The sequence below is a fragment of the Collinsella ihumii genome (assembly GCF_900046475.1).
Lineage (GTDB): Bacteria > Actinomycetota > Coriobacteriia > Coriobacteriales > Coriobacteriaceae > Collinsella > Collinsella ihumii.
Genome location: NZ_FCOU01000015.1, coordinates 1 through 55,560, shown reverse-complemented (window position 1 = coordinate 55,560; position 55,560 = coordinate 1). Strand labels below are relative to the sequence as shown.

Genomic DNA, 55,560 nt, shown 5'->3' with positions numbered 1-55,560 from the left:
CTCGACGCGATCTCCAAGGTCCCGTTCCTGAGCGGCTTCGCATCCGGCAACCGCCCGCGCGGAAAGCAGTCCGCCGCTGCGGCCGATTTCGAGCGCAAGAAGCGCACGGCACAGAAGATGTGGGACAACCGCAAGACCACGATGTACTTCAAGTGCAAGAACTGCGGCCAGATCCTCTCCGTTCCCCGCGGCAAGGGTCGCATCCGCATCACCTGCCCGCGCTGCGGCACCAAGGTGGAGAAGAAGTCCTAGGCCCCAGCTTTCTCGCATCGCACGCAAAAGGCGCCCCGAACCCAGCGGTTCGGGGCGCCTTTTTGGGTCTTACGGAACCTGCGCGCGGCAAGCGTCCCTATCGGTTGTTGCCGAAGATGTTCAGCAGGCGCATAAAGACGTTCATGATGTCCAAAAACAGGTTGCACGCCATGAAGACCGCATTGGGCAGCGTGGTCTCGACCAGCGTCGCCTGATGCATGTCGTAGCCGATGAAGCCGCAGAACACCACGACGATCGCGATGTCGAGCCACGTCTGGTCGACGCCCATGAACATCATGACGAGCTGGACCACGAGCAGGGCGAGCAGCGCCACGGAGAACACGCCCATGAGCCGGCGGAACACCTGCGGTATCACGAGGCCGAGGGCGCCGAAGACGACCGTGATGCCCGCCGTCGCGGTGAAGGCGGCGTTGACGGTCGGAAGGTCGTAGGCGCTCACCGCCATCGAGCACAGAAGCCCGAACGTGCAGACGAACAGGGCGTACCCGATCAGCGAGCGCGCCACGGACTGGCGCTTGACCGCGCCGCTCATGATGACGATGCCCGCGATGCTTCCGACGAGGCTGATGACCAGGTACATGATGGGATGCCGCACCAGCCAGCTCATGAACGCCGGCGACGTCACGATATGGGTGCCGATCCCCATCACGCAGAATCCTGCGAAGATGAGGCCGGCGATGACCAGATTGAACATACGCGAACTGATAGTAGGCGCCGTCCGCTCGACGTGCAGCGGCGATACGTTGCGCTCGATCTCGTTCATGTCACCACATCCTTTCTATGCGCTTCCCCGCAGAAGAGCGCGGGGGCCCGATATAGCAAAAGGCCCCAGCAGCCGCGAGGCCGCCGGGGCGATCGTGTGCAAGAAGCAGCGATGCTACTCCTCGACGAGCTCGAACTGATCGGGACCGACGCCGCACACGGGGCAGACGTAATCCTCAGGCAGCTCGGGGGTGTCGACCTCGACCTCGTAGCCGCACACGACGCACACGAACTTATACTTCTTCTCGTCAGCCATGATTGAATCCTTTCGTAGGCGATGACCGTAATCCGTAGTATATCCATCCTCGCGAGAAACTATTCCGCGATTCCGACAACGGTTCATCTTCGCAAATAGGACATATTATTAGTAGCATTTATGCGTCAAGCGCTCCGCCCATTCGCGCAGGCTACGCTTGATAGCTCGATGCCTTGGGCGGCGTCTTGCCCTTTAGGGTCGAGTGGTAATAGCTGTACGTCAACGGCTCCTCGTCGGAGAGCTTCTGCGCATCGACAACATCGCCGATGAACAGCAGATGCGTGCCCACGTCGACGGTATCGACCACCTTGCACGCAAACAGCGCGCACACATGCTCGGAAGAGTACGGGCTTCCCACCGCGGAGATCTCGCAGCCGTACTTCTCGAACTTGTCGAAATTGGCGCTCGTGCGGAACCCGAAGTTGCCGATATAGGGCATATCGGCCGTCATGTCGATCGCCGTCACGGTGAAGGCGCCCGCGCGCTGGATGACGCCGGTCGTCACGTTGTCCTTGTGGACGGCGACCATCAGGCGCGGCGGCAGGGCGGTCACCTGCGTCGCCGTGTTGATGACGCAGCCTGCACGCTGCCCGTCCGCCTCGGCGGACACCACGTACAAGCCGTAGCTCATCTTGAACAGTGCGGTCTGATCCATATGATCGCTCCCCTCAAACGTTGTATGGGCAGGTGAGCCCTGACTGTAGCGTACCCGCATTCGCAGGCACCGATACCCGGCGTTGGCACGCCGCCCACGTTCAGTGTCTCCCTAGCGGCTGCGCGCCTTGAGGGCGCGATCGATCTCGCGCTGCATGTCGCGCTTGGCCATGTCCTCGCGCTTGTCGTAGAGCTTCTTGCCGCGTCCGAGCCCGAGCGTGAGCTTCACGCGCCCGTTGTCGTCGAAATACAGCTCGAGCGGCACGAGCGCGTACCCGCGGTTGCGCAGCTTGCCGTCGAGATAGTCGATCTGCTTGCGATGGAGCAGCAGCTTGCGACGGCGATCGGGGTCGCGGTTAAAGATCGAGCCGTGGCTGTAGGGGTGGATGTGCACGCCGACGAGCCAGCACTCCCCTCCGCGGATCAGGGCGAAGGTGTCGGTGATCTGGCACGCACGCTCCCGCAGGCTGCGCACCTCGGTGCCCGCGAGCACGACGCCGCATTCGAACGTCTCGTCGATGAAGTACTCGTGATGCGCGGAGCGGTTCTTGGCGATCGTCTTGCGCTCCTTACGACTCGGCATGGCCCTCCCCTCCTTCGGCGCGCTCCCGCGCCAGCTCGGCATCGGACTCGCGGATGAGCTTGACCAGGGCGCGGCAGGCCTCGTCGCCGATCAGGCCGCGCGCGCGGACCGTCAGGCGCGTCGCCTCGTTTCGGTCGCCTGCCGCAGCGTCATCGCTGTCTCACCTCTTCACCCTTTCCCCCTTCTCCCCCCTCCTCCTCTCCTCTCCCCCCTCCTCTCCCTTCTCTCTCTTCTTCTCCTCTCCCTCTCTATTCTCTTCTCTTTTTTTCTTCCTCCCTCTTCTTCTCACCCCCCCCTCCTCTCTCTCTTTTCTTCTTTCCCTCCCTTCCCCCTCTCCCTCCCCTCTCCCTCCCCCTCTCCTCCTCCCCCCTCTGCACTCCCCTCCCCACCTCCTCTCCTCCGTGCCGGCGCCGTCTGCGAGCAGCAGGCCGGCGGCCTCGTAGTCCATGCGCACGCGCGAGCGGATGACGCTCGGGTAGACGGTAAAGCCGCTCACGCGCCCCCGGCGGTCGAGATCGATATCGACGGTGAACGCCAGGCGGTCCACGTCAGGCTTGAGCGAGCACAAATCGTTCGACAGCGCCTCGGGAAGCATGGGCAGCACGCGGTCGGCAAGATACACCGAAGTCGACCGCCGGCGCGCCTCCAGGTCGATCGACGACTCCCAGGTCACGTAGTGCGACACGTCGGCGATGTGGACGCCGAGCCTCCAGCCCCCAGCCTTCGTGCGCTCGACGGAGATCGCGTCATCGAAATCGCGCGCGTCGACCGGGTCGATCGTCAGCAGGAACCGGTCGCGGATGTCGCGGCGCAGCGGGTCTTCCAGCGCCCCCTCCACATCGAGTACGCACTGTTGCGCCTCGGCGACCGCCTGCTCGGGATAGCCGTCCTCGAGATCGTAGCGGGCCATGACGCACCGGATGCCGAGATCCGGCGCATCCGGGCCGCCGATGCGCTGCTCGATGGTCGCCACGCCCGATTCGTAGCGCGTCGGGTAGCTCACGATGCGCGCCGACACGACATCGCCCGACATGACGCCGTGGTCGGCGGCGGACGTGTCGTGCGGAAGCACGAAGAAATCCTGGCGGATGCGGGTGTCGAGCGGCCGGATGACGCCCAGGGGCCCGGCAAGCTCATAGGTGCCCACGACGCACGCGTTGGCGCGCGACAGGGTGCCCTCGACCACGGCGCGGTGGTTGCCGCCCGGCGCGTGGTGCAGGCTCACCGTGACGACATCGCCGTTCATGGCCTCCCGCTCGCCGCGCTGCGTCAGGCGGAAGGCGCCCTCCGCGGTCTCCACGAACGCACCGGCGTCCGTGATGCGCACGGTTCCGGTCAGGCGCGCCGTATGCCGCGCACGCGTGGGGCCGTGCCTGCGGCCCCCTCTGTTCTTGCGCCCCATGGCGCCTCCCTCCTCATGGCGAATCAGTTGGTGTATACCCAATCGCGCGCCGCGGGCGCGCCCTGGGTACGTAGCCCCGTCGACGGTACGCTATAGGCACACAGCTCCGTTGACAGTACGGTATAGGAACGCTTTTGAGCGAATAACGTGCCTATGGCGTACCGTCGACGGGGCGATGTGCCTATGGCGTACCGTCGACGAGACTGCGCGGCGGGGGCGAACCCGCGGCGAGAACAAGAAGGGCCGCCCGAAGGCGGCCCCATGCAAGCAAGCTGTCGCGCGTCGTCTACACCTTGAGGTAGCGACGCATGGCGATCGCGGAACCGAACAGACCGATCACGATACCGATCAGCACGAGCGCCGCGTAGGTGAACAGGTACATCCGCAGCGGGATGTTGATGGTCAAAAATGAGACGACGCTCTGGATCATCGGCATGCCGAAGTTGCGGCACAGCTCCAAGGCGCCGATAGTCAGAAGCGAGCCCAGAAGCGCCTGCAGCACGCCCTCGGTCAAAAACGGCCCGCGGATGAAGCTGTTCGACGCGCCCACCAGGCGCATGATGGCGATCTCGCGGCGACGGGCGGTGATGGACAGGCGGATGGTGTTGTTGATGAAGATGAAGGAGATGAACGTCAGAAGTCCCACGAGCACGACCACCGCGACGCGGATGTAGGCCGTCATCTGGAACAGGACGCTGACCTCCTCCTGGCCGTACAGGACGCCGGCGTTCACGTCGGCCTCGACGTCGTCCACATCGGGGTTGTCGTCGTCGACGATCTGGCGGAAGTCGGTGTCCGCCTTGATGCGCTCCGCGGTCTCCTCGACCTGCGAGGGCTCGTACATCTCGATCACGAACGAACGGGGCAGCGGATTCTCGCCGTCGAGCGCACCGAGCGTCATGTCGGCGTTGTTGGAGATGTTGCTGGTGTAGTCCGCCAGCGCGTCTTCCTTCGTCTTGAACTGGACGCTCTTGACGTTCTCCCAGCTCGTCAGCTTGTCGTAGAACGCCTGGATCTGCTCGTCGGTCGCGTCGTCGGAGATGAAGGCGTTGATCTTCACCTGATCCTCCACCGAGCCGATCATCGAGTTGACCACCGCGGAACCCAGGATGAACAGGCCGATGATGAACAGCGACAGAAAGATGGTGATGACTGCGCCGATCGAGGTGCCGAGGTTGCGTGCGAAGTGGCTGCCCGCCTCGCGCAGCGAATACCCAAAGTTGCTAGGCGCCATAGTTGCCGTAGCCTCCCCTCTCCTGGTCGCGAACGATGTGGCCCGCCTCGAGCGCGATGACGCGGCGGTGCATGGAGTCGACCATCTCGCGGTCGTGCGTCGCCACGATGACGGTCGTGCCCGTGCGGTTGATGCGCTCGAGCAGCTTCATGATGCCGAGCGAGATCGCCGGGTCGAGGTTGCCGGTCGGCTCGTCGCAGATCAGAAGCGGCGGGCGGTTGACCATGGCGCGCGCCACGGCGACGCGCTGCTGCTCGCCGCCGGAGAGCTGGTCGGGCATGGAGTCCATCTGATCGGCCAGGCCGACGAGGCGCAGCACCTCGGGCACCTGGCTGCGGATGACCGCCTTGGGCTTGCCGATGCACTCGAGCGCGAACGCGACGTTCTCGTACGCGGTCTTGTTGGGCAGGAGGCGGAAGTCCTGGAACACCGCGCCGATCTGGCGGCGCAGGAAGGGGACCTTGCGGTTCTTGATGCGCATGAGGTCCTGGCCGGCGACCAGGATGCGGCCGCTCGTCGGCTTGACGTCGCGGATCATCGTGGAGAGCAGCGTCGTCTTGCCCGAACCGGAGTGGCCGACCAGAAAGACGAACTCACCGGGATAGATCTCCAGGTTGACGTCGTCGAGCGCCGGCTTGTTGGGCTGGGCCGCGTAGATCTTGGTGAGGTGCTCCATGAGGATGACCGGCTCGACGCCTGCCTCGCGCGCCATCTGCTTGCGCGACTCCTGCACCGGTGCGAACACTGAGGTGAAATCGGGGCTCGTCAGGGCCTCGTTCACATCGTCGATCTGGCGCTGCTCGGACTCGTCGCTCGAATCGAGCGCAGGGGCCGCCTGCGTCATGAACACATCGGCGTGGGCGGGCTCGGCGGGAGACGGGATGCTGAACAGCGACTGGTCCGCTGCCGGCGCCGCATCGGGCGACGGGACGGCATCCAGGCTCGGCACCGAGGGCACCTCGGGGACGGCGGGAACCTGCTCGGGGGCAGGTGCGTAGGCAAAGGGGTCGGCGACCGGCTGCGCCGCCTGTTCGGGCGCCGCCGCCTGCGAGAACAGATCGCCCGTCTCGTCGACGGAAACCGGGGAGGCCGTCGCGGCCTCTGGTACCGGCGCGCCGTTCGCAACCTGCTCGTCACCGGGCTTACGGAAGTGGTTACCCACTATAAGCTCCTTCGTGTCGTGCGTTTGAACTACATACGCTGGATATTCTACCAGTGGATTTCTGCATGCACAGATAAAGCACGGCAGCGCCATGGCACATAACCATAAAACGTTCGCGCACAAGCGACGCGAACGCCGGCGCCATCCGAGCCGCACGCAGCGGACCACGGCATCGAGACATGCGATATGTGGAGAAGACGCGAGGTCCTCCCCACATAGGCAACGCTATTGATCAGGCGTCTGCTACTCCGGCAGCTTGCCGAAGTTCTGGACGTACTCGTCGTCGTCCATCCAGTCGATGATATCGCCGGGCTTGCAGTGCAGCGCCTCGCACATAGCCGTCAGGGTCGAGAAGCGAATGCCCTTCAACCTGCCGGTTTTGATACGGGACACGTTGACCGGAGAGATACCGATCTTCTCCGCAAGCTCGAGCGAGCTCATCTTCCTATCCGCCATTACACGGTCGAGACGCATCACAATGGGCACTTAGATCACCTACAGAATACTGTCCGAATCTTCTTGAAGAATTCTAGCGTATTCAAAGACTCCAGCAAGTGCAAAGAACATCATAGAAAACATAAGAGAATTGAGGTCCAAATCCGGAATTACCTCGGGGGCCCGCAGCCACTCCCCTATGTTGGTCTGAAGGCTGTAGCGCGGCATTAACAGACCCACTACGGCACTGCCCGCGTTCAGGGCCCCCAACATGACCAGGCGGGTCGTCTGCGCAGCTGAAAAGAACTCCGCTCGACGTCCGACAGTGAGGACAAACGAAAGAAAGACTGCAAGAATCAGCAGGTCAAAGGCTATGATCAACCCGCTGATGATAAGATAGTGGACCGCTTGCGCGGGCATGCCCGACCCAAGCAGATCAGCGATCAGATCGATGATCACCGCGGCATTCAGCCCGATCCCCACCGCAAGGACACCGCAAAAACCGTACAGGGCTCCGACCACGATGCGCCGGTATGAAATGCCCCATCGGGGCACCATGGAATCCGCCGTGCGCACGTCGGAAAATGATTCGCGAAGCATAGAATCTCCATATAATCTTCAATTATGAATGGCGTAACAAGGCGCCTCGAGAACGAAAAGCGCGACGCGAACCTCGTGACGGCTTGCTCTTCACTGCGAGCGACACACCGATCACCTCCATTCCCATACCACGACCCGTTTCAACCCCGGCTTCAGGCAAATGACCCGTCAGCCGCCCGACCGGCTATAGATGCCCGAATATGAGATGACGAACGTATGCGTCCAGGCACCAGCCGCGAACGTCTCCACATGCTCGAAATATGGTACAGGTACTATCACAGGTGAAAACGTTTCGATAATTATTTACTTTGGTGCTTATCGATATGTTAGTTATAGTTATCTACAGCCTGTGCATAGGAAGAAGGAAGCAATATCGTGTTGTCTATTCGAGCGCGTCCCTATTCGCGTACGAGCGTGCCCGCGAGCTCCATCGACTCGTCCGTCGGCTGCCCGAACAGCAGTGGGGCGCGCGTGTAGTCGCCCGTAAACGAGAAGATGATCGACTTGTCCAGGCCGAGCGCACCCTCGAGGTGCGCCGTGCCCTCGCCCCCGGAACTCGAGCCATCACCCGAGAACACATAGGTCATCCCGTCGGTCTGGCGATAGCCCCGCCACGCGCCGTCCGGCGTCATGCGGGTCAGCGTGCAGTCGATGATGCCCGTGATCTCGGCGCTCGCGAACCCCGGCGTCACGGCGCGATACTCCACCGTGAAGGTCCCCTGCTCGATATCGACATGGTCGATCTTGAAGCCGACCATGTTCGCCGCATCGCCGTCGGACGCGACATAGGAGCCTTGAAGCGCATCGGCATCGTAGGCGACCGTCGAGGTCGCCTCCCCCTGTGTGCGCGTCCACGCATCCCCGTTGAACGAATACGTGTACGGCGTGCTGACCGTATTGGTGCCAAACCAGAAGTCGTAGACGTCCTGCGCCGTATACGTGCAGGTCTGGGCCGCCCGGTCGAACGTGGCGTCGAAGCCGTCCGGGAACGCGCTGTCGCGCGTGACGCCGGCGATGGCCTCGGTCGTATCGTTGGTCTGCAGAACGGCGCCCGCCCACCCGGTCGAAGTCGCCTGCGCATGGGCGAGCTCGCTGTAGCGGTCCTTCTCGGATGCGCGCGCGAACTTGAGCGCAACCGTGAATTCGGACTCGAAGCTCTCGTTGGAGATGGTGGCGGACGCGTCGACGATGTAGGATCCGTCGTCATCGGCCTCGCACGAGTTCAGCACGACATCGGACAGCTCGTAGGGGGACTCGTCGACGTAGTCGTTCGAGGCGAAACCGTCCATTATGTCGGGGTCCTCCGCGAGGACCTGCTCGACCGCCGCCGCGTCGGGCTGCGCGAACGAGGAGTTCGCGAACCAGACCGCGCCCACGATGACGACCGCGAGAACGACGAGGCACGCCCCCGCGACTGCGAGATGGCGGCGGGATATCGGCAGGCGGCGCGGCCCCCGCGAGGCGCCCGCATCCGGGTTGTCCCCGCCGGCGGCTGCAGCCTCGGCCGCCATCCTCGCCTCGGCCTCCGCGCGATAGGGAAGCTCCTGGGTGACACCGGAGCGCGTCGCCTCGGTGAGCATCGCCGTGGTGGACGGTGCCTGGACGAGCGACTCGAGGGCCAGTGCGGCCTCGCGGTGCTCCTGCTCCGCGATCGCCGCCAACTCGCAGGCATCGGCGAAAGCGGCCGTCGCCGTGACAGCAAGCACCCTGGTCGCCGCGCTCTCCACCGATGTCGTATCGGGATCGAGGCCCTTGGCATTGTCGGTATCGAGACGAGTCTCGTCGCTCATCGGCGTGCCCTTCTTCCATTACGTCCGCCCGCACGATAGTGCACCGCGTCCTTATGCGAGCAGCTCCTCGACGGCCCGCTCGACGCCCTCGGCGTCCAGACCGTACTTGTGCAGCAGGTCGACCGCAGGGCCCGACTCGCCGAAGACGTCGTTCACGCCGAGCTTCTTGACCGGCACGGGGTTCTTCTCGGCAAGCACCGCGCACACGGCGTCGCCAAGGCCGCCGATAACGGAATGCTCCTCGACCGTCAGCACGCGGCCGGTCTTCTTGGCGCTCTCCAGGATGATGTCCTCATCGAGCGGCTTGATGGTGTGCATGTCGATGACCTCGGCGGAGATGCCCTTGGCGGCGAGCGCCTCAGCGGCCTCGAGCGACGCCTGGACCATGAGGCCGCAGGCGACGATCGTCACGTCCGTGCCCTCGCGCATGAGGATGCCCTTGCCGATCTCGAACTCGAAGGAGTCGGCGTCGTTGACGACCGGCACGGCCAGACGGCCGAAGCGCATGTAGACGGGGCCCTCCATCTCGTAGGCGGCGCGCACGGCGGCCTTGGCCTCGACGTCATCGCACGGAACGATGACCGTCATGCCCGGAATGGTGCGCATGAGCGCGATGTCCTCGTTGCACTGATGGGTGGCTCCGTCCTCGCCCACCGAGATGCCGGCGTGCGTGGCGCCGATCTTGACGTTCAGGTGGGGGTAGCCGATGGAGTTGCGCACCTGCTCGAACGCGCGGCCCGCGGCGAACATCGCGAACGTGCTCGCAAACGCCACGCGGCCCGTGGTCGCGATACCGGCGGCGATGCCGACCATGTTGGACTCGGCGATGCCGGCATCGAAGAAGCGGTCGGGATAGGCGGCCTTGAACTTGCCGGTCTGGGTCGCGGCCGCGAGGTCCGCGTCCAGGACCACGAAATCGTCGTGCTCGGCGCCGAGCTCGACGAGCGCCTCGCCATAGCTCTGGCGGGTGGCGACCTTCTTCACGTCAGCCATTGTTCTTAAGCCTCCTTCGCGAGCTCGGCCATGGCCTGCTCGAACTGCTCGTCGTTGGGCGCCTTGCCATGCCAGCCGACCTGGTTCTCCATGAAGGAGACGCCCTTGCCCTTGACGGTCTCGCACACGATGCACGTGGGCATGTCCGCGGTCTCGCGCGCCTCGGCGAAGGCGGCGCGCAGCTGGGCCATATCGTTGCCGTCGGCGACCTCGACCACGTGGAACTTGAACGCGCGGAACTTGTCGGCGATGGGCATCGCGGAGTTGACCTCCTCGATGCTGCCGTCGATCTGCAGGCCGTTGTGGTCGACGATCAGGCAGAGGTTGTCCAGCCCGTGGTTGCCGGCGAACATGGCGGCCTCCCAGACCTGGCCCTCCTCGATCTCGCCGTCGCCCAGCAGGCAGTAGGTGCGATAAGCGTCGCCCCAGTGCTTGGCGGCAAGAGCCATGCCCACGGCGGCCGAGATGCCCTGGCCGAGGGAGCCGGTGGACATGTCGACGCCCGGGGTGTCGTTCATGTTGGGATGGCCCTGCAGATGGCTGCCGATGTGGCGCAGCGTCTCCAGGTCCTCCTTGGGGAAGAAGCCGCGCTCAGCGAGCGCCGCGTACAGCGCCGGCGCGCAGTGGCCCTTGGAGAGGACGAAGCGGTCGCGGTCGGCCTTGTGCGGGTCGGCCGGGTCGATGTTCATTTCCTCGAAATACAGGTAGGTGACGATGTCGGCGGCTCCCAGCGAACCACCGGGATGTCCCGACTTCGCCGCGTGCACGGCGGTCACGATCCCCTTGCGTACCTCGTTGGCAACCTTCTTGAGCTCATCGTCGCTCATGGCGCCTCCTTTCCGTGGTGTGCGTTAGGCTATATCCCGAACAGCACTGATCAACGAAAACGCCCCCATCCGGACGTGCTGTCGCGAACACGGTATGCGCACGTCAAACCCGCAATCACGACTACTCCACCATACCACAGCGAACCAGTCAGAATGCGCGGTTTCGTCCAATGACATGGGTTGGTTGGGGACGGGTTCGTTTCAACCCATCTTTCACGGATGCGAAGGGCCTGTTTGATGGGTTGAAACGAACCCGTCCCCAACCAACCCATGTCAGCGTTCGAAATCCTTGAACCCCTCGCCGATCGCCTCGGTCACGTCGCTGATGAACATGATGGCGTCGGGATCGTGCTCGGCCACGATGGTCTTGAGCGCGGACACCTCGCGACGATCGAGGATGACCATGAGCATGGGGCGCTCCCGACCGCTCCACAGGCCGCGCGCGGACAGCTCGGTCACGCCGCGATCGAGCCCGTGCATGATGTCGTAGGCGATCTCGTCGTGGCTCTCGGAGATGATGTACGCGGCGCGCCTGCGCTCGGCGCCGTCGACCACCATGTCGACCACGAAGCCCATAAGCACCATCGAGAGCGCAGCGTACAGGGCGTTTTCGAGCGAGAAGACCGGCGCGCTGGCCGCGCACACCGCCACATCGATCGCCATGACGGTCGTGCCGACAGGCAGCGAGGTCTTGCGGGAGACGATCTGGGCCACCGTATCCGATCCGCCTGTGTTGGCGCCGCAGCGGAACACCAGCCCGTAGCCGACGCCCGACAGGATTCCTCCCCACAGTGCGCAGAGCATCAGGTCGCCCGACGCGAGCGGCGAGACGAACGGGGCGAACAGGTCGGTGAAGAAACCGAGCAGCACGAAGCCCACGACGGTCTGGGCGGCATAGCGCATGCCGCCGGCGCGGACCGCCGCGAGCAGAAGCACGGCGTTCATGACGATGGTCTGCATGCCGACGGGCAGCTCGAAGCCGGAGCGGCGCGTGAGCTCGGCGATGATGGTGGCGAGTCCCGTCACGCCGCCGGCGGCGAGGCCCTGCGGCACCATGAACATGTCGATGGCGAGCGCCGCGAGGGCGCAGCCCGCAACGACGAGCGGGAGCTCATGCACGAACCGAGATTTGATCAAAGCGCGCACGTCGATACGACGGGCCATGCGGCATCCCCTCTCTCACGCCCCGCCCCCGGCCGCCGCGCGCGGCGACAGCGACGGCGCCTACTCCACGTCCGACTCGCTCGGCGTGTAGTCGGCGTTGCCGGTCGCCCAGCGATGGTAGCCGATGATGAAGGGGTCGAGATCTCCGTCCTCGAGCACCGCCTCGACGTTGCCGGTCTCCACGCCGCTGCGAAGATCCTTCACCATCTGATACGGGTACAGCACGTAGCTGCGGATCTGGTTGCCGAATCCGATGGCGTGCTTGGGGCCGCGGATCTGGTCGAGCTCCTCCTCGCGCTTCTGAAGCTCGAGCTCGTAGAGGCGGGCCTTCAGGATCTGCATGCACGCCGCCTTGTTCTGGATCTGGCTGCGCTCGTTTTGGCAGGTGACCACGATGCCGGTCGGCAGGTGCGTGACGCGCACGGCCGAATCGGTCGTGTTGACGCCCTGTCCGCCGGGACCGCTCGCATGGTAGACGTCCACGCGGATGTCATCGGGCGCGATCTCGATGTCGATGTCGTCGGGCAGCACCGGGATGACCTCGACGCCCGCAAACGTCGTCTGGCGGCGCTTCTTGTCATCGGTCGGCGAGATGCGCACCAGACGGTGCACGCCCGCTTCGGCGCGCAGCATGCCGAACGCGTCTTTGCCCTCGACCGTGAACGTCGCGCGGTCGATGCCGATCACCTCTGCCGCCGGGCAGTCGTTGACCGTCACCTTCCATCCGCGACGCGCGCAGTACTTCATGTACATCTTGAACAGCATGAAGGTCCAGTCCTGGGCCTCCAGGCCGCCCTGACCCGGCTTGATGGTGACGATGGCGTCGCCATGGTCGAACTTGCCGGTGAACCACGAGGAGAGCTCCATCTCGTCGATGGCATGCGTGAGCTGGGCAACGGTCGATGCGGCCTCCTTGAGGAGCTCCTCGTCGCCCCCCATTTCCTCGGCGAGCTCGAGCGCGGCGCGCGCGTCGGCAAGGCTCTCGCGCGCGTGCTCGACCGACTGGACGTCGTCGCGGTCGCGCGAGAGCTCCGCCATCAGCGAGCGGGCGGCCTCGGCATCATCCCAGAACCCCGGCTCGGCGCTCTTGCGCTCGAGCTCGGCCACGCGCTCGCGCTTCTCCTCCAGATGGAGATAGGACTCCACCTCCGCCAGACGAACGGCGAGGGAGTCCAGATCCTCCACGGTCACGGTGGACGCGTCCATTACGCGCGGTCCTTGCCGTGGCAGTTCTTGAACTTCTTGCCGCTGCCGCACGGGCAGGGATCGTTGCGGCCGACGTTGGCGTACGGGTCGCCGCTCTCATCCTTGCGATACGTGCGCACGGTGGAGCCGGCGGCACCGGCCGTCCCCTGCGGGGCGCGTCCGGCCGCGTTGGCGGCGTTGGCCGCGGCCTGACGACGAAGGGTCGAGGCGCCGTCCGGATCGGAGGGGCCGGAATAGGTCGCGTGGTCGAGCGCCGAGGGGGGCTCGGGCTTGGGGGCCTGGCGCACCTCGATGCGCAGCACGGTGCGCAGGTAGTCCTCGTACATGGTGTCGACCAGCGTGTGGAACGCGGCGAACGCCTCGGACTTGTACTCGACCAGCGGGTCGCGCTGACCGAAGCCGCGCAGGCCGATGCCCTGCTTGAGGTAGTCCATCTCCTGCAGGTAGTTCATCCAGCGCGTGTCGATGACGCGCAGCATGACCTGGGTGTTGAGGTCGCGCATGAGGTTCTCGCCCAGGCGCTCGGACTTCTGCTCGTAGCAGGTGTCGACATAGGAGAGCACGTCGCGCTTGAGGTCCTCGTAGTCCTCGTCGCCGAACTCGGGGGCGTCCTGGTTGCCCGTGAGCTCCACGAGCCACTTGTGCAGGCCTTCGAGGTCGCGCTCGCCGGAACGCGAGTCGACCGCGCAGAACTCCTGCACGCAGCGCGACACGGTGTCGTCGATGACCTCGTCGATGTGCCCGGCCAGGTCCTTGCCGTCCAGGATCTTGTTGCGCTCGGCGTAGATGACCTGGCGCTGCTTGTTCATGACGTCGTCGTACTCCAAGACGTTCTTGCGCATGGAGAAGTTGATGTTCTCGACCTTGTGCTGGGCGCCCTCGACGGCCTTGGAGATGATCTTGTTCTGGATGGGCTGGTCGTCGGGCATGTCGTAGCGCTGCATCATGGCGCCGACCTTGTCCATGCGGTCGCCGCCGAACAGGCGCATGAGGTCGTCTTCGAGCGACAGGTAGAACTGGGTCTCGCCCGGGTCGCCCTGACGTCCGGAACGGCCGCGCAGCTGGTTGTCGATGCGGCGCGACTCGTGGCGCTCGGTGCCGATCACGGTCAGGCCGCCAGCGGCCAGCACCTTCTCGCGCTCGCTCGCACAGATCTCGCGCGCCTCGGCGTACTTCTCCATATAGGTCCGCTTGTACTCGTCGGGGCTCTCGGCGGGGTCGATGCCCAGCGCGAGCGTCTCCTCGCGGGCAAGCTCCTCGGCGTTGCCGCCGAGCAGGATGTCCGTGCCGCGGCCGGCCATGTTCGTGGCGATGGTCACCGCACCCAGGCGCCCGGCCTGCGCGACGATGTGCGCCTCGCGCTCGTGGTACTTGGCGTTCAGGACCTCGTGGCGGATGCCGCGCTTGTTGAGCAGGCGCGACAGGCGCTCGGAGCTCTCGATGGAGACCGTGCCCACGAGCACCGGCTGGCCCTTGGCGTGGCGCGCCGCCACGTCGTCGGCCACCGCGTTGAACTTGGCGTCGATGGTGCGGTAGACCAGGTCGTCGTTGTCCTTGCGGATGACGGGCTTGTTGGGCGGGATCACCTGGACGGCCAGGTTGTAGATCTCGCGGAACTCGGCGTCCTCGGTCAGCGCCGTACCGGTCATGCCCGAGAGCTTGTCGTACAGGCGGAAGTAGTTCTGCAGGGTGATGGTCGCGAGCGTCTGGTTCTCCTCGCGCACGAGCACGCCCTCTTTGGCCTCGATGGCCTGGTGCAGGCCCTCGGAGTAGCGGCGGCCCTCCATGATGCGGCCCGTGAACTCGTCGACGATCTTGACCTCGCCGTTCGTCACGACGTACTGCTTGTCGCGATGGAACATGTACTGGGCCTTGAGCGCCTGCTGCAGGTGGTTCACGAGCTGGCCGGACAGGTCGGCGTAGATGTCGTCGATGCCGAGGCGCTGCTCGACCTTCTCCAGACCCTGCTCGGTGCAGGCGATGGTGTGCTTGGCCTCGTCCATGATGAAGTCGCCGGTGGGCTCGGGGCGCTCGGCGCCGACGGCCATGACGTCGAACTCGGGCTCCTCGCCACGGGTCAGGCCGCGGACGGCGCACGCGAACTTCTTGTAGGTGTCGGCGGACTTGGTGCCGGCGCCGGAGATGATGAGCGGGGTGCGCGCCTCGTCGATCAGGATGGAGTCGACCTCGTCGACGATGGCGTAGGCGTGGCCGCGCTGCACGCGCTGCTGCGGGCGGACGACCATGTTGTCGCGCAGGTAGTCGAAGCCGAACTCGGAGTTGGTGCCGTAGGTCACGTCGGCCTGATAGGCCGGGCGCTTGAGGTCGAGCTGCATGCCGTTTTGCAGCAGGCCGACCGTCATCCCCAGGAAGTGGTAGATGCGCCCCATCTGCTCGGAGTCGCGACGCGCCAGGTAGTCGTTGACGGTGACGATGTGGACGCCCTTGGCGGGGATCGCGTTGAGGTAGCCGGCGAGCGTCGACACCAGCGTCTTGCCCTCGCCGGTCTTCATCTCGGCGATCTGGCCCTCGTGCAGCGCCATGCCGCCGATGAGCTGGACGTCGAAATGACGCAGGCCGAGCGTGCGCTTGGACGCCTCGCGGACCACGGCGAACGCCTCGGGCAGCATGCTGTCGAGGCTCTCGCCGCCCTCATAGCGCTCGCGGAACAGAACCGTCTGATGGGCGAGCTCCTCGTCGCTCATCTTCTCATAGGTGGGCTCGAGATCGTTGATCTTGACGACCATCTTCTCGTAGCGCTTGAGGTCCTTGTCCGCTCCGAAGGAGAGCAGCTTTGAAACGAATCCCATGTGGTTTCCTTCTCATATCTTCGTGCGCAGTCATGCGCATGCACAGTCGATGATTACTCTAGCCAATTGCAGTTTGCGTTATGCGAAGGTTACGTGCAGTCACACGGAAACCATGCGGAACGACACGAAACGGCTCTGAATCAAAAGACCAATGCCGTGTCGTGCGAAAGAATCTCGCGATGTTGACGCTTTCTTGACTTCCGTCTCATACGCTCATGGCAGTGAGAAAGGAGACGGATATGTCGACGACGAATGAGGAGGCCTTCGTTCCCGCAGGATTCGGCAGCGCCGAGCGCAAGCGGGACGACGCGCGGCGCCCAAGGTGCGGCAAGCTCGCCGCCGCGGTCATCGGGGGCATCTGCCTCGCCGCGCTTATCGGCGCGTGCATCGCGTTCGGGCCGCAGCTCTGGGGCTTCTTCATGAACGGCGAGGCCGTGCGCGCGTGGGTCGACGCGCAGGGCCCGTTCGCGCCGGTCGCCATGACGGCGCTGGTCGTGGCGCAGATCGCCGTCGCCATCCTGCCCGGCGAGCCCGTCGAGCTCGCCGCCGGCTACCTGTTCGGGTTCTGGGAGGGAACCGCCATCTGCCTTGCGGGTAGCCTTGTCGGCACGCTGCTGGTCACGCTGCTTGTGCGCCTTCTCGGCATGCGCGTCGTGCGCGCGTTCTTCTCCGCCGAGCAGATCGAGGGCGTCTCCTGGCTTCGCGACTCCGCGCGCTTCGAGCTGATCATGTTCGTCGTGTTCCTGATACCCGGCACCCCGAAGGACATCCTCACCTACGTGGCAGGGCTCACCACCTGCCCGTGGTGGCGCATCGCCGCGATCGCCACGGTGGGGCGGATCCCCTCGGTCATCTCCTCGACCCTGGCGGCAGGTTTTGCCTCCGAGGGCAATTGGGTGGCAGCAGTTGCGGCGTTTGCGGTAACGCTCGCTTTGGTCGGCATCGGAACGGGCATCTTCGCCGTGATCAAGCGGCGTGCGAAGAGCTAGCCCGCTTATATCCGCAGGCGCCTGCCGCACGTGGGTACCGATTGTGCCCGTGTCCCCTGGAAACCGCTGATCAAAGGGCCTCGAGCCCCGCGGCCGGGGAGGCTGGGGGATCGACGGTACGCATATGGAACGCCACCCTGTTGACTGTACGCTATAGCAACGTTTTTCGCCCGAAAGCGTTCCTATAGCGTACAGTCAACAGGGCGGCGTTCCCATAGCGTACTCTCGATTCGGGCGACACCGCGGTGCGCGCGGGAAGCACTCGAATCCGGGCCGGAATCGGCAAATTCATCCGCACCCTTTAGGCCGAGCGCACCGGATGCCTGATCACGGTCTTGAGATTCTCCGGCTTGGTGCGACGCGGGTCTCCGAGATAGATCTCATGATGCAGCCGAACTGTTGGCACGGTGCCGCCGGTATCGAGCGCGGCGAGTATCGCGGCTCCATCGAACGCCTTCGTAGCGCGATGCCCCGCAGGCGACTCCCCTCCCTCCGCGATATCGGCAGCAAGGCCCTGCGCCGAGATGAAATCCGAGAGGCGGGCGATCGTCGCCGGCTCGTCGTCATAGGGCCCCTTGTGCATGATCTGCGCGCACGGGCCCTCGGCAAACCGGACGAGCCTCAGCTCGCCCGCCTCGACCGCATCCGCGAGCTCAGGCTTCTTGGCGACCATCATGCCACAGGCGCGCTCGAACGCCTCGGGCGTCACGAAATCGGGCTGACGGATGAGCGACACCCAGGACAAGGCCCCCTTGTCGGCGATCGAGGCGCCGTCGAACGCACCGGAGCCAGCCCACCAGAGGCCCTCGAGCGGGGGCACCACATAGTCGAAATACCCTTTCGGCTGCCAATCGCCCATCTTCGACATCTTGACGGTATACGAAAACCCGTAGAGCACGCCGAGGGCACGCTGGTACGCGCCGCCCTCCTCGTTGGGATCCCCCGTCCCCGCCATCGCGGCAAACGTCATGGCGGGCACATCGACAAGCGACGGCCTTGCCTTGGGCACATACAGGTCGCGGTATTCCTTCTTGAAGTCATACGCCATGGCGCGGCCCTCCTCCTTCTGCGCGCGGTTCAGCCCGAGGCGCCCCGAGCGAGTCCGGCACCGGGTCGAACGCCTCGGCCCTTCTACCAGGATACCCGCTAACAGGGCCCCGTAACGGTACCCAAAACTATGAGAGAGGGCGCCCAAGAGGGGCCTCACTCCCACTTCTGGGTACAGTTACGGGGCCCTGTTAGCGGGTAACGCCCGCATCGTACTCGTCTGCATGCGTCTACATAGAGCCTACTGCTGTCTCCATCTGCGAATGATGAACTGCCTGAGCCGCTCTTGACGTTCTTCGAAATCATCGGGACGGTTGCCGGTCCTGATCCCCGCATTCTCGCTGATCGTCCTCATGACGCGTTGGAACGCCTCCCTGTCGAACAGCCGCTGCTTGTTAATCTCCACGATCTTGTATCCCATCTTCTGGAGTACATGGCGCCGCTCGTTGTCAATCGCGCTCTGCAGCTCCTCGTTGTGGCGCGCGCCCTGGTATTCCACATCCTGCCTGCCGCGTTTGATATAGGCATCGAAGATGATCTCCTTGCGCCTCGTAAGCCCCCGTGCCTCCTCATCGATAGCCACCCTATGGTTCATCGAAAGGTCGCGAACCTGAATGCCGCCAAGCCCGACCCTCACGGTGATGGCCATGGTCATACCGGTCTCCATAGGGCTGCGTGATCCGTCGCGCACGCTTCGCAGGGCACGCAAAGCTTTGGAACGCCCCCTACATGCATCGGGAAGCGACAGGAAATAGTCTTTGAGCTTGCGGACCGTTGTCTTCGGCTCCTTTAGCTCGCGATAGTCTTCCGCCGGATCTTCCGGCATCGAATAGAAGGAGCAGAGCTCGAAGTAGTACTCGATGAGCTCATATTCATCCATTGTGCGCGCCGCCTGAAAAGCGCAGAGCTCTATGCCTGCAAGATACACGCCGGAATCAAGCTTGATGAGGGATCTCGCCGGCAGATCAAGGCGCCACACATGGCAGCGGAGGCTATCGCTGTTGCGCTTGTCTCCTTCAGAGGGAACAAGCACATCGAGAGCGCGCATGTCGTGCGGGGAGATGCCGAGCTGTTCAAGCGCTTGCCGGGCGGCACGAATGGACTCGACGGTAGGGGCACATCCTCGCAGCGGCATGTTCTGGTCTGGTAGCGAGGGGCTCTCGAGTGAGACGTTGTGCGCGTTGTGAATGGTTCGCGCGAGTGGGAAGCAAAGCACAATGCTCATAATGGGTACAGTGTCGGCCATCCGCGCGAGCCATCGGCCGCATTTTGAAACAATGCTCTTTTGCACAGTGTGGATAGATTTGACTCCATATATGCCGCCTAGCTGCGGCCTCCTCCATAGAAGTCCCGGTACCTCAGCGTACCGGGGCACTCCATGGCGCGACCGAGCACCATCGCGGCCTTCTCCATGGCGCCTGACGGCGGGTTGGCGATGACGCTGAACAGGTCGAGCCATCCCTTCAGGTCGGCGCGGTCGAAGCCCTTGTGGGCGTCCAGGAACGACTTCAGCAGGAAGTGCAGCCGGTTCACGTCCGCCAGCGGGTTCTCCCGGTCGGGCAGGCTCTTCAGCCGCCTCGAGTCGTACTCGACGCTGGCGAGCCCGAGCTCGCGGACCAGGGCGCGGTGGGACTTCTCCTTGTCGTGCAGGAGCGTCGAGCCCCGCGCGACGTGGCCCGAGTAGGCCGCGAGCGCCCTCCGCGCGCTCGGCTTGCCCCGTCCGCACGGCTCGAAGGCGGACCGGCCCCGGCCGTCGGTCGCGACCGCGATGCACAGCTTGTTGCGCGACAGGCCCCGCTTGAGGGAGCCGTCGGCGTTGCGCTCGGCCTCCGCCGCGGGGACCGGGTAGTACGTCTCGTCAATCTGGACGCGCCCGGAGAGGACGGTGCCGTCCTGGATCCCGTCGAGCACGAGGAAGAGCTTGGCGAGCCACCAGGGCGGGGTGGTCGGCGACCTGCGGTTCGAGCGGGCTATCTCGCGGACGCTGTCGAAGGAGAGCAGCTGGATGACGAACTCGCACCAATCCGAGACCGGCACCTTGCGCCCCTCGAAGATGGTCCCCGTGGCGGGCGTGAACGTCCTGCCGCAGGACCGGCAGGCCCAGCGCCTGACGCCGCGCGAGTCGAAACCGTCGCGCACGATGTCGGGCGACGCGCACCGCGGGCAGGATGCCCGCTCGTACCCGTTGAGGAACTCCGCGTCCCCGTCGGGCGGGGCGTGTGACGGCGTTGGCTTCGTGTTCGGGCCCGGGCGACGAGCGCCTGGGCGGGCGTGACGTCCGATTCGGGGACGCCGTCCCACGGCGTCGCGGACGCCGAGGGCATCTTCTTCCTTGCGCGCATGGTGGTGGTCCGATCCCGTCCCGCGGGATGCCGCGCGATCCGGACCACCACGTCGCGAGAGCGCGGCACCCCGCGGGACGCTCTCGCGGGCGTGCTATGTCATCTCGGATTATACGACCGAGGCAGTCGGGACGGCGAATCTATCCACACTGTGCAAAAGATCATTTTTTTGAAAAAGGCCTTCGCAAGCTTACCGAGCGCTTGCCATGAATCCAACAAGCGGGCCGGATTCTTGTTGGATTACCAACAAGAAAAGGGGATTTTGGCGAGCATCTGGGCAACAGGGCAGCGAAAGGCTGAAGGCAGCGTAATGAAAAGGGGCCCGCGCGGGGCCCCTGTGACGGTCTGGAGGCGAAGCCCGGATTCGAACCGGGGGTAAAGGCTTTGCAGGCCTCTGCCTTACCACTTGGCCACTTCGCCATCTATATGAGAAGGGCCGATCTTCCAATCGGCCCGAATCATGCAATGGAGCGGACAACGGGGCTCGAACCCGCGACCCCAACCTTGGCAAGGTTGTGCTCTACCAACTGAGCCATGTCCGCTTGCGAGGAAGTACTATACGGGAATTATCTCGCGTGTGCAACCCTCCTCATTCTCTCCACAACTCGTGGAAAGCCCGAATGCAAAGCCGCGCGGGGGGGCGCCCCCTCAGAACAGGCACGCCTCGATGACCTCCGCGCCTCGCAGCGCGGAGAGCCACTCGTCCGGAATCCCCTCCATGCCGTAGACGATGCCGGCAAGCGCGCCCGCGACGGCAGCGGTGGTATCTGTATCGTCCCCAAGGTTGACTGCCGCGAGCACGCACTCGGCGTAGCTCGACGTGTTCGCAAGGCACCACAACGCGGCCTCATAGGTGTCGCGCACGTAACCGCCGGATTTGATGTCCTTTGCGGATCTTCCGGCAGCATCCCCCGCCACGTCCGCGACCTCGGCGCCACCGATGAGCTCGCGTGCAACCTTCACCATGGCGACGCACGCCTCCGTCGAGACGGCATGCGCATGGGTGATCGCGGAGACGGCGCGCACCTCGTCGTCCGTCGCGTCGGTGTACGCGAGCGGGACGGTGCGCATGAGGGAGCCGTTTCCGTTATCCCACTCGCCGGAAAGACCGTGCCCGCGCTCGAGGGCCGCGCGCGTCGCGTTCCCGATATCGAAGAGGCCGTCGACGGTGTACGCGCCCTGGCGGTACCACCGGACGAATCGGGCGCGGATGTCCTCGACGTCGATGCGCCCCAGCTCGCGATAGCTGTCGCAGATGGCGAGCGCCATGGACGTGTCGTCGCTCCACGTGCCGGCCGGCTGGTTGTGGCTGCCGTGCCCGATCATGCCCGTGCAGAGAAACGTCCCCCGGGGCCGAAACTCGTAGGGAACTCCCAGGGCGTCGGCCACCGCCTGGCCGTATATGCAATCGCGAAGCGTTCTTGCCATAGGTGTCCTCCTTTACAGGAAAGCGCCTCGCGGGAGGCCTGCGTGCGTTTTCAGACGAGCCCCGTGCACCACCCGAGGAGGCGTCAGCTTGCAAACGCCTCATGATGGCGACGTGAAGGCCGCTGCCGGCTATTGGCTATTGGATTTGATCGCGATGCGTCCCAATTAGACGATATAACGGCGCATGATGCCGTCCGTGCACTTCACGCAGCGCTTTCCCGTGATGTCGATGGTCGACGACGTGGTGTACCCGCATGAGCCGCACACGTACTTGAGCATGGGCGCCCTCACGCCGCCCGCCACGTCCTGGAGCTCCTCAGCCGGCAGCTCCTCGCAATAATCGCTCGCGCTTCGATCGATGCCGTGCTCGTCCATGGTGCCTCCTTGTGGCCGTAGGTCCCCATCGGCGCGCGAGACGCATGTGATGGCCCCGCGGCACCCGATGACACCTCGAACTATACCACCGCGCAGGAGGCCGCCGACACACGGCTCCGAATAGCTCGCAGCTAATGAAATCAACCCCTCCTCAATAGAAGATAGGGTCACGGGCGCTTTGGCGCACATCTCTACTCTAAAGGAAGGGAAGACTATGATCAGCATTTCTCGTAGGGGCTTCATCGCTGCGCTTGCGGGCACGTCGGCGATGATGTTTTCCGGTTGCAGCGCAAACACCGACAACACGGGCGACAGTTCTTCATCCGCCTCCGAACCGCAAGAAGCGACGCAGACTGGAGAGCCCCAAGGTCTCGAAATCGTTGAGAGCGGATGGAGTGTCAACGATTCGGGTTTCGTCATGTACGGCATCGGCATCAAAAACCCCAACGGCGACAAGGAGGCCGATTTCCCGTCATTCACCATCACCGGTAAAAAGGCCAACGGGTCGATCGCATTTTCCGATGAGCAGACGCTGTTCGTCATCGCGCCCAATGAAACCGTGTACTACGGCTTCCAAGCGGGCAACGGAACAGTTCCCGATACCGTTGAGTTCGCAATCACAGACTCCGATTTCAGCGATTGTGCCGAGCCCGAATCGGACATCTTCACCATCGCCAACACATCCGAGGTGATAGGCGACTACGGTTTGGTCTCCTATACAGGCGAGCTGACACTCAATGTGGATTTGTCGGGCTCCTCTGCCCCAACAGTTCTCGAACAAACCGCCGTCACAGTAATCCTGCGCAACGCGGACAACGCCATCGTGTATGGCACGTCCACCTTTGTAGACACACCGGACCAAGGCGCCTCGGTCCCGTTCGAGATATCCGCGTACTCGGTTCCCGAGCACGCCTCGTTTGAGATCCACGCCCAACTCTGGTAGCGAGCCGCGTGCGGCGGGGCGGCACGGCACGCCCTGCCGCCGCCATCCCGCCCGCGAACCTCCGCTTTTCGCGTAAAAGCGCACCGCGCCGACGCGGCGCTCTACTCCCCATCCTTCCAGCGGCGCAACGTGGGCAGCACCGCGCCAAGCAGCGAGGCGGACTCGTCGACTGTCCAGCCCATCGCTTCCGCCATGCGCGGAGCGCAGTCCTCGATCATCTCGTCCATCGTGGTCTCGTAGGTGTAGGCTCCGTCCTCATAGCACCAGCGGCAGAAATCCTCCGCCTCGGAACCATCCGCGTTGTGCCCGTGCTGGTCGGGCGCGGTGAACATCATGCCGCAGCTCTGGCAGTAGTGCTCGGGCATGTCCAGCAGCTCGGTGATGGGGACATCGAGCTCGCGCGCGATGAGCTTGATCATGTCGATGCCGGGCTCGGTCGCCCCGGTTTCCCAACGGGAGACGGTTCGTTGGTTGAGCTTGTTAGATTGCCTCTGAAACACGCAGGTCAGAGGTGGTGTCGAGGACTACGAATTTGGGGCGGTCGGGCTGCTGGTACGAATCTGGTACGAATCGTTCCTCGGTTTGTACCGGGGCTTGTTCCGGCGCTCTCGTGCGGCGTGACGGGCGGACGTGGCGAACCTTGTAGGGGCGGCCCTTCGGGGCGTCCTCGGCGTGCTTCGCCATGAACTCCTCCTCGGCGCCGATGCTCTGGAAGGCGCCCTCCATGACGTCGGCGGCCTCGCGCTTCTGGTCCATGTTCACATGGGTGTAGATGTCCATGGTGATGGTGGCGCTGGCGTGGCCGGCGAGCTCCTGCATCACCTTGGGGTGCACGCCCTGCTGGGCGAGCATCGAGAGGTAGGAGTGGCGCAGCTCGTGGAGGCACCAGCCGTCCAGGCCGAGGTGCTTGCGGTCGCGCTCCCACCATTTGCCGAACGTGTCGGGATGCGCGCGCTGGGCGTAGAAGTCGAGGACGACGGGCGTGTCCTCGGTCTGCTCGCTCCAGCCCTTCTTGAGCCCCCGGTGGAGGTAGTTGCGCGTGAGGAAGTACTCCTGCTGGGCCTTCTTGCGGCGCAGCAGCGCGCCGCAGACGAACTCGGGCATGGGGAGGTTCCTCATGCCGGCGTGGGTCTTCGCCTCCTTGAGGTTGCGGAACGCGTCGAAGTTGTGGTTGACGGTGAGCACCTTGTTGTCGAAGTCGATGTCTCGCCACGACAGCGCGCAGATCTCGCCCCGGCGGAGCCCCATCGTGATGGCGAGGAAGTAGCCGATGTCGCACGAGGTCTCGACCTCGAGCTGGTCGACGAGCTGTCGCATGCGAGCCGGCGTGAGGGCCCGCTTCTCCTTGGTGTCGACTTTGGGCGTCGCCACCTTGTCGATGGGGTTGCGCACGATGACCTCGCGCTCAACGAGGTCGCGGAACATGAGGTCGAGGGTCTTGTTGATCTGGTTCAGGTAGGCCCCGCTCGACGGCTTTCCCGAGAGCGTGTCGCCCTGGCGCATCGCCGCGTACATGCCCTCGATCATCTCGGGCGTGATGAGGGCGACTTCGGCCTTGCCGATGTGGCGGGAGACGGCCTTGAAGCAGCGGCGGTAGCGCAGCTGGGTGTTCTGCGAGAACTCGCCGGAGAGGTCGCGCCGCTCCATGAAGTCGGCGGCGCACTCCTCGAAGGTGGTGCCGGTGCGCTTCCAGACGCGGTCGTCCTCGATCTCCTCGATGAAGTCGCGCAGGGCCTTCTTGGCCTGGGTGTAGGTCATGTCGTTGACGCGGCGCGTGCGGGTCTTGTACTTGCCCGTGCGGGGATCGAGGCCCACGGGCACGCGCAGCTGCCACTTGCGGCACTTGGACTTGGGCTTGTCCTTCTCGATCTGGACGATGGTGCCCTCGCCGATTACCTTGGCCATGTTTAGCACCTCCTCTCGAGGAGGCGGGCGGCGGTTTGATGGCTGATGGGCATTGCCGCGCGGTATGCGCAGATGGCGGCGCCTGTAGCCGCATGGTCGGTCGATGGCATATAATGTCACCGGTCCTTTCCTTGTTAGCGCTTGGTTGGGACAGTCTTTGGGCTCGTGGGAGGTTCCAGCTCCTGCGGGCCCGTATTGTTTGTGCGATGCCTCCTTCCTGTTAGCCGCGGTTGTTGTCGAACGAGCCGCCGAGGCCGTGGGCGAAGGCGTTGCGGCGCCGGCGCATGCCGTCGTAGGCGGACGTGATGCCCTCCAGAACCTCGCGGTCTCGCTCCTCGTACTGTGCGGAGAGCATGTTGGAGAGCTTGTAGCAGGCGAGCTCGATCGACAGGGGCTCCTTGGGCTTCGTGTCGCGTATGAGGAAGCGCTCGCCCGCCACCTCGAACTCCCAGCCGTTGTCGCGGGCGTTGCGGCGCCCTACGCTCTCCGCCATGTCGAGGGCGTCGGCGATCTCGCGGTCGCGCTCGTCGGCGAGGCGCGTCTCCACGAACTCGAGGAACCGCGCGCGCAGGGCGTCGGCGTCGCCGAGCGACACCAGGTCGATGAAGTCGGCTTCGCCCGAGCCCATGGACTCGTAGAACTGGCGGCTGTACTGCTGGACCAGCTCCTCGTAGCGGCGCTGGTCCTGCGCGCGGTCGCGCGCCTGCTCCTTGCCGTCCTTGTACTGGATGTAGTCGAGGTAGTCGTCGAGCAGGCCCTTGTTCTTGTCGGACAGGGCGTCGTAGACGCGCTGCACGGGGCCGCGCATCTCGCTGGGCTTGATGGGCGTGCGGCCGACGACGGCGTCGATGGTGCAGCCGAGGAAGTCGGCGATGATCCAGGCGCGCTCGATGGGGATCTTGGCGGGCTCCTGCTCGTAGCGGGTGTAGGTGGGTGCGGGTATGTCCACCGCCTCGGCGAAGTCCTTTGCCGTGCGGTATCCCGCCTCCTTCCTGAGATTCTGCAGGCTGTTAGGCACGGCTCGGCCCTCCTCGGATGCGTGCGTCCTATGGAGGCCCGATACGTAGAGATGCCTCCTGTAGTATCCGTTGGAATCATATTACAACATTGAGAATCACCAGGCAACCAGATTTACAATCATTGGGCGAGTTTGTATCGCAATGTGATTCTAAGCGTGGTAATGTAGCGCGTACGGACGGGGGACGCAAGGGAGCCCTCGCGAGGCGCGGCTTTGCCGCAGGAAGGGAGGGGTCATGGTCAGGAGCTTCCACGAGCTGCCGCTGCTGATGACGCCGAAGCAGCTTGCCGACGCAACCGGAGAGCACGTGAACTCTATACGGCGAAGCATCGCCGCCGGGCGGATTCCGGCGGACAAGGTTGACGGGCGGATCTACATCTGCAGGGATCTGGTGTTCCCGAACACGGCGAAGGGGATGGTGGGGCATGGCGACGACGCGCGCGCCCGCTGAGCGGTGGCGGCCGGGTGCCGGTGCGGGGGCGCTTGCAGGCGCGCCCGGATGCGGCGGACCGGTCGGATACGGCCCCGAAGGGGCGGCGAGCGCGGTTGCAGCCACGCCCGCCGCGATGAAGATTCCTGGCGGGATTCTTCGGGGAGACAGTGTAGCGCATACGGCGACGGGCGGTGCTTCTCCATGGCATCGCTAGAAAACGTGCCCGCTGAGCTGCGGGCGGAGGCGCGCTGGGTGTGCTGGCGGCGCGAGGAGCGCGGCGGCAAGATGACGAAGCTCCCGGTGTGCGCGGCGAATGGGCGCATGGCCAAGAGCACCGACCCGGCGACGTGGGCGACCTTCGATGTGGCCGTGGCAGCCGTCGGGCGGTGGCGCTGTGACGGCGTTGGCTTCGTGTTCGGGCCCGACCGGGCGTACACCGGGCTCGACCTCGACCACGTGATCGAGGGCGGGACGCTGGACGCTGAGTACCGCTGGGTCGTCGAGCAGGCCGGGACGTACACCGAGGTGTCCCCTTCCGGGGACGGGCTCCACCTCATCTTCCGCGGGAGCAAACCCGACTGGGCGCAGCGCTCGCGCAAGGGGCAGCCCGGCGCGCGCGTGGTGGAGATGTACGACCGCGACCGATACTTCACTGTTACCGGGGCGGTCTTCGAGGGACACGATGCCATCTCGGAGAATCCCGCCGTGGTCGAGCGGGCGTATCGGACGTGGATCGAACCGGAGGTCGCGGCGCAGCCGGCGCTGTCGGCGGCGGGCACGAGCTCGTCCGACGGCATGGATGACGACGCGCTCCTGGAGCGCATGTACGCGTCGAGGAGCGGCGACGCCATCCGGGCGCTCATGGCGGGCGACTGCTCCGCGCAGGGAGGCGACCGGTCGGCCGCCGACATGGCGCTGTGCTCCCACCTAGCCTTTTGGTGCGGGCGCGACGCCGGTCGCATGGACCGGATCTTCCGGCGCTCCGGCCTCATGCGCGGCAAGTGGGACTCCCGCCGCGGGGGCTCCACGTACGGCGCGCAAACGATCGAGCGCGCGATCGCGGGATGCACGGACGTCTACAGGCCGAGGGACCGGCGGGCGGAACGGCCTTCTCGCCCTCAAAATAAGAACGCGTGTTCGACTGCAACGCGGCGCGAGCAGCAAGGGGTACCCGACGATGACGCCGCGCCGAGGGAGGCCACAGATGGGGCGCCCTCGACCGAGGGCTGGCACGTGGACGACCGCGGGCGGCTCTGGGCGGCGGACGCGGCCGGCGAGCTGCGCTACACCGTGACGGCGACCGCGCCCTGGATCGCCTGCGACCTGGTGGACGTCGACACGGGAGACGTGCGCGCGCTCGTGCGCGTGGCTGTGGCGGGCGGCGTGCGCGAGCGGGCGCTCGACCGCGACGTGCTGCTCAACCAGACGCGCATCATCGGCGCCCTGGCGCCGCTCGGCGCGAACATATCGAGCACGAACTCGAAGGAGGTGGTGCGCTACCTCACCGACTGCGAGCGCCGGTGCGCGGGCGAGCGTCCCCGCGCGCGCAGCGTGACGCATCTGGGCTGGGCGGACGGCCCGCTCGGCGCGTTCATGCCCTACGACGCGGGCGGCGAGGTGCGCTTCGACCCCTCGCCCGACGAGGCGCTGAAGGCGCGCCCCTTCATGGCGGCGGCGGGCACGCTTGCCGAGTGGGTCGCGGGCGTCGCCCCGGCGCGCGCGGCGTCGCCCCTGTTCCGCTGCGTCCTGGCGGCGAGCTTCGCCTCGCCTCTCGTGGCGCTTCTCGGCGTGCAGACCTTCATCGTCTACCTGTGGGGCAGGAGCCGCAGCGGCAAGACGCCGACGCTCAAGGCGGCGGGCAGCGTGTGGGGCGACCCGACCGAGGGGTCGGACTCCTACTTCCGCACGTTCGCGGACACGCCCAAGAGCATCGTGAGGGCCGCGGCGCTGCTCCATGACATCCCCGTGATCATCGACGAGCTGCAGAGCAAGGGCGCGCCCGGCGGGCAGGCGACTAAGCGCCAGATCGTAGAGGACCTGCTCTATTCCCTCTCGCTCGGGCACGAGCGCGGGGCGCTGAACTCCGACCGCTCGATGATGCGGGCGGGCAGCTGGCGCTCGCTCACGATTGCTACGGGCGAGATCCCCATCGTCGGGGACTCGACGCAGCAGGGGGCCTCGAACCGCACGCTGGAGCTCTCGGGCGAGCCCTTCGCCGACGTGCGCGCGGCCCAGGCGATGCACCGGCTCGTCGCCCGGCAGCACGGGACGGCGGGGCGGGCGTACGTGGCGGCGCTGAAGAGGAACGAGCCGGCGTTCTACGCTGACCTGTTCTCCCTCGTGCGCGACGGCGTGGGCGACATCGCTTCCGGGCACCCCCAGGCCGACAACATCGCGCTGCTGGCGCTCGCGGACGCGCTCGCCGAGTACTACGTGCTCGCGCCGGGCTCCGAATGGGCGTCGTGCCTGGACGGCGCGATGGCGATGGCGGCGTGGGCGCTCGGCAACGCCACGGGAGCGGAGAGCGACACCGACACCCGTGCTATCCAGTTCGTCGCGGAATGGCTGGCGGGCAACCGCATCCACTTCGACGACTACTGCGAGAACGACCGGCTGGAGCGCTGGGGCGCTATCGAGGAGAAGTCGTGCGCGGCGGGGTTTCGCTGGTACGTGTTCTCGAGCGTGCTGGAGCGGGCGCTCGCGGGCGCGAACTTCGACCGCGCCAAGACGCTGCGGCGCATGGACGAGGAGGGCATCCTCGTGCGCGACTCGGGGCACCGCTACACCAGACAGAAGCGGTTCCGCAACGCCGGGCGCGTCTACTGCGTCTGCATCGACAACGAGGCGCTGGAGGCGTTTCTCGACCGGTCTGCCGGGGCCACGGGCGCAGGCGGTGCCGGCATCGCGTCTCAAGGAGGCGCGCCATGTTGAGACGGGATTTGAGACGGCCGTACCGGCTGGTGAAGGTGGTTGCCCACCCCTCTTGTCTTGCTGTCTTGACGGGAAGGAGAGTTGATGGGGCATCGCGCGCGGGCGTGCGCGCGCACATGCGCGCAAGGCGCCCGGGTGCTGTTCTGCTTGAGACGTTGAGACGGGCGGCATTTGCGCTGGCAGCGGGCTTGCATTGTGTCTCAAGCGGCAGTGTTCGGCGCGATGGCGCACGCGGGCGGCGTATGAGACGGGCCGGGAGGGGGCGAAGATGAGCTGGTGGACGGAGGAGCAGGACGACGTCCTGCGCGAGGTGAGCTTCAGGGGCGCGGCGCACGCCGCCGCCGAGATCGAGCGGCGCTGCGGCGTGCGCCACTCTGTGCGGGCGGTGGAGATGCGCGCGAGCCGTATCCACTGCTCACTGGCGGTGCAGACGGTGTGCCCCTCCTGCGGCGCGGTAGGCGTTAAGATCAATCGGCAGACCGGCATGTGCCGGCGGTGCACCGAGGAGTACCACCTGGCGCAGGAGCGCGCCTTCAACGAGCAGCTGGAGCGCGAGCGGGTCGCCGCCGAGGAGGCGGCGGACATCGACGACGTGCGGCGCGAGCGGGACATGATGCGGCAGCGCAACTCGCGGCTGTGCAGGAAGTACGGGCTGAAGGGAAAGCGGGAGCGGAAGTGATATGGCGGCGGTGTCCGGATTCGAACCGGATGTGGCTAGAACCCTGAAAGCCCATGATGATTGCTCGGCCACCGCCGCCTAGCCACGCTGCCACCAATGGCAAAAAGTCTGGCAGAACAGAAATAAAGCCGTTCATGCAACCACCTCCTTGAACATAGTCAAAAAGGCAGAGGCCAAACTCCATCATGGAGCTAACAAGCAATGGACGTGTTTAGATTCTACCTTTTCTTTTGTGACGCGCCGCGAGAATCCACCGTGAAGGGTTCTATCGACTTTCACGGGGGTGATTGCATGGCGAGGCGTCCGAAGCTGACGCAGGAGATGGTGGACGAGGCGATCCGCCTCAAGGCGGACGGCCTCTCCAACGGCGACATCATCTGCGCGCTGGGCATCCACGAGTCGACGTTCTACCGCTGGATCGGCGACCCCAAGAACAGGCTGCAGCGCGCGTTAAGCGAGGGGCTAAAAAAGGAGGAGAGCGCGTTCAAGCGGACGCTGCTCACGACCATCCGCTCGGCGGCGCTGGCGAGGAACCAGTACTGGACGGCGGCGGCGTGGCTGCTCGAGCGCAAGTACCCGGACGAGTACGGCAAGGCGGAGCGCAAGGCCGACGAGGGCCGCGAGGACGCGGCGCCCAGGATCGTGCTCGGCGTGGTGGCCCAGCCGGTGCAGGAGAGGCTGCCCGGCCTCGACGAGGGCGGCTCGAATGGTTGACGCCTCCTCGCTCGTGATCCCGGCCTTCCACGACGTGCTCGGCGACGTGATGGCGCACGGGCACACTCACTACTGGCTCCACGGCGGGCGCGGCTCCACGAAGAGCTCTTTCATCTCGGTGTGCATCGTCCTTCTCCTCCTGGCGCACCCGGAGGCGAACGCGGTGGTGGTGCGGCGCTTCTCGAACACGCTGCGCGACTCGGTGTTCCAGCAGGTGACGTGGGCCATCGCGGAGCTCGGGCTCGAGCGGTGGTTCCGGGCCCGCATCTCGCCGATGGAGATAACGTACCTGCCAACGGGTCAGCGCATCGTCTTCCGCGGCGCGGACGACCCGCTCAAGCTCAAGGGCGTGAAGTTCACGCGCGGATACTGCGCCGTCACGTGGTTCGAGGAGCTCGACCAGTTCGACGGCATCGACGCGGTGCGCTCGATCCTGAACTCGCTGCGCCGAGGCGGCGAGGACTTCTGGATCTTCTACAGCTACAACCCTCCCCGGACGCTCTGGAGCTGGGTGAACCGCGAGGAGCTGGAGCGCGAGCGCAGGGCCGACACGCTGGTGCGACGAAGCTCGTACCTGGACGTCGTCGAGAGCCACCCGGAGTGGCTGGGCGGCCCCTTCGTGGAGGAGGCGGAGTACCTGCGCGAGGTGGACGAGCGGGCGTGGAGAAGCGAGTACCTGGGCGAGGTCACGGGGACCGGGGGCTCGGTGTTCAACAACGTGGTGAGCGTGCGCCTGTCCGACGCGGCGTGCCGGGGCTTCTCGCGCACGCGCTGCGGCGTGGACTGGGGCTGGTTCCCGGACCCGTGGCGCTTCGCGCGCTGCGGCTGGGAGCCCGGAGAGCGGCGGCTCACGATCTTCGGCGAGCTCTCGGCCAACAGGAAGACGCCCTCCGAGACGGCGGCGATGGTGGTGGACGCGCTCACCTACGCCGACGAGCCCGGGGAGGACGCCTATCTGCACGACGAGCTGATATGGTGCGACGACACGCCGGACGGCAAGCAGTCGATGGCGGTTTGGCGGCGCGAGGCGGGGCTTCGCGTTCGGCCGGCGCGGAAGTCGAACATGCGCAGGCTCTCCTACGAGTGGCTGGCGGGGCTTCGGGAGATCTGCATCGACCCGGAACGGGCGCCCTTGGCCTACGAGGAGTTCCGGCTCAAGGAGTACGACCGCGACCGAGACGGCACGTGGATCGACGACATCCCGGACGGCAACGACCACTCGATCGACGCGGTGCGCTACGCGATGATGGACGACGTGCTGAGAGGGTAGCGACGCGAGCGTTCTTCTCGTCCCCTAATCATCGTTGGGAAGATACCAGCCGTGCTCCCTGTGTACGGGATATCCCGGCTCGCTGTCAGGATGTGAGGCCTTGTAACGACGGTTTTTCTCTCGATCTATTACATCGAGATGGTGCATTGCCCGCTCGTCACCAGAGCAATGCCGAAGCCTAATCTTCTCGCGCTCTTCGTCCAGCTCTTCCTCTGGAGACTTTTTCAGCCAGTCGTACGTGTACTTGTCGTAAGGGTCTTCCGAGCCCTTGAACAGCTTGCTGAAGAATCCCATGGTTCCTCCGTTCTTCTCGCCCTTCATTCGATATGGTAGTCGCTCGAGCTCGACGACCATTCAGTTGCCAACTGAATTTCTGGCGTTCTTCTCGCTCATCTCCTTCCCCTGCGGAGCAAGACCCGGAACGGGGCTTGCGGAGCCCGCGGAAAGACCGCGGAGGGAGCGCGAGCGACCGCAGCGGACTTGGAGCGGTGCGGAGGGTGACTGCGCAGCAGGCACCCGTAGCTGCGGAGGCAGACCCGCCCGCGGGGCTGCCGGAGCTTGGAGCAAGACGGACCGGGCGCCGCCGTGCGGTTCGATGTGGGCGGGACCTTGCGCGGCGGCCGGGCCGGCTTGCGGAACAGGAGCGCCGACTTTGGCGGCGCGATGCGGAGCGCAGACCTTTGGGCTGCGCGGAGGAGCGAGCGACCTTGGCGCGAGCCGCCTGCTTATGCAGACCGCATTGGCAGGAGCGCCTTCGACAGCTCCTATAGCAGAAACAGGGATAGACGCATAACGGCGCTGTCGCGCGCGTGCACATGCGAAAGCGGCGGGAACGGTGCAGGCACGAGCGCGATTGACAGTAAGGGCGAAAGCGCGGGCGCGGGCATCAGCGGGAGCACGGGGAGTTTGGGACGGGCGCGTACCTTTCGGCGTAGTGGATGAGACGACGCGGGAGGTGCGCTGTGCAGGGGCTGGATGACGAGTACTGGGTGCCGGAGCATGTTCGGGTGTGGCTGCGATCCTTGGGGTTCTCGCTGCCGCTGGAGGACATGGAGCCTCATATTCGCGCGTGGGACAGGTGGATGCGGGCGCTCGGGGACTTCTACGACTATCGGGACACCGACGGGGTCGGGCGGGTGTACGAGGTGCATAGGCGTTCGATCCACCCGGCGATGCGGGTGTGCCGGGAGTGGGGGTCGCTGCTGCTGAACGACCGGACGCAGGTGGCGTGCGATGCGCAGGAGTGCACGGACTGGCTCGCGGCGTGGATGGCGCGGACCGGCTTCCTCGCCTCGGCGCAGGAGTGCGTGGTGCGGGCGTTCGGCCTGGGGACGGGCGCGTGGGCGCTCTGGGTGGACGCGGGCGCGGGCGAGGTGCGCGTGAGGCGCTACGACGCGCGGATGGTGGTGCCGCTGACGTGGGACGAGGAGGGCGTGACGGAGTGCGCGTTCGTGACGCGGGCGTTCTGGCGCGGAAAGGCCGTCGATCAGGTGCAGCTGCATTTGAAGGGAGCCGACGGGGCGTTCTTTTCGCCAAGTAAAGCACTTGAGAATGATTCGCGTGCCGCCGGTTCTTCTCGCCCAAGTTCTTCTCCCCTTGAAGGCGCTGGCGAGGACGGCACGTATCGTATCGTCACGGCGTGCTTCGACCGGGACGGGAACCGCGTCGAGCCGGAGGGCGTGTGCCCGGTGTACGACACGGGGTCGGTGTGGCCGACCTTCTCGCTCGTGAAGCCTGCCGTCGACAACACGCGGGTGGACATGTCGCCCTACGGGCAGTCGGTGTTCGCGGACGCGGTGGACGCGATACAGGCGGTCGACCTGTGCTACGACGCGATGATGAGCGAGATCGACAACGGGAAGATGCGGGTGTTCCTGTCGGATGTGATGTTCGACGTCGAGCGCGACGGCAAGGGCGGGCGCGTGTCGATCCCGTTCGGCAAGGGCGACTGCACGGTGTTCAGGAAGGTGATGTCTACCGAAGACACGATACAGGAGTTCGCGCCGGCCTTGCGCACCGAGGCGCAGGCGCGGGCGTTCAGGGTCGCGCTGCAGACGCTCGGCGACCTGTGCGGCTTCGGCATCAACTACTTCGACCTCGAGAACGTGGGGTATGTGAAGACGGCCACGGAGGTGTCGGCCGACAACTCGGCGCTGATGCGCAACATCAGGAGACACGAGCATGCGCTGGAGGGCGCGATCGCAGGGATCTGCCGGGCACTGCTCGCGGTGGAGCGGCGAATCGGCGTGGGGCTGCCCGACGAGGGCGGGATCAGGGTGACGTTCGACGACAGCATCATCACGGACACGACGGCCGAGAAGCGGCAGGACATGGACGAGGTCGCGGCGGGGCTCATGGAGCCGTGGGAGTACCGAGCCAAGTGGTACGGCGAGGACGAGGTCGCCGCGAGGCGCAGAGGGGCGTCTAGCGGGTCCGCTGCGAGCCGCGGCGGTTCGGATGGCGGCAACGCAGCCCAGGACGGGGTGCCGGGGCGCGGGCGCCGGCGTTCGGGCTCGATGGCGTTCCCGGCGCACGCGCCCCGGCTCCCCGGCTTGGGCGGCGGGTATCAGACTTCCGGTTGGGCAAGCCCCGAGGCCCCGTCAGGGGCTTCGGGGCGCTCTTGCGGGCATGGTTTCGCTCGGGATGGAGCTCGGCTCGCTCACGGGCGCGTGGGCACCTCAGCCCATGGTCGGCGCGCTTCTGGGCCCGTGACGGCCGTGCGGCAGCCGCTCGGCACGTCCGGGGCATGGGGCGGACGTGCGTCAGCGTGAGGCGTCTGCGGCTCCCTCAGTGAGAGACGCGAGCAGATCCCACACCCCACAGCCACCCGCGAACGTGAAGAAAAACGTAGCAGCCCGGCCGCCGTAGCGGAGTGCGCGCCGCCGCGAGGAACCGACCCGACCTGCGCATGTCGAACCCCCGACAGGCCATGCCCAGAGCGGAGGCTGTGTATGCGCAGCGCCGCGAGGGGCAGACAGCGTAGCCGGAGTGTGCGACCGCCGCGAAGGGCAGACGGCGCAGCCGGCTGACCTGAGCCGGGAGCAACACGCAGGCGGAGCTGGCTGGCCCGAGCCGCGGGGCATACACAGCCGGAGCGGCGGGCATGGCCGTGAGTGGCGCTCTCCGCGCAGGGCGGGGCGGGTCCGAGCCGTGCGCGCAACGGAGCGCAGGCGGATGGGCTGCGGTGCGGCCCTCGACGGGCAGCGGGTGGCTGTGGGGTGTGGGATCTCTCGTCAATAAAAAACTAGGCGGAACCGCTTGCGCGACCCCGCCTTACAAAGCCCGAGGGCTTTTCTGTGGCAAGACGATATGAGAAAGCCATTGAGGGGTCGCCTCCCCGCGGCATACCTGGTCGCGGGCTGGGCGGGAACAATGGTGTTGTATCGTCACCTGCGGTGCCGCCGTACCGCACGTATGGGAGGAGGCTCCCCCATGGCACATGTTACCTCCATCGGCCTCGACGTACACGCCCGCTCCGTCTCCGCGTGCGCCTTCGACCCCTTCACGGGGGAGGTGACGCAGAGGGCCTTCGGCACCGACGCCGGGGAGATCGCGGAGTGGATCAAGGGCTTTGAGGGCCCCAAGGCCGTGTACGAGAGCGGCCCGACCGGCTTCGCGCTCTGCAACGGGCTGCGCGCCCTCGGGGTCGACTGCGTCGTCGGCGCCGTCTCGAAGATGCAGCGGCCGGCGGCCGACAGGCGCAGGAAGAACGACCGGCGCGACGCCGCGTTCCTCGCGCGGCTGCTCGCGACGCACAACGTCGTCGAGGTCTGGGTGCCGCCTGCCGAGGTCGAGGCCGCGCGCGACCTGTCCCGCTCGCTCGACGACGCGCGGGAGGACCTGCAGCGCGCCCGCCAGCGCCTCTCCAAGTTCCTGCTCAGGCGCGGCCACGTCTTCGACGAGGTCGACGCCCTCGGGCGCAGGCGCGGCGCGTGGACCGTCGCCTTCTGGCGGTGGGTCCGGAGGCTCAGGCCCGCCGAGCCCGCGGCGGCGGCCGCCTTCGACCACTACGTCGCCTGCGTCCGGTGCGCCGAGTCCGACAAGAGGGCCCTGGAGAGGCGCGTGGCCGAGGTCGCGGCGACCGAGCGGTGGCGCCCCGCGGTGGAGGCCCTCTCGTGCATAAAGGGCGTCGACACCGTCACCGCCTTCTGCCTCGCGGCCGAGGCGGGCGTCTTCTCGCGCTTCCGCTCCGCGGGGGCCTACGCCTCCTGGCTCGGCCTGACCCCCTCGGAGCACTCGAGCGGCGAGACCGAGGCGAGGGGCGGCATCACCAAGGCGGGCAACTCCGCCTCGAGGCGGGCGCTGGTCGAGGCGGCGTGGCACTTCCAGGCCTGCTCGCCGAAGCCGAAGGGGGCGCCGAAGGGCTCCTCCGTGCCGCCCGCGGTCAAGCGCCGCTGCGACGAGGCGACCGCCCGGCTCTGCCGCAGGCACGAGGCGCTGCGCGCCGCCGGCAAGAGGCCGTGCGTGGCCAACGTGGCGGTGGCGCGCGAGCTCGCGTGCTGGGTCTGGGAGATAGGGTGCCGGGCCGAGGGCACGCTCTCCTGACCGCCCGCCGACAGCCTTCCCGCCGGGAGGGCCCGCGCCTCGACGCATCGCCGGGACCGGCTCACGAGCCTTTTATATGGGCAGCCCGAGGGCCGCGCCCGAGAAGCAAGACTCCAGGGTTTTCGAACGACGGTCCCGGACGGAGAGTCGAAATGCGGTAGCGCGCGGCGACATACCCCGCATGCCGCGCCACAGAGCCCGCGGATATTAGCTTGCCAGGCGAGCGACGACTAACGAGCATCCGCGCGGGCCCGACCGGCTGGAAAAGAAACAGGTCCCGAACCAGAAGAACGGGACCTGGTGCTCCATGCCACTTGACAATGGCTTTCTCATATTAATGAAAACCGGGGCAGAAACGCTTTCGCACTCCCGCCCCGTAAAAACCTCCGAGGAGGTTTTGCTGTATGCGAGTCAGTCTATCAGACCGAGGCCGCGTGTCAAGCGCTCGGCGAAGGTGAGCGAGGAGACTGCCGGGTTCTCGCTCGGGAGGCAGGCGCCCTCGCCGTGGAGGTAGCCGAACAGGTCGGCCAGCGCGCGCTCGCGGTCGGTGCGCACGGTGCCCTCGGGGACGGTCCGGTCGTAGAGGTACAGCAGCGTGCACATCTGGGCCATGCGCGGGCTCCTGAGGCGCTTTGCGCGCAAGCGCTTCAGGACGCCGCACGAGGCGAGCGCCCTCGTGACGGCGTCGGGCGCTCGCCAGCGGCGCGACGGGCGCTCGGAGAGGTCGTTGACTGCGCATGAGCCGTGCGCGGAAGCGTTGCGGATCGACTTTACCCACTTGAGGTGGTAATGGAGGTCCGAGAGCTCCGCGTCGCCCCAGCGGTCGGCGCAGAACCTCAGGACGCCGAGGAAGGCGCCGAACGAGACGACCTCGCAGAACGCCCAGAGCGGCATGTCGTGCCGGTACTTGCGCACGACGTCGCCGGCGTAGGGGTCGTCCTCGCGGCGGTCGAGCTCGCGCCCCAGATGGGATCTCTGCCTGTCCGTGACGGATGCCATGTAGCCGCGCATGACGGCGTAGCCGTCTTCGCCGGCGTCTTCGGCTGCGGCGAGCAGGCGCACCTTGGCGAAGTGCTCCAGGTCGAGCGCCATGGGAAGCAGGGTGTCGCGCAGCTTGCGGTCGAGGTTCGACAGGACGCGGAGATGCCCGAAGTCGAGGCCGACGTACTGCCCGTCGCGGTCGCCGCCGACGTGGCGGTCGAAGTTGCGGCGGTAGGCGTAGACGCGGAAGAACTGGCACTTGGTGCGCAGGTGGGCTGCGGCCTCTGCCTCGGAGACGAGGTCGAAGGTGATGCCCTTGGACTTCATGTGGGCTATCTGCTGCTCGACGGTGAGCAGGGGCTTTGGGCGCGTCTGGGGCGCGTTGGCGGCGCCGGGGCCGCCGTCTTGCGCTTGAGTCGTTTGGGCTTTGTTTTCCACCTGGAGCCTCCGTTTCGCCACCGGCTCATTTTACCAGCGCGTTGGGAACCTGGGTATGCCGGGCGGTTTGCGACCGCCTTTTAACGTTAGCGCGTGGGCCCCCGCCTGCTTGCGCCCGCGCAGGTTGGGGCGGGTGGCGCGCGGGCGGGAAGGCGGGGTTTCGATGGCGAGGACGTACGGGTACGCGCGGGTGAGCACGCGGGAGCAGAACCTGGATCGGCAGATGGACGCGCTGGCGGAGTTCGGGGTGACTCGGGAGGACATCTTCGCGGACAAGGCGTCGGGAAAGGACTTCGAGCGGCCGCAGTGGATTGCCATGAAGGAGGCGCTCGAGCAGGGCGACGTGCTCGTGGTGAAGTCGATCGACAGGTTCGGGCGCAGCTACGAGGAGATCATCGAGCAGTGGCGCGACATCACCAAGGTGCGCGGGGCCGCCGTGGTGGTGCTGGACATGCCGCTGCTGGACACGAGGCGCGAGCGCGACGGCATCACCGGCGTGCTGATCGCGGACATCGTGCTGCAGCTGCTCTCCTACGTGGCGCAGGTGGAGCGCGAGAGCATCCACCAGCGGCAGGCCGAGGGAATCGCGGCGGCGAGGGCGCGCGGGGTCAAATTCGGACGACCGAAGAAGAGAAGGCCCGGGACGTACAAATCCACGCGGAAGGCGTACCTGGACGGACATATCACCAGGTCGGAGGCGGCATCGCGCCTCAAGGTGTCGATCTCGACGTTCGACAAGTGGCTACGGGAGGACCGGGCGAAAAGGGCGTCGGAATAGTAGTCATGCAGCTGTGTTTGCGCTGGTAAATGGCAGTTTTCCGCTGCAGCAAAAAGTACACAATTTCAGTGCCGTCAAAACAGGGCCATTATACATGCCTCCCCCGCACATTCTGTAAAGAAATACCAGTTCTTTACAATCCCACACCGCGTTCTATCTGCGGAAACGGCCCTCCTCAAAAGGTGTACTTTTTCGCGCTCCGGGCTCCTGCGTACCTGATCTTGACTCCGCGCGGAAGGTGCGCGGGAGGGAGGGACCCATGGGCGCTACCGCACCGGCGAGGACAGCCGGCCGCATGGCCATGGGCCTCCCCTGCGGGCGCCGCAGCCCTCGGGGCCGCGAGCGCTGGTACGTGCTTCGCGTGCCGGAGGGGCGCGAGCGGACGCTCTGCGAGAAGCTCAAGCACCTGGTGCCGGAGAGCCTGCTGAAGGACGCCTTCGCGCTCTACAAGGAGCGCTGGATGAAGCGCGGCGGCACGTGGTTTTTGGAGCCCGTGGTGATGTACCGGGGCTACGCGTTCGCGATCTCCTCCGACGCGGCCGGGCTCGCCAAGGCGCTCGCCGGGCTCACGCTCCCGGTGGAGCTGGCGGGCACGGAGGCGCGCTCGTGGGCGCCGCTCTCGGACGCGGCGGCCGCGTGGTACGCGCGGATGGCGGACTCCCGGCACGTGATCCGCAGCTCCACCGCCGTAATCGTGGACGGGGTGCTGCGCGTGACCGAGGGGCCCCTCGTGGGCCAGGAGGCGCGCATATCCAAGATAGACCGCCACCGCAGGACCTGCCGGGTGACGGTTGAGGACGCTGACGGCGGCTTTTCCGAGCAGGCGCCGATAGACGTGCCGTTCAAGAGCTAGGTCGGTGAAGGGTCGGAGATGGAACGCCGCGATTGCTGCGCCCCGCAAGAGCTGCGGGGGGGGGGCACTCTGATGCCCGCGTGGAGAACCGAAGAAAGGACGGCGCGCCGCGGGCGCGCTGTTGCGCCATGAGCGGGCTCAGCTACGAGGGCTGCGGCCTGCCCGCGAAGGACGCCGGCACCGCCGACGCGGCGGAGCGCCTGCGCACTGGCAGGTACGGCTACCGCTTCGTCAAGCGAGCGTTCGACGTGGCGTTCAGCCTCGCCGTGCTCGTGTGCCTGAGCTGGCTCTTCGCCATCATCGCCGTCGCCATCAAGCTCGACGACTCGGCGGGCCCCGTCATCTTCAAGCAGACCCGCGTGGGCAGGGACGGCCGCGAGTTCACGATGTACAAGTTCCGCTCCATGGTGGCCGACGCCGAGGCTCGCCTTACGCAGCTCAAGGCAAGCAACGAGAAGACCGGTCCGGTGTTCAAGATGCGCAACGACCCGCGCGTGACGCGCGTGGGTCGCGTCCTGCGGAAGCTCAGCCTGGACGAGCTGCCGCAGTTCGTGAACGTGCTCGCGGGCGACCTCTCCGTGGTGGGCCCGCGTCCCGCGCTGCCCTCTGAGGTTGCGGAGTACACGCCTCGTCAGCGCCAGCGCCTCCTGGTGAAGCAGGGCCTCACCTGTCTTTGGCAGACGAGGCGCGACCGAGACTCCATCACCTTCGACGAGTGGGTCGAGCTGGACCTCCTCTACATCCGGAAGTGCAGCTTCTGGACCGACGTCAAACTGATTATCCAAACCGTGGGCTGCGTGCTCACCGCTCAGGGGGAGTAGCTGTGGGTAGACCTCTGCGCGTCGCCCACGTCGTGGGCAAGATGGTCGGCGGCGGCCTGGAAGCCGTCGTGATGAACTACTACCGCCACATTGACCACGGGAAGGTTCAGTTCGACTTCATCGTGGACGAGGACTCGACTCTGGTCCCCCGCGACGAGATCGAGTCCCTCGGCGGGCGCGTCTTCACGGTGCCGCCCTATCAGCACGTGTTTGCGTACCAGAAGGCCCTGACAAAGCTCTTCCGCGAGCAGGGCTGGGAGATCGTCCACAGTCACGAGAACGCTCTCTCCGTCTTCCCGCTCATGGCGGCCAAAAGGGCGGGCGTTCCGGTGAGGATCGCCCACTCGCACTCCACCTCCGGCAAGGGTGAGCACGCGAGGAACGCCGTGAAGTGGGTGCTCAAGCGCTTCTCCAGGTTCTACCCGACGGACCTGGCCGCATGCGGGACCTATGCCGGCGAGTGGCTCTTCGGGAAGGGTGCCGACTTCACCGTCTTCCCCAACGCCATCGAGCTCGAGCGGTTTGCGTTCGACCGTGAGGTTCGGGCGGAGGTGCGCGAGGAGCTGAGGATCTCTGATGGCACCTTCGTTGTAGGTCATCTCGGGCGCTTCGTCAGCCAGAAGAACCACGCGTTCCTGATGAGGGCGTTCGCGCGGTTTCACGATGAGGCCTCCGACTCCGTTCTGCTCCTCGCCGGCGCCGGCCCCCTGCAGGAGGGCGCTGAGGTGTTTGCGGGGGAGCTCGGCATCCAGGGCTCCGTCCGCTTCCTCGGCCAGCGCCCGGACGCCAACCGCCTGTACCAGGCGTTCGACGCTTTCGCGCTGCCGAGCCTGTACGAGGGCTTCTGCGTCGTGGGGGTCGAGGCGCAGGCAGCCGGGCTGCCGTGCCTGTTCTCCGACGCGATCACGCGCGAGGTCGGGCTCGACCCGCGCTCGCGCTTCCTGCCGCTCGACGAGGAGGCGTGGGCCGACGCGCTTCTGAGGGCCCGGGACGGGCGTCCGGGGAGCCGGGGGATGACGCCCGCCGTCCGCGCTTACGACATAGAGACAGCAGCAAGGAAGCTAGAGGACTACTATCTCGCCCGCGTTGGGCACTTGGGGGATTGATGGCAAGGATTGCACTCGCCACGTGCTACGACAAGAACAACTTTGGCAGCATGCTGCAGGCATGGGCCACCGAGGCCGCCGTCCGCGCGCTCGGACATGACGTTGTGACGATCGACAAGTCCGGCCTTTCCGGTGACATTGGCAGGGGCCGCAGGTCGTACTATATGGAGCACCTCTTCGACGCGGAGTTCTACCGCGCCAAGCTCGGCTTCGTCGGCCACCGGGTGCGCCAGAGGCTCAACCGCGAGTTTGGATCGGAGATGGCACGGCGATACCGCTCGTTCGACCGGTTCGCCAAGGCACGCTTCCGCATGTCGCCGCGTTTCAACTCTTTAGCCGAGCTTGGCGAGTGGACGAGGGGCCTTGACACAGTTGTTGTCGGCTCCGATCAGCTTTGGCCGCCGGTGAACATCGCCGGCGGCTACTACACTCTCTCCTTTGTGGAGGGGCCCTGCCGGAAGGTCTCCTACGCCACGTCCTTCGGCGTCTCGGAGCTGCCGGAGCGCTATTCACGCGGCTCGCGACCTCGAGACACGATATCACGCCTGTATAGATGGATTGGGGGAAGTCCATGTCTGAGTCGTTGAGGGTCCTGCAGGTCCTGACTAGCTTGGACCGGGGCGGTATGGAAACCATGACTATGAACTTCTACCGCCATATGAATCGGAACACGATACAGTTCGATTTTCTGCTCCATCGCGAGAAGGAAGGCGATTACGAGGCGGAGGCGCGCTCCCTCGGCGCGAGCATCTACCGCGTGCCACGGCAGAATCCTCTGAGCCCACATTACCTGAAGGCCCTAGACCGCTTCTTTGAAGAGCATCCCTATCAGGTGGTGCACGTCCAGCTTGACTGTATGAGCGCACCGCCGTTAGATGCCGCCAGAAGGCACGGGGCTGTTGTGCGAATCGCGCATTCGCACAACAGCCATCAAGACAAAGACTTTAAGTACCCATTGAAGCTCGTCTGTAAGAGGTTCATCAGACACGAGGCGACGGACCTTTTCGCTTGCGGCATAGATGCCGGCAGGTGGATGTTCGGCACAGACGATTTCAGGGTGGTGCGCAACGCTATAGATGTTGACGACTATGCTTTCGACGCAGAATGCCGCGAACGCGTGCGCCGCGAGCTTCGTATTGGCAAGGGCGTCTTGGCTATCGGTCATGTGGGAAGGTTCGCTCCCGCAAAGAATCATGCGTTCATCCTCGATGTCTTCGCAGGGGCTCTCAAGTTGTGTCCGGATGCCGTTCTTGTCCTGGTTGGCGACGGTGAGCTGCGCTCTGAGGTTGAGCGCAGGGCACAGTCGCTTGGCGTTTACGACAGCGTGCGCTTCCTGGGCGTGCGCTCGGATGTTGCTGAGCTCATGCAGGCGATGGATATATTCCTCATGCCCTCGGTGTATGAGGGACTGCCTCTCGTTCTCGTAGAGGCGCAGGCGGCGGGTCTTCCATGTCTTATCTCCGACTCCATTCCTCGCGACTGCGACTTCAAAGGATCAACGATAGAGAGGATGCAGCTTTCAGAAAGCCCCGCCTCGTGGGCGGCGGCCCTTGTCGGAATGCGTGGGGACAGCTCGGACCGCGCGAAGGGGCCTGCGGTTGTAAGGGCTGAAGGTTTCGACGTAAGAGCCGAGGCCGAGCGCCTCGCGCGGTTTTACGTCAGAAGATTGGAGGAGCTGGGATGAGTAAATTGCCGCTGGCGACAGTTGTCATCCCGGCATACAACGTGTCAAAGTATATCGGCGAATGTCTCGAATCTCTCCTTTCGCAGAGCTATCGGGATATGGAAATCCTGGTAGTTGATGACGGTTCGACGGATGGCACTGCGGATATTGTCAGGCGATATGCGAATGCTGATTCGAGGATCACGCTGTTCTGCAACGACAACCACGGGGTCTCGTACAGCCGGAATTATGCCATCGAAAGAGGCGCGGGCGATTACCTGCTCTTCGTCGACGCGGATGACGTCGTCTCCTCCGATTTCGTTGAAGCGCTTGTCAGGCCCCTTTCCGACGGAATGTGCGAAATGTCCGCCGTGGGGATCGCCGCGTTTTTCGGTGGCGCTCCCGCGTTTAGCACTGGCGTAGGTCATATCTATAATAATGATGAAAAATACCGTGCATGTCTTGACGTATGCAGCGGATTTGCATGGAATAAAGGATTCCTTTATTACATTATCAGGGATAACAATATTCGTTTTGACCAGAGTATCGCGCAGTCCGAGGACATGCTGTTCCTTCTGGACTACCTCGGCCATTGCAGCTCAATCGCCTTCGACGACGGCGTCAAATACGGCTACCGTCAAAGACGCGAAAGCGCGGCTAATTATCAACGAAGCATAAAGTGGTTCGATGCCATCAAAGTGTACGAGGCCTACGAGAATCGCCTGGGCGCCAACGCAGAGCTTCGCGATGTTGTGCGAAGGGTTTTTCTCCCCATCGCCTACGAAGCGGTCTGGCGATATCGTAACTGCGGCATCGAAAACGAGGCACTTCGAGAAAGAATCAGCTCCATGCGCTCCTCTTGCGAGAGGGCCCTTCCGGCCTGTCCGCTCCCTTTCCGCCTCAAGATGTACGCCTACAGGCACTTCATGGGCGCCGAGATGTTCAGAAGGAGGCTGGTGACGCGATGAAACCCGCTCTGAGCATTATCATCCCGGCATACAACGCAGAAGAGACCATTTCCGAATGCCTGCATTCAATCTTTTCGGCATCGTGCGACGGTGTTGAAGTCATCGTCGTCGATGACGGATCATCGGACGGGACGTTCGAAGTCTGCCGTTCGTTCGGAAGCGCAGTTCGAGTCGTTCAGCAGGAGAATGCAGGCGTCTCCTCGGCTCGGAATCACGGCATACGCCTTGCAAAAGGTGACTACATCATGTTCGTCGACGCTGACGACGCCCTCTTGCCAGAATGGTTTGATTCCGTGTCGCGGTATTTCGGGTCAAACGAGGATATGGTCGTGTTCAGCGAGGGCACTGGCAGAAAGCGCTATCAAGTTGATGAGTTAGTGGCGTCCGTGGTCGGGGTCAGCCCGAGAGCCGATTTGAAACCGGCGAGGACGCCCGTGAAATGGGCGTCCTCGCCGGTTTCAAGAATCTACTCACGCAGATTCTTGAAAACGTCATCGTTGAAATTCGATTCCCAGATAATCAACGGAGAGGACGCCCTGTTCAACTTGGAGGCGTTCCTCTCGTCGGAAAGGATTCGTTTCGTCGGAAAGTCTATCTATCGCTACCGCTTGCATGGCAATTCTGCCACCCATACCTTCGATAGGAGGTTCTTTGCCTCGAACGAGCGCTATCTGGTAAGGCTGGAGAGGATTCTCACCGACTCCGGGCTTTACTCCCGGCAAGAGGTTTCCAGCATGGTCGATTTCTCGTTCTGTCGTAGCGTCGAGATCGCGGCGCTACGAGCCGCGTGGATAGCGCAGCGCCCAGAAAGGACCCTCGCGATTCGGGACATCGCTTCCAATGACCTCTTCATAGACCGGTTCCGAAGCAACGTCGACGCATCAAGGAATCCCCTGCATGAAAGGGTCGTCTGCAAGCTTGTCGAAATGAACGCGACGGGAGCCGCGGTCTCAATTCTTCGTGTCGCGCTGGCCATCAAGGGTCACCGCTCCCCGCAAGAAAGATGGGTGAATATCTAATGGGAAAAAGAGTCGGGATAATTACTTTCCATCGTTCGTACAACTGTGGGTCGATGATGCAGACTTACGCCCTTCAAACTATGGTGGAAAGGCTGGGGCACAGCCCAAGAATCATAAACTTTTCCAACGAGGGGCAGAAGGCGCTCTACAGCGCATTGTTCCCCTGGAATTCCCCGAAGAACCTTATCAAGAACCTCATACTCCTTCCCCATAAGGCTCGCATTTTGAGGGGCTACGCAGAATACGAGCGCTTCATCTCGGACAATTTCAAGGTGACCGGAGCGATTGTCTCCGACATGTCTGAGCTGACGGACGATGGCTTGGACGTCGTCATCGCGGGGAGCGATCAGGTGTGGAACGTCACTATCGAGGATGGCGATGACGCATACTTTCTCCCATGGGTCTCGCATGCGAAGAAGGTCGCTTACGCACCTTCGTTCGGTGCGAAGAACCCTTCAGTGTATGCCGATGCCCCGGAGCTCTACGCGGGCTACCTCAGTGACTTCGATGCCCTGTCGGTGCGCGAGAACAACGGCTGCAGGTGGATCAGAGACCTTATCGGAAGTGACGTGCCCGTCCTCCTCGATCCCACCCTACTCCTTGATGCCACGGATTATGAAAACCTGGAGGCAGATCTGCCGGCACTGCCCGACAGATACATCTTCTACTACTCTCCGGGATACTCTTCCGATATCAATCGCCTCATAGAGGAGGTCTCGAAGAAGTACGGCATGCCGGTCATAGCCTTCAACGCGAAGCACTTCTACGTCAAGGGTGTGAACCTGATGTCGTCCTTCTCGCTTCCTCCCAAGGAGGGGCCCGCCGCGTACCTCACTTTGATCAAGAAGGCCTCTGTCGTCTTCACGACGTCGTTCCATGGGACCATATTCTCAACCATTTACAGGAAACCCTTCTGGACGGTCAAGAACGGCGGCATGTTCGGGGACGACGACAGGGTGCTCACCCTCGTCTCCTCGCTCGGGATAGATGATCGGCTCTGCCCGATCGCCTTCGATGACGATCTCGACTACCTCTCCATGCCCGACTGGACCGCATACGAAGATGCTCTGGTCAAAAAGAGAAAGAAGTCGATTTCATGGCTCTCCAGGGTCCTAGAATAGGAAGAGATCCTTTGAAAAGCGAGAACAAAAACTTTCTGATGAACGTGGGCTATCAGGGGCTCATGCTTGCGTTCCCCCTGATCACCGTACCTCTGGTTTCACGGGCACTCGGAGCGCAGAACATCGGGATCTACTCTTACACATACTCCATCGCCAACATGTTCATGCTCGCCGGCATGCTGGGTGTCAGCAACTACGGCAACCGCTCTGTTGCCAGGGTTCGCGACGACGAGGCAGCCCTCTCACGGGAGTTCTCATCGACCTATGCCCTGCAGGTTGCTGTCAGCCTTGTCGCGGTCGGCGCCTATGCCCTTTACCTCGTGCTCTTCCCGCAGCAGTACGGTCGAGTGGCTTGGATCCAGCTGATTCAAGTCCTCTCAGTCTGCTTCGACGTGAGCTGGCTGTACTTCGGGCTTGAGAAGTTCTTCCAGACCATCGTTCGAAACCTCATAGTCAAGGTTCTCTCGTTGTTACTTATCGCAGTTTTCGTCAAGGGGCCGGATGATCTTTGGGCATACACGTTGATCATGGCATGCTCGACGCTTATGAGCCAGCTCTACCTCTTCTGCAGCGTGCCGCGATACGTCAAGCCGGTACGGCCTGAGCTGAGGGGTTCTGCCCGAAGACTCAGGGACATCGCCGTCCTCTTTCTGCCCGTCGCCGCGTACAGCGTTTACCGCGTGCTCGACAAGACGATGCTGGGATCTCTGTCGACGGTCACGGAGTTGGGCTACTTCGAGAACGCCGAGAAGCTCATCAACATCCCCATCGCCGTAATCACCGCCCTTGGCACCGTGATGCTCCCGCGAATGTCCTATGTACTCTCCAAATCCGATGCCGACTATCGGAGCATCATCCTGTCATCGATGCGGCTGGCACTGACTCTATCATGCGCCATGGCCATGGGCCTCATCGTCATAGCAGACGACATCTGCCCCGTGTTCTTTGGACCGGGTTTCGAGGGGTGCGCACCCGTCATAAGGCTTCTGGCCATCACTGTCATCTGCTCCGCCTGGTCGAGCGTCGTGAGGACGCAGTTCCTCATTCCGAAGGCAAAAGACTCCGTGTACGTTGGTTCGACCGTTGGGGCGGCTGCGGTGAACCTCGTCTTGAACGTCATCCTGATTCCGAGCTTCGGGTCGCTCGGGGCGTGCGCGGGAACGATAGCCGCCGAGCTCTTCATCGTCATATTCCAAACCATTGCGACGGGGAGCGATCTTGATGCGCGGAAGTACTTCGGGATTCTGTTTGTCCATCTTGCAAAATCCTCTGTTGTGGCGGTAGCGGCGTTCTGTGCCGCCTCTCTGTTTGATAACGCACTCGTTAGATTGGTGATAGAAATCGTGGTGTATGTATTTCTGTTCCTGGTTCTTAACTGGCAATTTGTCGTCAAGGACTTTTTGGGATGGTCAAAATGAGTAGCCTAATCCACCCGAGGAGAAGTCTCGCTGACTATCTCTTTTTCTCAGCGTTCGGCTTGCTTGTTTCTCTGACCTTTATTGCCAACATCGAAAGCGCAACGGTAGTCGTTCCAGCGCTTTCATGTTTTGCGCTGTATGTATTGTTGATTGCTACATTGCTGCGCATCCGGGAATATCGCGGCGTGGAAGTTGTCATGCTTTGCATGTTCGGCATTATTGCGGTTTTCCGCTTTCTTCGCTGCGATGATACCTCGACACTCAAGCTAGTCCTGCTTCTTGCTGCATGTAAAGGGGTGAATCTGAACAGTAGTATACGGTTTGACATGACGCTGAGGATAGCGTGGACAATCATCCTTATTGCTTTCTCGCAAATGGGCTTAGCAGAGGATATCGTCACCAGCGATGCCACGCGGGGAACGAGACATAGTTTGGGCTTCAGTAACGCGAACCAGCTTGGGATGGACGTTCTGATCATCTCTCTCGAGATGCTATACTTGTACCGATTCAAGCTGAAAATCACAAGGGGACTATTGCTGCTCGGTATTGTCTTGCTGCTTGATTATTATACCGGCAGCCGGTCGGCAACCATTCTCATCTACCTAGCCGTTGCTTTTGCCCTTTTGAACACGTTCTGGGACCGGGGTATAGCAGACAGCAAAGTACTATTTAGAGCATGCCAGCTTACAGCTCCCATACTATTTGTGTTGACATGGATGGCACTCATTGGTTTTCAGCAAGGGGAAGCATGGGCGCTCGAATTAAACGAGATGCTGACCAATCGAGTAAGGTATATTGATGTTTACTCGATGCTCTATAGCCCATCTTTTTTTGGAAGAGATCTCTCCGAAGCTGGAATTACTCTCGATACGCTCTACGCCTATCTTGTTTATGGTTATGGAATTCTCATCACTGCCGGGTATTTGGTTGCTTTCCCTGCTCTTATGCAGAAGATGCATGAGCGAGGGGAAAACAGTTTGGTAATCGTTTTTCTTCTGCTATCGATATACGGGCTCTCGGAGCGTCTCTGGGTCTGTGCCGAGTATAACGCGCTCATGCTTGCATTCTCGGTGCTCCTATATGATGACGGCTCAACAATAATCCAAAATGAGCAAACGCCTTCTTACTCTCAGGGCAGCTAAGCAGGAAGATAGCCCTATTGCGATTCAACTTTCACGTACACATATTATTGCAGATGCTTTGATTTAAAAGGTGTTCGGGGTTATTCCGACGGCGATTCTGGTGCTACTGACACTCTACCTTATGAGGGATGCGTTTTCTATCGGGGCGTGACCCTTTCCCCTATCTCCCCATCCTCTTTATAGTTCCAAGCATTGATAATGGGTCCACACGCCTTATATTGTTTTGTGACCACCTCATAGCCTGTACCCAACTGATGGGTGCGGGCTTTCTCTTTGCCCGCCTTACGGAAAGGACGGGCAGATGGATGGCTTGCAGGAAGGCACGGGGATCGGTGAGGAAGGCGCGGCGCAGGGCGGGACGCAGCAGCAGGCGGCGCAGGCGCAAGTGACAGGCGGTTCCGACAGCGATAAGGGCGATAACGCGGCGGCTCCCGGCGGCACCGATGCGCGCGCGGACTACGAGACGACGCTCGCCGAGCGGGACGCGCGGATCGCTGAGCTGGAGGGGCAGATCGCCGAGGCGGCCAAGACGGCCGAGAGCGCCGAGAGGCTCCGCGCGGAGATGGACGAGCTGCGCCGCCAGGGCGAGGAGCAGCGCGTGTCCTTCGAGCTGACCATGGCCGGGGCGCGCAACGTCAAGGCCGCGACGGCGCTCCTGCCTGATCACGGAAACGACATCGAGAGGCTCAACGCCGCCGAGCCGTGGCTCTTCTCGGCCGCATCCGCTCCGGCCCCCGCCGGAGCGACGGGGCTGCCGAACGCGGGGGCAGCGACGGACGCGGGCGCGACCTTGAAGCGCTGGCGCAAGATCGCCGGGCTGGACGACGAGGGCAAGGAGTAGCACATCATGGCCAACAGCATCGAGTTCACACGTAGCTACACGGCGGTGATCGACGAGGTGTACAAGCGGGCTGCCGTCTCGGGCTGCCTGAACTCGCCGCGCAGGATGGTGCGCGCAGGGCGCAACGCCAAGGAGATCATGGTCCCGAAGATCGAGGTCACGGGCCTGGGCGACTACACCCGCAACGTGGGCTACAAGACCGGCGCCATCACCTACGGCTTCGAGACGAAGACCTTCAACTACGACCGCGGAATCAGGCTTCTCGCCGACGTGATGGACGTCGAGGAGGCGGGCGTGCTGGACTGCTTCGTGGAGGCGGGTTCCGAGCTGCAGCGCACGCAGGTGGCTCCGGAGGCGGACGCGTTCACGTTCGCCGAGATCGCCTCGCACGAGGGTGTGACCGTGGTCGAGGAGGACCTCACGTCCGCCGAGGCTGAGGACGTCCTCGCCTCCCTGCGCACCGTCACCAACGAGATGGACGAGCTGGAGGTGGCGACGAGGTCGCGCATCCTGTTCATCACGCCCACGCTCAAGGGGGTGCTGGACGACTTCAGCCTGGCGAACCCCAGCCGCTCGAACCGCGTGCTCACGCGCTTCTCCCGCATCGTGGAGGTGCCGCAGTCGCGCTTCTACACCGAGATCGACCTGAACAGCGGCGAGGAGGAGAGGTTCGGCTACTCCAAGGCGGCTGCGGCCAGGGACATCAACTGGATGGTGGTGGAGCGTTCCGCCGTCATCAAGTTCGACAAGCACGTGGCCTCGAGGGTCTTCTCGCCCGACGAGCTGGAGACGCTGGACAGCTACATGATGAAGTACCGCAAGTACGGCATCGTGGAGCTCTTGGACAACAAGCTGGACGGCGTGCACGTCTCCTGCGCGCCGCTGGCCTGATGGACGGGGCGGCGGGCGCGGCGGGCTGCGGCCCCGCGCCCGTCTCCTATGAGTTCTACCAGGACGGGTACGGCGGGGCGCTGCCGGCGGCGGACTTCTCCGAGGTGATGCCCGCCGCCGTGCGCATGGTCGGGTCGCTCACCGGTGCGCGCGAGGTGCAGGGCGGTTGGGACGACGATCAGGCAGACGCCTGGCGGCGCGCCGTGTGCGCGGCCGCGGACGCCTTCGCCGAGTACGGCGAGGGGCGCGTGGGCGGCTTCTCGATAGGGTCCTTCTCCGTGACGAACTACCGCGACGACGGGACGACCGGCGCCGAGGTGGCGCGGGAGGCGGCGCTCGCGGAGCTGGCGGGAACAGGGCTTTGCTGGAGCGGGGTGAGGTAGATGCGCTTTCTGAGGCCGATACCGAGAAGGCTTCTGCCCGACGACATGCTGGTGCGGCCGGCCGCGGGCGACGGGACGTACGGGCCGTCCGTGCTGGTGAGGCACGTGCGCTTCGAGCGTGCGGAGTCCGCCGTGGACGACGCCCACCGCAGCGCGGACGGCGGCGCGGGACGGATCTTCGTTGACGCGGTGAGCTCAGAGGGCGCCTTCGAGGTGCCCGCGGGGTCGCGCGTGCTGGTGGGCGCGGGGCCGAGCATGCACGTGCGCAGGTGCCGGCGCTGCTGCGTGGTGCGCGGGCACGTGCACCACTGGGAACTGGAGGTGGGCTGATGGCTCCTTGCGGAGAGGTCGCAGGCGCGGTGGCGTCGATGCTCTACGCCCTGGGATTCGCGGGCGTGTTCTGCGCGCCGCCCTCGGCGGGGTTTTGCGCCGAGCCGATCGTGGTTTCCCAGGGAGCCTTCGCGCGGGAGGCGCGCCTGGCTGACGGCGGCGAGCGCGGGCGCGTGGACGTCGATGTGCTCGCGTGCCGCGAGGAGGCCGGGGCCGCGGAGGATGTCTGCCTGGCTGCCGAGCGGGCGCTGCGCGGCGCGGCGTGGCCGATCGACGTCGACGGGGTGAGGATCGCCTCGGTGGACTCCGGCGGTGCCGGGCCGCGCGGGCACGACGGGTCCGGGCGGTGGCTGTGGGGGTTCACCTTGATCTGCACGGTGGTGAGGCATGTTGGGTAACGGACATGGGCGCGTACGCGGGGACCGCGGTCGCGAGGATTTTAAGAAGGGGCCGGCTCGCCGCGATGCACGGGATGAGGACCGGCGCAGCGCCTCCGAGACCGACCGGATGGGCCGCGAGCAGCAGCGGCGCGCCACCGCGTACGGGCGCGCCCGGGGGCAGCTGTGAGCGGGTTTTCCTACGCGGGGCCCGCCTCCTCCCCGTATGTGAAGGCGGACCTTGTGGACCCGGCGCGGCCCGCCCTGGAGCCGGCCCCTATTCCCCACCTAGTTTTGTATAAGAACCAGGGGGATCGGTGAGAGATCGGAGGACAGCGGGGTGGGGAAAGATGGTAAACCTCGGTGGTGGCCGTATATTCAAAAAAAAAAAGATCATAGCTCTACTACGCCGATACATCACGCACCGCAGCACTACCACCGTGACGATGGGCGGTACGCCGGGGGCGCGGACGTTCGCGTTCGCCTTCTCGGGCCTCAAGGGCGAGGCCGGGGAGCCCGGGCCGCAGGGAGAGCCGGGTGCGGACGGGGCGCCGGGCAGCGCGCCCGACCTTTCCGCGTACGCGACGAAGGCCTATGTGGACCAGGCGATCGAGGACCTGGACGATCTTTCCGAGATGGAGTTCTAGATGGCTGTGGGAACGGTTACCAAGGCGCTCCTGACCGAGATCGCCAACGCGATCCGCGAGCAGAACGGGCAGCAGGTGCGCTACATGCCGCTGGAGATGAGCTCGCGGGTGCTGGAGATGGACGGGACGCGCGAGGGCGCGGGGCTCGTCGCCGCGCCCGAGGCGGGCACCGGGATCCTCTCCGAGGTCGTGTTCGAGCTTCTTGCCGACGCGATCCGCACGCAGAACGGGTCGACGACGACCTACACCCCCGCCGAGATGCCTGCGGCGATCCGCGCGCTCACATGGGACACGGGGGTCAAGATGCGCGCGCTGCTGCTCTCTGACGGGACGCTCGAGCTGAACTACCGCGACGGTCGGTCCTCCGACGTGGAGGGGGCGGTGATCCTGGAGGGATGGGAGATCCCGGCCGAGGGCTTCTCGTCCTCGAGCGACATCCCCTGGCGCACGCGGCGCAGCGAGGTGCTGCGGGCGCTGATAGACTCGGACTTCGCGGGCGGCGGCCTGACCAACGCGTCGCACCTGTTCCAAAGCCTGCAGCAGATGACCGAGGTGCGGGGGTTCGAGGCGCTCGAGGGCGCGATGAGCTTCGATCAGGTGTTCTCGAGCTGCCCTTCGCTGGAGAGCGTGTACGCGGCCAGATGGGAGCCTGCCGGCGAGCAGACGGGCAGCCTTGGCCTCTACGGGTGCAACCGCCTGGTGGGCGGGATGGGCTATTCGCCCGACTACGGCGAGGACATCGACGGGCACCTGGGGTTCGGCGAGGACGGGATCTTGACGGATCCCGCGGCCGATGCGCGCGAATGGGTAGCGTGCCACCTGTACGCCGACGGCGAGCTCGTGCTGACGCTGGATCCCGAGCCCGAGGAGGGACGCGAGGTCGCGCTGAGCTCGCGGATGTGCGCGACGGCGCGCTACCGGGCGATCGGGTCGCGCGCCTGGGACGATGCCGGGGTGGACGTGCTGAAGGCGACGTTCTCCGAGGACCTGTCGGGGCTTACGTACGCGAACCTGTCGTACTGGTTCTACACCGACGGGGAGATGACCGAGGTCGTCGGGCTCTCCAACCTGCCGGAGGTCCGGGAGATGCGCTACGCGTTCTCGAACTGCGACGGGCTCACCGAGCTCGACCTGTCTGGATTTCCGACCGAGGGGCTCACGGACCTGTTCTACTGCTTCTCGGGCTGCTCGAACCTGGCGACAATCTGGGCGGATGCGGACTGGTCGCTGCCCGCGGGGTGCGAGGGGTCAGGCATGTTCTACGGCTGCGAGGCACTGGTGGGCGGCGCGGGGACGACGTACGACAGCGGAGGCCGAGACGAGGCCTACTGCCGGATCGACGACCCGCCGGTGGCTCCGGGGTATCTGACGGTGAAGAGCTAGGACTTGGTGTTCAACGCCTTCCTGATCTTCTCGTAGAGCTTTTCTCCGCTGAGGCTCCAGGGCTTGTCTATGGTCCTGAGGGCCTCAGCCACCCCATCGGAGCACGCATAGTCCTGTGCGTCTTCGAAGTCCCAGCCCATGTATTCGGCAAGGTATGCAGATAGCTCGCGCATCGGATAACCCTCCGTACGCTCGCGCGCAAGATACATGCGCGCATCCATCAAAGAGAGATCCCAATGCTTCTGCAGCAGACCGATGATTATCTTCTCGTCTGCTATTCCCTCATTCAGCGCAGCGACTGCCCGGGCGAGGGATTCGTCGTATCCATTTTGATATTCGATGCTCTGGTACATCTGCCGCCCCCTCTTATCGCCTGCATGCGCTTGTGAGCTTCTTTGTGAAGAAACAGAACGCAACATTACGCCCATTTTACCAGCTAGATGGGCATTTTGTGACTGCGCATGACACTTCTCCCAGAGGGCGGGGCGTTCCCGTCCGGGGAGGAGGCGCGCATGGAGTCGGTGATCGCGGCGCTCGTGACGGGGGTGCTCACCCTCGCGGGGGTGCTCGTGTCCAACTCGCGCAGCCGCGCGGTCATGGAGGTCAAGATCGACAACCTGACGAGGCAGGTCGAGAGGCACAACTGCCTCATCGAGCGCACCTACGCCCTGGAGCAGGACGTCGCCGTCGTGAAGGCGGAGATCGAGAACATGCGGAAGGGGCAATGATGGAGGCTTTCCTGACATCCAACGAGTGGCCGTGGCGCCTGGCGAGGACGATCGTCCAGGGCGTGCTCGGCGTGGTCGTGGCCAACGTGGACATGCTCGTGGGCTGCGCGGTGCTGGAGCCCGAGTGGCGCGCGATTGTGGTGGCGCTCGTGATGGCCGTGCTGTCGCCGGTCATGGCGGAGCTCGGCGCGGCGCTGCCTTCGGGCGGTGGTCCCGATGAGTGAGCGCGAGTTCGCGAGCGAGGAGGAGCGCTGGGGGGCGCTGCGCGGCGAGGGCGTCGAGGCGGCCGCGCCCGACGGCTGGGAGCCCGACGAGGGCGAGGACGGCGGCTTCGAGGAGGCGCCCGATGGCGTATAGCATCCTCTTCAAGCAGTGCGGGAGCGACCACATGACGCGCGGGCGCTCGCGCGCGGTCGACCGCATCGTGGTGCACTTCACGGCGACGCTCGCCTCCGCGCGGAACAACGCGACGTACTTCGCGCGGAACGAGGGGCAGGGCGCGTCTGCGCACTACTTCGTCGACGACATCACGCCGGAGATCTACCAGAGCGTGGCCGAGGGCGACACCGCCTGGCACGCCGGCGACTGGCAGATGAACTGCCGCGCGATCGGCATCGAGGTCGTCTCGGCCGGCGAGGACTTCAGCGACGTGGAGGTCGACAAGCTCTCCTGGCTCGTCCAGCGGCTCATGGACAAGTACGGCATCGGGGCCGCCGGGGTGATCCGCCACTACGACGTGACGGGCAAGCGCTGCCCGGCGCCCTACGTGGCGGCGTCCAAGTGGGCGGCGCTGAAGGCCGCGATCACGGGCGGCGTTGTTTCTGGCGGCACGACCCCGGCCGCGCCCGACGGCACGGTGGCGGAGCTCGCGCGGCGCGTCATCGCGGGCGAGTTCGGCAACG

General features: G+C 64.7%; 58 protein-coding genes and 2 tRNA genes (1 of these 60 only partly in view). 32 read left to right on the top strand and 28 right to left on the bottom strand.

Features of this window, described 5'->3' with window-relative positions; translation table 11 throughout:
• Positions 1-252, top strand: partial view of a TFIIB-type zinc ribbon-containing protein gene (locus tag BN3789_RS11910; protein WP_229254376.1) — the 3' portion only. 189 nt of this gene lie to the left of the window's left edge; only the last 252 of its 441 coding nucleotides appear in the window; its start codon lies off the left edge, out of view; the stop codon is at positions 250-252.
• Positions 253-349: 97 nt separating this feature from the next.
• On the opposite strand, the gene BN3789_RS11905 is transcribed toward BN3789_RS11910, so the two are convergent.
• From BN3789_RS11905 to secA, 15 genes are all read right to left on the bottom strand, one after another.
• On the bottom strand, positions 350-1,036 hold the full coding sequence (locus BN3789_RS11905; protein WP_066834654.1) for a Bax inhibitor-1 family protein: 687 nt from the start codon (positions 1,034-1,036) through the stop codon (positions 350-352).
• A gap of 114 nt (positions 1,037-1,150) precedes the next feature.
• Positions 1,151-1,291 carry a rubredoxin-like domain-containing protein gene (locus BN3789_RS11900; protein WP_066834651.1) on the bottom strand — a complete coding sequence of 47 codons (141 nt, stop codon included), beginning with the start codon at positions 1,289-1,291 and terminating at the stop codon, positions 1,151-1,153.
• 151 nt (positions 1,292-1,442) lie between these two features.
• Positions 1,443-1,946 carry a flavin reductase family protein gene (locus tag BN3789_RS11895; protein WP_066834649.1) on the bottom strand — a complete coding sequence of 168 codons (504 nt, stop codon included), beginning with the start codon at positions 1,944-1,946 and terminating at the stop codon, positions 1,443-1,445.
• 111 nt (positions 1,947-2,057) lie between these two features.
• Entirely contained in the window at positions 2,058-2,528 is a 471-nt protein-coding gene (smpB, locus tag BN3789_RS11890; RefSeq protein ID WP_066834647.1) for an SsrA-binding protein SmpB, read from the bottom strand.
• A 160-nt stretch (positions 2,529-2,688) separates the two neighbouring features.
• Positions 2,689-3,930 (bottom strand): RNB domain-containing ribonuclease, encoded by a 1,242-nt coding sequence (locus tag BN3789_RS11885; protein ID WP_187119153.1) that lies wholly within the window; start codon positions 3,928-3,930, stop codon positions 2,689-2,691.
• Between the two features lie 286 nt (positions 3,931-4,216).
• Positions 4,217-5,164 carry a permease-like cell division protein FtsX gene (ftsX, locus tag BN3789_RS11880; RefSeq protein WP_066834645.1) on the bottom strand — a complete coding sequence of 316 codons (948 nt, stop codon included), beginning with the start codon at positions 5,162-5,164 and terminating at the stop codon, positions 4,217-4,219.
• Positions 5,154-6,326 carry a cell division ATP-binding protein FtsE gene (gene ftsE / locus BN3789_RS11875; protein ID WP_066834642.1) on the bottom strand — a complete coding sequence of 391 codons (1,173 nt, stop codon included), beginning with the start codon at positions 6,324-6,326 and terminating at the stop codon, positions 5,154-5,156. Before ftsE ends, ftsX begins: the two co-directional genes overlap by 11 nt.
• Positions 6,327-6,569: 243 nt before the next feature.
• Positions 6,570-6,800, bottom strand: coding sequence for a helix-turn-helix domain-containing protein (locus tag BN3789_RS11870; RefSeq protein WP_222704304.1), 231 nt, complete (start codon positions 6,798-6,800; stop codon positions 6,570-6,572).
• 21 nt (positions 6,801-6,821) lie between these two features.
• A complete protein-coding gene (locus BN3789_RS11865) occupies positions 6,822-7,361 on the bottom strand; it encodes a hypothetical protein (protein ID WP_066834638.1) in 540 nt (179 codons plus the stop codon).
• 398 nt (positions 7,362-7,759) lie between these two features.
• Positions 7,760-9,151 carry a hypothetical protein gene (locus BN3789_RS11860; RefSeq protein ID WP_066834636.1) on the bottom strand — a complete coding sequence of 464 codons (1,392 nt, stop codon included), beginning with the start codon at positions 9,149-9,151 and terminating at the stop codon, positions 7,760-7,762.
• A 51-nt stretch (positions 9,152-9,202) separates the two neighbouring features.
• Positions 9,203-10,144 carry a transketolase family protein gene (locus BN3789_RS11855; protein WP_066834634.1) on the bottom strand — a complete coding sequence of 314 codons (942 nt, stop codon included), beginning with the start codon at positions 10,142-10,144 and terminating at the stop codon, positions 9,203-9,205.
• A gap of 5 nt (positions 10,145-10,149) precedes the next feature.
• Positions 10,150-10,971 (bottom strand): transketolase, encoded by an 822-nt coding sequence (locus BN3789_RS11850; protein ID WP_066834632.1) that lies wholly within the window; start codon positions 10,969-10,971, stop codon positions 10,150-10,152.
• Between the two features lie 273 nt (positions 10,972-11,244).
• Positions 11,245-12,135 carry a YitT family protein gene (locus BN3789_RS11845; RefSeq protein WP_066834630.1) on the bottom strand — a complete coding sequence of 297 codons (891 nt, stop codon included), beginning with the start codon at positions 12,133-12,135 and terminating at the stop codon, positions 11,245-11,247.
• Positions 12,136-12,195: 60 nt separating this feature from the next.
• On the bottom strand, positions 12,196-13,341 hold the full coding sequence (gene prfB, locus BN3789_RS11840; protein ID WP_066834629.1) for a peptide chain release factor 2: 1,146 nt from the start codon (positions 13,339-13,341) through the stop codon (positions 12,196-12,198).
• Positions 13,341-16,151, bottom strand: coding sequence for a preprotein translocase subunit SecA (gene secA, locus BN3789_RS11835; protein ID WP_066834627.1), 2,811 nt, complete (start codon positions 16,149-16,151; stop codon positions 13,341-13,343). The genes prfB and secA overlap by 1 nt, the downstream gene beginning before the upstream one ends.
• A gap of 239 nt (positions 16,152-16,390) precedes the next feature.
• On the opposite strand from secA, the gene BN3789_RS11830 reads away from it, so the two are divergent.
• Positions 16,391-17,140: a TVP38/TMEM64 family protein gene (locus BN3789_RS11830; protein ID WP_066834625.1), complete on the top strand. Its 750-nt coding sequence runs from the start codon at positions 16,391-16,393 to the stop codon at positions 17,138-17,140.
• Between the two features lie 301 nt (positions 17,141-17,441).
• On the opposite strand, the gene BN3789_RS11825 is transcribed toward BN3789_RS11830, so the two are convergent.
• From BN3789_RS11825 to BN3789_RS11795, 7 genes are all read right to left on the bottom strand, one after another.
• A complete protein-coding gene (locus BN3789_RS11825) occupies positions 17,442-18,188 on the bottom strand; it encodes a GyrI-like domain-containing protein (RefSeq protein WP_066834622.1) in 747 nt (248 codons plus the stop codon).
• A gap of 240 nt (positions 18,189-18,428) precedes the next feature.
• On the bottom strand, positions 18,429-19,478 hold the full coding sequence (locus tag BN3789_RS11820; RefSeq protein WP_147569742.1) for a hypothetical protein: 1,050 nt from the start codon (positions 19,476-19,478) through the stop codon (positions 18,429-18,431).
• 32 nt (positions 19,479-19,510) lie between these two features.
• Complete coding sequence (locus BN3789_RS11815) at positions 19,511-20,488, bottom strand: transposase (protein WP_459166428.1); 978 nt, start codon at positions 20,486-20,488, stop codon at positions 19,511-19,513.
• Positions 20,489-20,875: 387 nt separating this feature from the next.
• Positions 20,876-20,949, bottom strand: a tRNA-Cys gene (locus BN3789_RS11810).
• Positions 20,950-20,995: 46 nt separating this feature from the next.
• A tRNA-Gly gene (locus BN3789_RS11805) sits at positions 20,996-21,071 on the bottom strand.
• 106 nt (positions 21,072-21,177) lie between these two features.
• On the bottom strand, positions 21,178-21,957 hold the full coding sequence (locus BN3789_RS11800) for an ADP-ribosylglycohydrolase family protein (RefSeq protein WP_066834618.1): 780 nt from the start codon (positions 21,955-21,957) through the stop codon (positions 21,178-21,180).
• Between the two features lie 165 nt (positions 21,958-22,122).
• Positions 22,123-22,332, bottom strand: a complete 210-nt coding sequence (locus BN3789_RS11795) for a hypothetical protein (RefSeq protein ID WP_066834612.1) — start codon at positions 22,330-22,332, stop codon at positions 22,123-22,125.
• 214 nt (positions 22,333-22,546) lie between these two features.
• Between BN3789_RS11795 and BN3789_RS11790 the strand changes: the two genes are divergently transcribed.
• Positions 22,547-23,275, top strand: coding sequence for a hypothetical protein (locus tag BN3789_RS11790; RefSeq protein WP_066834611.1), 729 nt, complete (start codon positions 22,547-22,549; stop codon positions 23,273-23,275).
• 101 nt (positions 23,276-23,376) lie between these two features.
• Here the strand turns inward: BN3789_RS11790 and BN3789_RS11785 are convergent, their stop codons facing one another.
• From BN3789_RS11785 to BN3789_RS11775, 3 genes are all read right to left on the bottom strand, one after another.
• On the bottom strand, positions 23,377-23,775 hold the full coding sequence (locus BN3789_RS11785; protein WP_267872883.1) for a zinc ribbon domain-containing protein: 399 nt from the start codon (positions 23,773-23,775) through the stop codon (positions 23,377-23,379).
• The gene (locus BN3789_RS12860; protein ID WP_147569740.1) at positions 23,756-25,180 is read right to left on the bottom strand and encodes a tyrosine-type recombinase/integrase; all 1,425 of its coding nucleotides are present in this window, start codon (positions 25,178-25,180) and stop codon (positions 23,756-23,758) included. Before BN3789_RS12860 ends, BN3789_RS11785 begins: the two co-directional genes overlap by 20 nt.
• Positions 25,181-25,400: 220 nt before the next feature.
• The gene (locus BN3789_RS11775; protein WP_066834607.1) at positions 25,401-26,198 is read right to left on the bottom strand and encodes a helix-turn-helix domain-containing protein; all 798 of its coding nucleotides are present in this window, start codon (positions 26,196-26,198) and stop codon (positions 25,401-25,403) included.
• A gap of 235 nt (positions 26,199-26,433) precedes the next feature.
• Here BN3789_RS11775 and BN3789_RS11770 point away from each other — a divergent pair, with 235 nt between their 5' ends.
• The 5 genes from BN3789_RS11770 to BN3789_RS11750 all read left to right on the top strand — a co-directional run bounded on the left by BN3789_RS11770 (position 26,434) and on the right by BN3789_RS11750 (position 32,225).
• Positions 26,434-26,649 carry a helix-turn-helix domain-containing protein gene (locus tag BN3789_RS11770; protein WP_066834602.1) on the top strand — a complete coding sequence of 72 codons (216 nt, stop codon included), beginning with the start codon at positions 26,434-26,436 and terminating at the stop codon, positions 26,647-26,649.
• A 183-nt stretch (positions 26,650-26,832) separates the two neighbouring features.
• Positions 26,833-29,562, top strand: coding sequence for a phage NrS-1 polymerase family protein (locus BN3789_RS11765; RefSeq protein WP_066834601.1), 2,730 nt, complete (start codon positions 26,833-26,835; stop codon positions 29,560-29,562).
• A gap of 268 nt (positions 29,563-29,830) precedes the next feature.
• Positions 29,831-30,241 (top strand): hypothetical protein, encoded by a 411-nt coding sequence (locus BN3789_RS11760; RefSeq protein ID WP_066834599.1) that lies wholly within the window; start codon positions 29,831-29,833, stop codon positions 30,239-30,241.
• Positions 30,242-30,532: 291 nt separating this feature from the next.
• The gene (locus BN3789_RS11755) at positions 30,533-30,955 is read left to right on the top strand and encodes a hypothetical protein (protein ID WP_066834597.1); all 423 of its coding nucleotides are present in this window, start codon (positions 30,533-30,535) and stop codon (positions 30,953-30,955) included.
• Positions 30,948-32,225: a PBSX family phage terminase large subunit gene (locus BN3789_RS11750; RefSeq protein WP_066834595.1), complete on the top strand. Its 1,278-nt coding sequence runs from the start codon at positions 30,948-30,950 to the stop codon at positions 32,223-32,225. Before BN3789_RS11755 ends, BN3789_RS11750 begins: the two co-directional genes overlap by 8 nt.
• Positions 32,226-32,249: 24 nt before the next feature.
• Here the strand turns inward: BN3789_RS11750 and BN3789_RS11745 are convergent, their stop codons facing one another.
• Positions 32,250-32,519, bottom strand: a complete 270-nt coding sequence (locus BN3789_RS11745) for a hypothetical protein (protein ID WP_144687163.1) — start codon at positions 32,517-32,519, stop codon at positions 32,250-32,252.
• A gap of 668 nt (positions 32,520-33,187) precedes the next feature.
• Between BN3789_RS11745 and BN3789_RS11740 the strand changes: the two genes are divergently transcribed.
• Complete coding sequence (locus tag BN3789_RS11740) at positions 33,188-34,996, top strand: hypothetical protein (RefSeq protein ID WP_229254374.1); 1,809 nt, start codon at positions 33,188-33,190, stop codon at positions 34,994-34,996.
• Positions 34,997-35,657: 661 nt separating this feature from the next.
• Positions 35,658-36,770 (top strand): IS110 family RNA-guided transposase, encoded by a 1,113-nt coding sequence (locus BN3789_RS11735; protein ID WP_066834591.1) that lies wholly within the window; start codon positions 35,658-35,660, stop codon positions 36,768-36,770.
• 411 nt (positions 36,771-37,181) lie between these two features.
• Here the strand turns inward: BN3789_RS11735 and BN3789_RS11730 are convergent, their stop codons facing one another.
• The gene (locus tag BN3789_RS11730; RefSeq protein WP_066834589.1) at positions 37,182-38,189 is read right to left on the bottom strand and encodes an Abi family protein; all 1,008 of its coding nucleotides are present in this window, start codon (positions 38,187-38,189) and stop codon (positions 37,182-37,184) included.
• A gap of 163 nt (positions 38,190-38,352) precedes the next feature.
• Between BN3789_RS11730 and BN3789_RS11725 the strand changes: the two genes are divergently transcribed.
• The 18 genes from BN3789_RS11725 to BN3789_RS11640 all read left to right on the top strand — a co-directional run bounded on the left by BN3789_RS11725 (position 38,353) and on the right by BN3789_RS11640 (position 53,930).
• Positions 38,353-38,967: a recombinase family protein gene (locus BN3789_RS11725; protein WP_066834587.1), complete on the top strand. Its 615-nt coding sequence runs from the start codon at positions 38,353-38,355 to the stop codon at positions 38,965-38,967.
• Between the two features lie 259 nt (positions 38,968-39,226).
• The gene (locus BN3789_RS11720; RefSeq protein WP_147569738.1) at positions 39,227-39,820 is read left to right on the top strand and encodes a hypothetical protein; all 594 of its coding nucleotides are present in this window, start codon (positions 39,227-39,229) and stop codon (positions 39,818-39,820) included.
• 128 nt (positions 39,821-39,948) lie between these two features.
• Positions 39,949-40,641, top strand: a complete 693-nt coding sequence (locus BN3789_RS11715; RefSeq protein ID WP_079989319.1) for a sugar transferase — start codon at positions 39,949-39,951, stop codon at positions 40,639-40,641.
• Positions 40,642-40,643: 2 nt separating this feature from the next.
• Positions 40,644-41,747, top strand: coding sequence for a glycosyltransferase family 1 protein (locus BN3789_RS11710; protein WP_147569736.1), 1,104 nt, complete (start codon positions 40,644-40,646; stop codon positions 41,745-41,747).
• The gene (locus BN3789_RS11705) at positions 41,747-42,334 is read left to right on the top strand and encodes a polysaccharide pyruvyl transferase family protein (RefSeq protein WP_066834579.1); all 588 of its coding nucleotides are present in this window, start codon (positions 41,747-41,749) and stop codon (positions 42,332-42,334) included. The genes BN3789_RS11710 and BN3789_RS11705 overlap by 1 nt, the downstream gene beginning before the upstream one ends.
• Entirely contained in the window at positions 42,301-43,431 is a 1,131-nt protein-coding gene (locus BN3789_RS11700; protein WP_079989318.1) for a glycosyltransferase family 1 protein, read from the top strand. Before BN3789_RS11705 ends, BN3789_RS11700 begins: the two co-directional genes overlap by 34 nt.
• The gene (locus BN3789_RS11695; RefSeq protein WP_066834577.1) at positions 43,428-44,378 is read left to right on the top strand and encodes a glycosyltransferase family 2 protein; all 951 of its coding nucleotides are present in this window, start codon (positions 43,428-43,430) and stop codon (positions 44,376-44,378) included. Before BN3789_RS11700 ends, BN3789_RS11695 begins: the two co-directional genes overlap by 4 nt.
• On the top strand, positions 44,375-45,397 hold the full coding sequence (locus BN3789_RS11690; protein ID WP_066834576.1) for a glycosyltransferase family 2 protein: 1,023 nt from the start codon (positions 44,375-44,377) through the stop codon (positions 45,395-45,397). The genes BN3789_RS11695 and BN3789_RS11690 overlap by 4 nt, the downstream gene beginning before the upstream one ends.
• Positions 45,397-46,518, top strand: coding sequence for a polysaccharide pyruvyl transferase family protein (locus tag BN3789_RS11685; RefSeq protein ID WP_066834574.1), 1,122 nt, complete (start codon positions 45,397-45,399; stop codon positions 46,516-46,518). The genes BN3789_RS11690 and BN3789_RS11685 overlap by 1 nt, the downstream gene beginning before the upstream one ends.
• Entirely contained in the window at positions 46,494-47,936 is a 1,443-nt protein-coding gene (locus BN3789_RS11680; RefSeq protein ID WP_079989316.1) for a flippase, read from the top strand. The genes BN3789_RS11685 and BN3789_RS11680 overlap by 25 nt, the downstream gene beginning before the upstream one ends.
• A complete protein-coding gene (locus BN3789_RS11675) occupies positions 47,924-49,078 on the top strand; it encodes a hypothetical protein (protein WP_066834570.1) in 1,155 nt (384 codons plus the stop codon). The genes BN3789_RS11680 and BN3789_RS11675 overlap by 13 nt, the downstream gene beginning before the upstream one ends.
• Before the next feature lie 301 nt (positions 49,079-49,379).
• Entirely contained in the window at positions 49,380-49,919 is a 540-nt protein-coding gene (locus tag BN3789_RS11670; RefSeq protein WP_066834567.1) for a nucleotide exchange factor GrpE, read from the top strand.
• 6 nt (positions 49,920-49,925) lie between these two features.
• Positions 49,926-50,810 (top strand): hypothetical protein, encoded by an 885-nt coding sequence (locus tag BN3789_RS11665; protein WP_066834565.1) that lies wholly within the window; start codon positions 49,926-49,928, stop codon positions 50,808-50,810.
• Complete coding sequence (locus tag BN3789_RS11660) at positions 50,810-51,193, top strand: hypothetical protein (protein ID WP_066834564.1); 384 nt, start codon at positions 50,810-50,812, stop codon at positions 51,191-51,193. The genes BN3789_RS11665 and BN3789_RS11660 overlap by 1 nt, the downstream gene beginning before the upstream one ends.
• On the top strand, positions 51,194-51,523 hold the full coding sequence (locus BN3789_RS11655; protein ID WP_066834562.1) for a minor capsid protein: 330 nt from the start codon (positions 51,194-51,196) through the stop codon (positions 51,521-51,523). It begins immediately after the preceding gene.
• Positions 51,523-51,921, top strand: a complete 399-nt coding sequence (locus tag BN3789_RS11650) for a hypothetical protein (RefSeq protein ID WP_066834560.1) — start codon at positions 51,523-51,525, stop codon at positions 51,919-51,921. The genes BN3789_RS11655 and BN3789_RS11650 overlap by 1 nt, the downstream gene beginning before the upstream one ends.
• Before the next feature lie 419 nt (positions 51,922-52,340).
• The gene (locus tag BN3789_RS11645; protein WP_229254372.1) at positions 52,341-52,547 is read left to right on the top strand and encodes a hypothetical protein; all 207 of its coding nucleotides are present in this window, start codon (positions 52,341-52,343) and stop codon (positions 52,545-52,547) included.
• Complete coding sequence (locus BN3789_RS11640; RefSeq protein ID WP_066834556.1) at positions 52,548-53,930, top strand: leucine-rich repeat domain-containing protein; 1,383 nt, start codon at positions 52,548-52,550, stop codon at positions 53,928-53,930.
• Here BN3789_RS11640 and BN3789_RS11635 read toward each other — a convergent pair.
• On the bottom strand, positions 53,927-54,283 hold the full coding sequence (locus BN3789_RS11635; RefSeq protein ID WP_066834554.1) for a hypothetical protein: 357 nt from the start codon (positions 54,281-54,283) through the stop codon (positions 53,927-53,929). The two genes, BN3789_RS11640 and BN3789_RS11635, sit on opposite strands and share 4 nt — an antisense overlap.
• A 159-nt stretch (positions 54,284-54,442) precedes the next feature.
• Here BN3789_RS11635 and BN3789_RS11630 point away from each other — a divergent pair, with 159 nt between their 5' ends.
• The 4 genes from BN3789_RS11630 to BN3789_RS11620 form a co-directional block, all read left to right on the top strand.
• Positions 54,443-54,658 carry a hypothetical protein gene (locus BN3789_RS11630; protein WP_066834553.1) on the top strand — a complete coding sequence of 72 codons (216 nt, stop codon included), beginning with the start codon at positions 54,443-54,445 and terminating at the stop codon, positions 54,656-54,658.
• Entirely contained in the window at positions 54,658-54,882 is a 225-nt protein-coding gene (locus BN3789_RS11625; RefSeq protein WP_066834552.1) for an alanine racemase, read from the top strand. The genes BN3789_RS11630 and BN3789_RS11625 overlap by 1 nt, the downstream gene beginning before the upstream one ends.
• Positions 54,875-55,015 (top strand): hypothetical protein, encoded by a 141-nt coding sequence (locus BN3789_RS12855; RefSeq protein ID WP_154018728.1) that lies wholly within the window; start codon positions 54,875-54,877, stop codon positions 55,013-55,015. Before BN3789_RS11625 ends, BN3789_RS12855 begins: the two co-directional genes overlap by 8 nt.
• Positions 55,005-55,560: peptidoglycan recognition protein family protein (locus BN3789_RS11620; protein WP_066834551.1), on the top strand; the 556-nt coding region annotated here is incomplete at its 3' end. The genes BN3789_RS12855 and BN3789_RS11620, both read left to right, overlap by 11 nt.

Coding starts and splice junctions, on each gene's coding strand:
- BN3789_RS11905 (WP_066834654.1), bottom strand. CDS start 1,036: ATGAACGAGATCGAGCGCAACGTATCGCCGCTGCACGTCGAGCGGACG.
- BN3789_RS11900 (WP_066834651.1), bottom strand. CDS start 1,291: ATGGCTGACGAGAAGAAGTATAAGTTCGTGTGCGTCGTGTGCGGCTAC.
- BN3789_RS11895 (WP_066834649.1), bottom strand. CDS start 1,946: ATGGATCAGACCGCACTGTTCAAGATGAGCTACGGCTTGTACGTGGTG.
- smpB (WP_066834647.1), bottom strand. CDS start 2,528: ATGCCGAGTCGTAAGGAGCGCAAGACGATCGCCAAGAACCGCTCCGCG.
- BN3789_RS11885 (WP_187119153.1), bottom strand. CDS start 3,930: ATGGGGCGCAAGAACAGAGGGGGCCGCAGGCACGGCCCCACGCGTGCG.
- ftsX (WP_066834645.1), bottom strand. CDS start 5,164: ATGGCGCCTAGCAACTTTGGGTATTCGCTGCGCGAGGCGGGCAGCCAC.
- BN3789_RS11870 (WP_222704304.1), bottom strand. CDS start 6,800: ATGCGTCTCGACCGTGTAATGGCGGATAGGAAGATGAGCTCGCTCGAG.
- BN3789_RS11865 (WP_066834638.1), bottom strand. CDS start 7,361: ATGCTTCGCGAATCATTTTCCGACGTGCGCACGGCGGATTCCATGGTG.
- BN3789_RS11860 (WP_066834636.1), bottom strand. CDS start 9,151: ATGAGCGACGAGACTCGTCTCGATACCGACAATGCCAAGGGCCTCGAT.
- BN3789_RS11855 (WP_066834634.1), bottom strand. CDS start 10,144: ATGGCTGACGTGAAGAAGGTCGCCACCCGCCAGAGCTATGGCGAGGCG.
- BN3789_RS11850 (WP_066834632.1), bottom strand. CDS start 10,971: ATGAGCGACGATGAGCTCAAGAAGGTTGCCAACGAGGTACGCAAGGGG.
- BN3789_RS11845 (WP_066834630.1), bottom strand. CDS start 12,135: ATGGCCCGTCGTATCGACGTGCGCGCTTTGATCAAATCTCGGTTCGTG.
- prfB (WP_066834629.1), bottom strand. CDS start 13,341: ATGGACGCGTCCACCGTGACCGTGGAGGATCTGGACTCCCTCGCCGTT.
- secA (WP_066834627.1), bottom strand. CDS start 16,151: ATGGGATTCGTTTCAAAGCTGCTCTCCTTCGGAGCGGACAAGGACCTC.
- BN3789_RS11830 (WP_066834625.1), top strand. CDS start 16,391: ATGTCGACGACGAATGAGGAGGCCTTCGTTCCCGCAGGATTCGGCAGC.
- BN3789_RS11825 (WP_066834622.1), bottom strand. CDS start 18,188: ATGGCGTATGACTTCAAGAAGGAATACCGCGACCTGTATGTGCCCAAG.
- BN3789_RS11800 (WP_066834618.1), bottom strand. CDS start 21,957: ATGGCAAGAACGCTTCGCGATTGCATATACGGCCAGGCGGTGGCCGAC.
- BN3789_RS11795 (WP_066834612.1), bottom strand. CDS start 22,332: ATGGACGAGCACGGCATCGATCGAAGCGCGAGCGATTATTGCGAGGAG.
- BN3789_RS11790 (WP_066834611.1), top strand. CDS start 22,547: ATGATCAGCATTTCTCGTAGGGGCTTCATCGCTGCGCTTGCGGGCACG.
- BN3789_RS12860 (WP_147569740.1), bottom strand. CDS start 25,180: ATGGCCAAGGTAATCGGCGAGGGCACCATCGTCCAGATCGAGAAGGAC.
- BN3789_RS11770 (WP_066834602.1), top strand. CDS start 26,434: ATGGTCAGGAGCTTCCACGAGCTGCCGCTGCTGATGACGCCGAAGCAG.
- BN3789_RS11765 (WP_066834601.1), top strand. CDS start 26,833: ATGGCATCGCTAGAAAACGTGCCCGCTGAGCTGCGGGCGGAGGCGCGC.
- BN3789_RS11760 (WP_066834599.1), top strand. CDS start 29,831: ATGAGCTGGTGGACGGAGGAGCAGGACGACGTCCTGCGCGAGGTGAGC.
- BN3789_RS11755 (WP_066834597.1), top strand. CDS start 30,533: ATGGCGAGGCGTCCGAAGCTGACGCAGGAGATGGTGGACGAGGCGATC.
- BN3789_RS11750 (WP_066834595.1), top strand. CDS start 30,948: ATGGTTGACGCCTCCTCGCTCGTGATCCCGGCCTTCCACGACGTGCTC.
- BN3789_RS11745 (WP_144687163.1), bottom strand. CDS start 32,519: ATGGGATTCTTCAGCAAGCTGTTCAAGGGCTCGGAAGACCCTTACGAC.
- BN3789_RS11735 (WP_066834591.1), top strand. CDS start 35,658: ATGGCACATGTTACCTCCATCGGCCTCGACGTACACGCCCGCTCCGTC.
- BN3789_RS11725 (WP_066834587.1), top strand. CDS start 38,353: ATGGCGAGGACGTACGGGTACGCGCGGGTGAGCACGCGGGAGCAGAAC.
- BN3789_RS11720 (WP_147569738.1), top strand. CDS start 39,227: ATGGGCGCTACCGCACCGGCGAGGACAGCCGGCCGCATGGCCATGGGC.
- BN3789_RS11715 (WP_079989319.1), top strand. CDS start 39,949: ATGAGCGGGCTCAGCTACGAGGGCTGCGGCCTGCCCGCGAAGGACGCC.
- BN3789_RS11705 (WP_066834579.1), top strand. CDS start 41,747: ATGGCAAGGATTGCACTCGCCACGTGCTACGACAAGAACAACTTTGGC.
- BN3789_RS11700 (WP_079989318.1), top strand. CDS start 42,301: ATGGATTGGGGGAAGTCCATGTCTGAGTCGTTGAGGGTCCTGCAGGTC.
- BN3789_RS11695 (WP_066834577.1), top strand. CDS start 43,428: ATGAGTAAATTGCCGCTGGCGACAGTTGTCATCCCGGCATACAACGTG.
- BN3789_RS11690 (WP_066834576.1), top strand. CDS start 44,375: ATGAAACCCGCTCTGAGCATTATCATCCCGGCATACAACGCAGAAGAG.
- BN3789_RS11685 (WP_066834574.1), top strand. CDS start 45,397: ATGGGAAAAAGAGTCGGGATAATTACTTTCCATCGTTCGTACAACTGT.
- BN3789_RS11680 (WP_079989316.1), top strand. CDS start 46,494: ATGGCTCTCCAGGGTCCTAGAATAGGAAGAGATCCTTTGAAAAGCGAG.
- BN3789_RS11675 (WP_066834570.1), top strand. CDS start 47,924: ATGGTCAAAATGAGTAGCCTAATCCACCCGAGGAGAAGTCTCGCTGAC.
- BN3789_RS11670 (WP_066834567.1), top strand. CDS start 49,380: ATGGATGGCTTGCAGGAAGGCACGGGGATCGGTGAGGAAGGCGCGGCG.
- BN3789_RS11665 (WP_066834565.1), top strand. CDS start 49,926: ATGGCCAACAGCATCGAGTTCACACGTAGCTACACGGCGGTGATCGAC.
- BN3789_RS11660 (WP_066834564.1), top strand. CDS start 50,810: ATGGACGGGGCGGCGGGCGCGGCGGGCTGCGGCCCCGCGCCCGTCTCC.
- BN3789_RS11655 (WP_066834562.1), top strand. CDS start 51,194: ATGCGCTTTCTGAGGCCGATACCGAGAAGGCTTCTGCCCGACGACATG.
- BN3789_RS11650 (WP_066834560.1), top strand. CDS start 51,523: ATGGCTCCTTGCGGAGAGGTCGCAGGCGCGGTGGCGTCGATGCTCTAC.
- BN3789_RS11640 (WP_066834556.1), top strand. CDS start 52,548: ATGGCTGTGGGAACGGTTACCAAGGCGCTCCTGACCGAGATCGCCAAC.
- BN3789_RS11635 (WP_066834554.1), bottom strand. CDS start 54,283: ATGTACCAGAGCATCGAATATCAAAATGGATACGACGAATCCCTCGCC.
- BN3789_RS11630 (WP_066834553.1), top strand. CDS start 54,443: ATGGAGTCGGTGATCGCGGCGCTCGTGACGGGGGTGCTCACCCTCGCG.
- BN3789_RS11625 (WP_066834552.1), top strand. CDS start 54,658: ATGGAGGCTTTCCTGACATCCAACGAGTGGCCGTGGCGCCTGGCGAGG.
- BN3789_RS12855 (WP_154018728.1), top strand. CDS start 54,875: ATGAGTGAGCGCGAGTTCGCGAGCGAGGAGGAGCGCTGGGGGGCGCTG.